The 56,194-nt window shown below is 65.2% G+C and carries 54 protein-coding genes, 1 tRNA gene and 1 pseudogene (1 of these 56 cut by a window edge); 34 read left to right on the top strand and 22 right to left on the bottom strand.

What is annotated here, in order from left to right; translation table 11 throughout:
• Positions 1–498, top strand: partial view of a polyhydroxyalkanoate synthesis repressor PhaR gene (gene phaR, locus V9L20_RS18125; protein ID WP_041946121.1) — the 3' portion only. Its footprint begins 63 nt before the window's first position; the window shows 498 of its 561 coding nt (coding positions 64–561); the start codon falls outside the window, past its left edge; the stop codon is at positions 496–498.
• Positions 499–539: 41 nt separating this feature from the next.
• Positions 540–1,946 (top strand): 30S ribosomal protein S12 methylthiotransferase RimO, encoded by a 1,407-nt coding sequence (gene rimO / locus V9L20_RS18120; protein WP_337297645.1) that lies wholly within the window; start codon positions 540–542, stop codon positions 1,944–1,946.
• 338 nt (positions 1,947–2,284) lie between these two features.
• On the opposite strand, the gene V9L20_RS18115 is transcribed toward rimO, so the two are convergent.
• Both V9L20_RS18115 and V9L20_RS18110 read right to left on the bottom strand, forming a co-directional pair.
• Positions 2,285–2,677, bottom strand: coding sequence for a YkvA family protein (locus tag V9L20_RS18115; RefSeq protein ID WP_258506696.1), 393 nt, complete (start codon positions 2,675–2,677; stop codon positions 2,285–2,287).
• 552 nt (positions 2,678–3,229) lie between these two features.
• Positions 3,230–3,314, bottom strand: a tRNA-Leu gene (locus tag V9L20_RS18110).
• An 80-nt stretch (positions 3,315–3,394) separates the two neighbouring features.
• On the opposite strand from V9L20_RS18110, the gene rnr reads away from it, so the two are divergent.
• Both rnr and V9L20_RS18100 read left to right on the top strand, forming a co-directional pair.
• Positions 3,395–5,662 carry a ribonuclease R gene (gene rnr / locus V9L20_RS18105; protein WP_337297703.1) on the top strand — a complete coding sequence of 756 codons (2,268 nt, stop codon included), beginning with the start codon at positions 3,395–3,397 and terminating at the stop codon, positions 5,660–5,662.
• A gap of 62 nt (positions 5,663–5,724) precedes the next feature.
• Positions 5,725–6,489, top strand: coding sequence for an SDR family oxidoreductase (locus tag V9L20_RS18100; RefSeq protein WP_337297644.1), 765 nt, complete (start codon positions 5,725–5,727; stop codon positions 6,487–6,489).
• A 7-nt stretch (positions 6,490–6,496) separates the two neighbouring features.
• Here the strand turns inward: V9L20_RS18100 and V9L20_RS18095 are convergent, their stop codons facing one another.
• The 3 genes from V9L20_RS18095 to V9L20_RS18085 are packed head-to-tail and all read right to left on the bottom strand — an operon-like array spanning position 6,497 to position 10,641.
• Complete coding sequence (locus tag V9L20_RS18095; RefSeq protein ID WP_337297643.1) at positions 6,497–7,960, bottom strand: NAD(P)H-hydrate dehydratase; 1,464 nt, start codon at positions 7,958–7,960, stop codon at positions 6,497–6,499.
• A gap of 48 nt (positions 7,961–8,008) precedes the next feature.
• Positions 8,009–9,265: a D-amino acid dehydrogenase gene (locus tag V9L20_RS18090; RefSeq protein WP_337297642.1), complete on the bottom strand. Its 1,257-nt coding sequence runs from the start codon at positions 9,263–9,265 to the stop codon at positions 8,009–8,011.
• 50 nt (positions 9,266–9,315) lie between these two features.
• Positions 9,316–10,641, bottom strand: a complete 1,326-nt coding sequence (locus tag V9L20_RS18085) for an amidase (RefSeq protein WP_337297641.1) — start codon at positions 10,639–10,641, stop codon at positions 9,316–9,318.
• Between the two features lie 221 nt (positions 10,642–10,862).
• Here V9L20_RS18085 and rpsB point away from each other — a divergent pair, with 221 nt between their 5' ends.
• The 22 genes from rpsB to V9L20_RS17975 all read left to right on the top strand — a co-directional run bounded on the left by rpsB (position 10,863) and on the right by V9L20_RS17975 (position 33,236).
• Positions 10,863–11,615: a 30S ribosomal protein S2 gene (gene rpsB, locus V9L20_RS18080; protein ID WP_126749808.1), complete on the top strand. Its 753-nt coding sequence runs from the start codon at positions 10,863–10,865 to the stop codon at positions 11,613–11,615.
• Positions 11,616–11,696: 81 nt separating this feature from the next.
• Entirely contained in the window at positions 11,697–12,620 is a 924-nt protein-coding gene (gene tsf, locus V9L20_RS18075; RefSeq protein ID WP_337297640.1) for a translation elongation factor Ts, read from the top strand.
• Positions 12,621–12,722: 102 nt separating this feature from the next.
• Positions 12,723–13,445 carry a UMP kinase gene (gene pyrH, locus V9L20_RS18070; RefSeq protein ID WP_012747709.1) on the top strand — a complete coding sequence of 241 codons (723 nt, stop codon included), beginning with the start codon at positions 12,723–12,725 and terminating at the stop codon, positions 13,443–13,445.
• A gap of 11 nt (positions 13,446–13,456) precedes the next feature.
• On the top strand, positions 13,457–14,026 hold the full coding sequence (frr, locus tag V9L20_RS18065) for a ribosome recycling factor (protein ID WP_126749810.1): 570 nt from the start codon (positions 13,457–13,459) through the stop codon (positions 14,024–14,026).
• Positions 14,027–14,034: 8 nt separating this feature from the next.
• Positions 14,035–14,778: a polyprenyl diphosphate synthase gene (uppS, locus tag V9L20_RS18060; RefSeq protein ID WP_337297639.1), complete on the top strand. Its 744-nt coding sequence runs from the start codon at positions 14,035–14,037 to the stop codon at positions 14,776–14,778.
• Between the two features lie 29 nt (positions 14,779–14,807).
• On the top strand, positions 14,808–15,653 hold the full coding sequence (locus V9L20_RS18055) for a phosphatidate cytidylyltransferase (protein WP_258506680.1): 846 nt from the start codon (positions 14,808–14,810) through the stop codon (positions 15,651–15,653).
• The gene (gene ispC, locus V9L20_RS18050; protein ID WP_337297638.1) at positions 15,650–16,837 is read left to right on the top strand and encodes a 1-deoxy-D-xylulose-5-phosphate reductoisomerase; all 1,188 of its coding nucleotides are present in this window, start codon (positions 15,650–15,652) and stop codon (positions 16,835–16,837) included. Before V9L20_RS18055 ends, ispC begins: the two co-directional genes overlap by 4 nt.
• Before the next feature lie 24 nt (positions 16,838–16,861).
• Positions 16,862–18,232, top strand: a complete 1,371-nt coding sequence (gene rseP, locus V9L20_RS18045; RefSeq protein ID WP_337297637.1) for an RIP metalloprotease RseP — start codon at positions 16,862–16,864, stop codon at positions 18,230–18,232.
• 38 nt (positions 18,233–18,270) lie between these two features.
• The gene (gene bamA / locus V9L20_RS18040) at positions 18,271–20,697 is read left to right on the top strand and encodes an outer membrane protein assembly factor BamA (protein ID WP_337297636.1); all 2,427 of its coding nucleotides are present in this window, start codon (positions 18,271–18,273) and stop codon (positions 20,695–20,697) included.
• Positions 20,698–21,246, top strand: coding sequence for an OmpH family outer membrane protein (locus V9L20_RS18035; RefSeq protein WP_126749816.1), 549 nt, complete (start codon positions 20,698–20,700; stop codon positions 21,244–21,246). It begins immediately after the preceding gene.
• A gap of 15 nt (positions 21,247–21,261) precedes the next feature.
• Positions 21,262–22,239, top strand: coding sequence for a UDP-3-O-(3-hydroxymyristoyl)glucosamine N-acyltransferase (gene lpxD / locus V9L20_RS18030; RefSeq protein ID WP_337297635.1), 978 nt, complete (start codon positions 21,262–21,264; stop codon positions 22,237–22,239).
• 23 nt (positions 22,240–22,262) lie between these two features.
• Entirely contained in the window at positions 22,263–22,712 is a 450-nt protein-coding gene (fabZ, locus tag V9L20_RS18025; RefSeq protein ID WP_157614172.1) for a 3-hydroxyacyl-ACP dehydratase FabZ, read from the top strand.
• A 23-nt stretch (positions 22,713–22,735) separates the two neighbouring features.
• Entirely contained in the window at positions 22,736–23,524 is a 789-nt protein-coding gene (gene lpxA / locus V9L20_RS18020) for an acyl-ACP--UDP-N-acetylglucosamine O-acyltransferase (RefSeq protein WP_337297634.1), read from the top strand.
• 12 nt (positions 23,525–23,536) lie between these two features.
• On the top strand, positions 23,537–24,685 hold the full coding sequence (gene lpxB, locus V9L20_RS18015; protein WP_337297633.1) for a lipid-A-disaccharide synthase: 1,149 nt from the start codon (positions 23,537–23,539) through the stop codon (positions 24,683–24,685).
• The gene (gene rnhB / locus V9L20_RS18010; RefSeq protein WP_337297632.1) at positions 24,657–25,376 is read left to right on the top strand and encodes a ribonuclease HII; all 720 of its coding nucleotides are present in this window, start codon (positions 24,657–24,659) and stop codon (positions 25,374–25,376) included. Before lpxB ends, rnhB begins: the two co-directional genes overlap by 29 nt.
• A 12-nt stretch (positions 25,377–25,388) precedes the next feature.
• The gene (locus V9L20_RS18005; protein WP_258506667.1) at positions 25,389–26,183 is read left to right on the top strand and encodes a TrmH family RNA methyltransferase; all 795 of its coding nucleotides are present in this window, start codon (positions 25,389–25,391) and stop codon (positions 26,181–26,183) included.
• A gap of 198 nt (positions 26,184–26,381) precedes the next feature.
• A complete protein-coding gene (carA, locus tag V9L20_RS18000; RefSeq protein ID WP_337297631.1) occupies positions 26,382–27,581 on the top strand; it encodes a glutamine-hydrolyzing carbamoyl-phosphate synthase small subunit in 1,200 nt (399 codons plus the stop codon).
• The gene (locus V9L20_RS17995) at positions 27,574–28,131 is read left to right on the top strand and encodes an ORF6N domain-containing protein (RefSeq protein WP_337297630.1); all 558 of its coding nucleotides are present in this window, start codon (positions 27,574–27,576) and stop codon (positions 28,129–28,131) included. The genes carA and V9L20_RS17995 overlap by 8 nt, the downstream gene beginning before the upstream one ends.
• 1 nt (position 28,132) lies before the next feature.
• The gene (carB, locus tag V9L20_RS17990) at positions 28,133–31,381 is read left to right on the top strand and encodes a carbamoyl-phosphate synthase large subunit (protein ID WP_258506662.1); all 3,249 of its coding nucleotides are present in this window, start codon (positions 28,133–28,135) and stop codon (positions 31,379–31,381) included.
• 8 nt (positions 31,382–31,389) lie between these two features.
• The gene (locus tag V9L20_RS17985) at positions 31,390–32,259 is read left to right on the top strand and encodes a Kdo hydroxylase family protein (protein ID WP_337297629.1); all 870 of its coding nucleotides are present in this window, start codon (positions 31,390–31,392) and stop codon (positions 32,257–32,259) included.
• A gap of 64 nt (positions 32,260–32,323) precedes the next feature.
• Complete coding sequence (gene greA / locus V9L20_RS17980; RefSeq protein WP_126749827.1) at positions 32,324–32,800, top strand: transcription elongation factor GreA; 477 nt, start codon at positions 32,324–32,326, stop codon at positions 32,798–32,800.
• 10 nt (positions 32,801–32,810) lie between these two features.
• Positions 32,811–33,236, top strand: coding sequence for a DUF4149 domain-containing protein (locus tag V9L20_RS17975; protein ID WP_337297628.1), 426 nt, complete (start codon positions 32,811–32,813; stop codon positions 33,234–33,236).
• Between the two features lie 45 nt (positions 33,237–33,281).
• On the opposite strand, the gene V9L20_RS17970 is transcribed toward V9L20_RS17975, so the two are convergent.
• The gene (locus V9L20_RS17970) at positions 33,282–34,001 is read right to left on the bottom strand and encodes a glycosyltransferase (protein ID WP_337297627.1); all 720 of its coding nucleotides are present in this window, start codon (positions 33,999–34,001) and stop codon (positions 33,282–33,284) included.
• 41 nt (positions 34,002–34,042) lie between these two features.
• Entirely contained in the window at positions 34,043–34,522 is a 480-nt protein-coding gene (locus V9L20_RS17965; protein ID WP_258506656.1) for a YhbY family RNA-binding protein, read from the bottom strand.
• Positions 34,523–34,612: 90 nt separating this feature from the next.
• Between V9L20_RS17965 and V9L20_RS17960 the strand changes: the two genes are divergently transcribed.
• The 5 genes from V9L20_RS17960 to V9L20_RS17940 all read left to right on the top strand — a co-directional run bounded on the left by V9L20_RS17960 (position 34,613) and on the right by V9L20_RS17940 (position 40,170).
• Positions 34,613–35,281 carry an RlmE family RNA methyltransferase gene (locus tag V9L20_RS17960; RefSeq protein WP_157614149.1) on the top strand — a complete coding sequence of 223 codons (669 nt, stop codon included), beginning with the start codon at positions 34,613–34,615 and terminating at the stop codon, positions 35,279–35,281.
• A gap of 190 nt (positions 35,282–35,471) precedes the next feature.
• Positions 35,472–37,388, top strand: a complete 1,917-nt coding sequence (gene ftsH, locus V9L20_RS17955; RefSeq protein ID WP_126749832.1) for an ATP-dependent zinc metalloprotease FtsH — start codon at positions 35,472–35,474, stop codon at positions 37,386–37,388.
• A gap of 63 nt (positions 37,389–37,451) precedes the next feature.
• On the top strand, positions 37,452–38,351 hold the full coding sequence (folP, locus tag V9L20_RS17950) for a dihydropteroate synthase (RefSeq protein ID WP_337297626.1): 900 nt from the start codon (positions 37,452–37,454) through the stop codon (positions 38,349–38,351).
• Positions 38,348–39,685: a phosphoglucosamine mutase gene (glmM, locus tag V9L20_RS17945; protein WP_337297625.1), complete on the top strand. Its 1,338-nt coding sequence runs from the start codon at positions 38,348–38,350 to the stop codon at positions 39,683–39,685. Before folP ends, glmM begins: the two co-directional genes overlap by 4 nt.
• A 5-nt stretch (positions 39,686–39,690) precedes the next feature.
• Positions 39,691–40,170: a GNAT family N-acetyltransferase gene (locus V9L20_RS17940; RefSeq protein ID WP_337297702.1), complete on the top strand. Its 480-nt coding sequence runs from the start codon at positions 39,691–39,693 to the stop codon at positions 40,168–40,170.
• 79 nt (positions 40,171–40,249) lie between these two features.
• On the opposite strand, the gene V9L20_RS17935 is transcribed toward V9L20_RS17940, so the two are convergent.
• The 9 genes from V9L20_RS17935 to lexA all read right to left on the bottom strand — a co-directional run bounded on the left by V9L20_RS17935 (position 40,250) and on the right by lexA (position 49,426).
• Positions 40,250–41,521 carry an acyl-CoA dehydrogenase family protein gene (locus tag V9L20_RS17935; RefSeq protein ID WP_258506648.1) on the bottom strand — a complete coding sequence of 424 codons (1,272 nt, stop codon included), beginning with the start codon at positions 41,519–41,521 and terminating at the stop codon, positions 40,250–40,252.
• A 29-nt stretch (positions 41,522–41,550) separates the two neighbouring features.
• Positions 41,551–42,657 (bottom strand): phosphotransferase, encoded by a 1,107-nt coding sequence (locus V9L20_RS17930; protein WP_337297624.1) that lies wholly within the window; start codon positions 42,655–42,657, stop codon positions 41,551–41,553.
• Positions 42,658–42,680: 23 nt separating this feature from the next.
• Positions 42,681–43,400, bottom strand: a complete 720-nt coding sequence (locus V9L20_RS17925) for a Crp/Fnr family transcriptional regulator (protein WP_126749836.1) — start codon at positions 43,398–43,400, stop codon at positions 42,681–42,683.
• Positions 43,401–43,459: 59 nt separating this feature from the next.
• Complete coding sequence (locus V9L20_RS17920) at positions 43,460–44,239, bottom strand: oxepin-CoA hydrolase, alternative type (RefSeq protein WP_337297623.1); 780 nt, start codon at positions 44,237–44,239, stop codon at positions 43,460–43,462.
• A 31-nt stretch (positions 44,240–44,270) separates the two neighbouring features.
• Positions 44,271–45,791 (bottom strand): 3-hydroxyacyl-CoA dehydrogenase, encoded by a 1,521-nt coding sequence (locus V9L20_RS17915; RefSeq protein ID WP_337297622.1) that lies wholly within the window; start codon positions 45,789–45,791, stop codon positions 44,271–44,273.
• 130 nt (positions 45,792–45,921) lie between these two features.
• Positions 45,922–47,079 carry an MFS transporter gene (locus tag V9L20_RS17910; protein ID WP_337297621.1) on the bottom strand — a complete coding sequence of 386 codons (1,158 nt, stop codon included), beginning with the start codon at positions 47,077–47,079 and terminating at the stop codon, positions 45,922–45,924.
• 60 nt (positions 47,080–47,139) lie between these two features.
• The gene (locus V9L20_RS17905) at positions 47,140–48,147 is read right to left on the bottom strand and encodes a D-2-hydroxyacid dehydrogenase family protein (protein ID WP_126749840.1); all 1,008 of its coding nucleotides are present in this window, start codon (positions 48,145–48,147) and stop codon (positions 47,140–47,142) included.
• A 92-nt stretch (positions 48,148–48,239) separates the two neighbouring features.
• Positions 48,240–48,614 carry a hypothetical protein gene (locus V9L20_RS17900; RefSeq protein ID WP_337297620.1) on the bottom strand — a complete coding sequence of 125 codons (375 nt, stop codon included), beginning with the start codon at positions 48,612–48,614 and terminating at the stop codon, positions 48,240–48,242.
• Between the two features lie 137 nt (positions 48,615–48,751).
• Complete coding sequence (gene lexA / locus V9L20_RS17895) at positions 48,752–49,426, bottom strand: transcriptional repressor LexA (protein WP_093023612.1); 675 nt, start codon at positions 49,424–49,426, stop codon at positions 48,752–48,754.
• Positions 49,427–49,499: 73 nt separating this feature from the next.
• Here lexA and V9L20_RS17890 point away from each other — a divergent pair, with 73 nt between their 5' ends.
• Positions 49,500–50,486, top strand: coding sequence for an asparaginase (locus tag V9L20_RS17890; RefSeq protein ID WP_337297619.1), 987 nt, complete (start codon positions 49,500–49,502; stop codon positions 50,484–50,486).
• Positions 50,487–50,549: 63 nt separating this feature from the next.
• On the opposite strand, the gene adk is transcribed toward V9L20_RS17890, so the two are convergent.
• The 6 genes from adk to V9L20_RS17860 form a co-directional block, all read right to left on the bottom strand.
• Entirely contained in the window at positions 50,550–51,206 is a 657-nt protein-coding gene (gene adk, locus V9L20_RS17885) for an adenylate kinase (protein ID WP_126749844.1), read from the bottom strand.
• 134 nt (positions 51,207–51,340) lie between these two features.
• Complete coding sequence (gene kdsB / locus V9L20_RS17880) at positions 51,341–52,111, bottom strand: 3-deoxy-manno-octulosonate cytidylyltransferase (protein ID WP_337297618.1); 771 nt, start codon at positions 52,109–52,111, stop codon at positions 51,341–51,343.
• Positions 52,108–52,290, bottom strand: coding sequence for a Trm112 family protein (locus V9L20_RS17875; RefSeq protein ID WP_013541700.1), 183 nt, complete (start codon positions 52,288–52,290; stop codon positions 52,108–52,110). The genes kdsB and V9L20_RS17875 overlap by 4 nt, the downstream gene beginning before the upstream one ends.
• Positions 52,271–53,296, bottom strand: coding sequence for a tetraacyldisaccharide 4'-kinase (lpxK, locus tag V9L20_RS17870; RefSeq protein ID WP_337297617.1), 1,026 nt, complete (start codon positions 53,294–53,296; stop codon positions 52,271–52,273). The genes V9L20_RS17875 and lpxK overlap by 20 nt, the downstream gene beginning before the upstream one ends.
• Positions 53,297–53,722 carry an ExbD/TolR family protein gene (locus V9L20_RS17865; RefSeq protein ID WP_258508452.1) on the bottom strand — a complete coding sequence of 142 codons (426 nt, stop codon included), beginning with the start codon at positions 53,720–53,722 and terminating at the stop codon, positions 53,297–53,299.
• Between the two features lie 52 nt (positions 53,723–53,774).
• Positions 53,775–54,407 carry a MotA/TolQ/ExbB proton channel family protein gene (locus tag V9L20_RS17860; RefSeq protein WP_126749848.1) on the bottom strand — a complete coding sequence of 211 codons (633 nt, stop codon included), beginning with the start codon at positions 54,405–54,407 and terminating at the stop codon, positions 53,775–53,777.
• 313 nt (positions 54,408–54,720) lie between these two features.
• On the opposite strand from V9L20_RS17860, the gene xseA reads away from it, so the two are divergent.
• Together xseA and V9L20_RS17850 are read left to right on the top strand one after the other, a co-directional pair.
• A complete protein-coding gene (xseA, locus tag V9L20_RS17855; protein WP_337297616.1) occupies positions 54,721–56,031 on the top strand; it encodes an exodeoxyribonuclease VII large subunit in 1,311 nt (436 codons plus the stop codon).
• Between the two features lie 50 nt (positions 56,032–56,081).
• Positions 56,082–56,194, top strand: a pseudogene (locus V9L20_RS17850) (superoxide dismutase [Fe]); the annotation flags it as partial.

Here is a 56,194-nt window from a genome sequence, read left to right as displayed (position 1 = left end):
CGTGTAATCAAGAAGTACCCCAACCGAAGGCTCTACGACACCGAGACATCCACCTACATCACGCTCACCGAGGTGAAGCAGCTGGTGATACAGAACGCCCAGTTCGTGGTGCGCGATGCCAAGACCGGGGACGACCTCACGCGCAGCATCCTGCTGCAGATCATTCTCGAAGAAGAGGCGGGCGGGGCCCCCATGTTCACCGAGCAGGTGCTGGCCAACATCATCCGTTTCTACGGGCAAGCCATGCAGGGCTACATGGGGCCGTACCTCGAGAAGAACATCCAGGCCATGACCGAAGTGCAGGCCCAACTCGCCGAAAAGGCCGAAGGCCTGACGCCCGAAATGTGGTCGCGCTTCATGACCATGCAGTCGCCGATGCTCCAGGGGCTGATGGGCAATTACGTCGAGCAGTCCAAGAACGTGTTCCTGCAAATGCAGGAACAGATGCAGAAGAACACCGAGCAGGTTCTGGGCGCATTCGGCATCAAACGCCCCTGAAATCCCGGTCCCGGCCGATAGCTGGGACAATAGAGGCATATATGAGCGAAGTTGCCTCCCCCGAACGTACCGCCACGCCGGCTGCCCCCAAGGTCGGTTTTGTGAGCTTGGGCTGCCCCAAGGCCCTTACCGATTCCGAATTGATCCTGACCCAGCTCAGCGCTGAGGGCTACCAGACGGCCAAGACCTTCGAAGGCGCCGACCTGGTGATCGTCAACACCTGCGGCTTCATCGACGATGCGGTGAAGGAGAGCCTGGACACCATCGGCGAGGCTCTGGCGGAAAACGGCCGTGTCATCGTCACAGGGTGTCTTGGCGCCAAGACGGGCGATCAGGGCGGCAATCTGGTACGGCAAATGCACCCGAGCGTGCTGGCCGTGACCGGCCCGCACGCCACGCAAGAAGTGATGGATGCGGTGCATGCCAACCTGCCGAAGCCGCATGACCCGTTCGTCGATCTGGTTCCCAACACCTTCGGCATTGCCGGCCTCAAGCTCACGCCGCGCCACTACGCGTACCTGAAGATCAGCGAAGGCTGCAACCACCGCTGCACCTTCTGCATCATTCCCTCGATGCGCGGCGACCTGGTGTCGCGGCCGGTCGGCGACGTGCTCGGCGAGGCCAAGGCCTTGTTCGAGGGCGGCGTGAAGGAGCTCTTGGTGATCAGCCAGGACACCTCGGCCTACGGCGTGGACGTGAAGTACCGAACCGGATTCTGGGACGGCAAGCCGGTCAAGACCCGCATGCTCGAACTGGTGCGTACGCTGGGAGAAATTGCCGAGCCGTACGGCGCATGGGTCCGGCTGCACTATGTGTACCCGTACCCAAGCGTGGACGAGATCATTCCGTTGATGGCGAGCGGGCAGGTGCTGCCTTACCTCGACGTGCCCCTGCAGCACAGCCACCCCGATGTGCTCAAGCGCATGAAGCGGCCCGCCAGCGGCGAGAAGAACCTGGAGCGCATCGCGCGCTGGCGCGAGGTTTGCCCTGAACTCGTGATCCGCAGCACCTTCATCGCCGGGTTTCCCGGCGAGACCGAGCAGGAGTTCGAGCACCTGCTCGACTTCATTCGCGAAGCGCAGATCGACCGGGCGGGCTGCTTTGCCTACAGTCCGGTGGAAGGCGCGACGGCCAATGACATTCCCGGCATGCTGCCGGCGGCCGAGCGCGAAGCACGCCGTGCCCGCTTCATGGAAGTGGCTGAAGCCGTGTCGATTGCCAAGCTGCAACAGCGCATCGGCGCAACGATGCAGGTGCTGGTGGATTCAGCGCCCGGCATGGGCCGCAAGGGCGGCGTTGGCCGCACCTACGCCGACGCGCCCGAGATCGACGGCACCGTGCGCCTGCTGCCACCCGAAAAGATCAGCAAGACGCTCAAGGTGGGTGAGTTCACCAAGGCCCGCATCATGGGTGCCGAAGGCCACGATCTGATCGCTTTGCCGATCTGAGCCGTTCTGTCCTGATTTGCATAGTCAAGACTCAAAAAGAAAAGCCCGCGGAAGCGGGCTTTTCGATTGGCTTGGGCGGGGCGGCCACGGCCCGGCGGTTGTCAGTCATCCGAGCGCGAAATGACCAGAAGGCTCATGAACAACGCGCCGAGGAACATGCCGATTAACAAGGTGAATGCTGCGATCACGATGGGTTTCCAGTAGGTTTGATGCCCATATTTTCAAACCAAACGTAACCTTTTGTGCGTTTTCAAGTTACCTTTAGAAGCATATTGATGGAAAAGTGTGACTTTCGCCACACTTTTTGAGGACTGAGAGTCGCCTGTACCGTAATACGGCTAGTTCAGCGTGTTTAACCAGGCCCATAAGGCAACGCCGACGGCGATCCAGATCGAAAGGACGAGAACCGCGCCGACGATGCTCCGGGGCTTAGCGCCTTGCTCTTTCATCCACGCGTCCGCGCGGGCACGGCATTCCTCGAGGACGCCCGTGGGAATGAGCCGGATGTTCAGCCAGATCAGGCCAGGCAACAGCAAGGCGTCGTCCAGATAGCCAAGTACCGGAATGAAATCTGGAATCAGATCGATCGGGCTCAGCGCATACGCGACCACAAAGGCCGCAAGGGCCTTTGCGAACCAGGGCGTGCCGGGATGCCGGTAGGCAAACCAAAGCGTGACGGCGTCGCGCTTGATCCGCGAAGCCCACTGTCGGATGTTTTGGAAAATGGACATGGACGAGGAGGGGCGGTCAGGCGGCTCGAGTATGGCGGACGGCAGGGGGGAACGATCGATTGGTGGATCGGGTCGCAACCTTGGCGTGGTAAGGTGCACGGCGGGCTCCAAGGCCTGTCGCAACTCCGCAGATCCATCTTGTGATCGCAGCGAGTTGAACGCCGCGCTCATCAGGTTGGGTTTGCGGTTCACCTTTACTGGCAACGCGGTGTATTGACTCGGTTGCCGCGCTTCATGAGACTGTGCGCGATCATTCGTCGATGTACTGCGTCAGAATGGCGAAAAGCCGCTCCTCGGTGAGCAGGTTGCTGCATCACTTCATGAGACGAAGCCCGTTCCACTTGTCCGAATCCGTGTCGTCGAAAACCGTTGCGCAAAAACTCCCGCTTCGGGACTGCGATGGCGTGCGCGAATGCGGCGGATTGCCGTCGGTCTGGCCTGCCTTGGCCGTGACCGGCTTTCGTGAGGGAGAACATCCCTCGATCATGTTCCCAGGGAAAAGAAAAAACCCCTGTAAATCACAGATTCACAGGGGTTTCAGCTTGGTAGGGGTGGTGCCCAGAAGAGGACTCGAACCTCCACGATGTTACTCGCTAGTACCTGAAACTAGTGCGTCTACCAATTCCGCCATCTGGGCCCACATAGCTGCCGAAGCAGTTATGTTTTGAATTTCAGGAAAGAGAGAATCATATCAAAAATAATGGCCACTCCAGCGGTCTGCTGGATGAATTTGAAGGAACTGTTCAGGGACATCGCGACGGACACGGTTTCGTGCAGCGCGATGACGGCGAAGCCGACATCTATCTGCCCCCGAACGAGATGCGTGCAGTGCTGCACAAAGACCGCGTCAAGGCGCGCGTGGTGCGGCAAGACCGGCGCGGTCGTCCCGAGGGGCGGGTGGTCGAAATTGTCGAGCGCCCCGAGCAGCCGATCATTGGCCGCCTGTTGCATGAAGGCGGCATCTGGCTCGTCGCGCCCGAAGACAAGCGCTACGGACAGGACGTACTGATCCCCAAGGGCGCAACCGGTCCCGCGAAGGTGGGGCAGGTTGTGGTGGTGCAGCTCACCGAGCCGCCGGCCCTGTTCGGCCAGCCCGTGGGCCGCGTGAAGGAAGTGCTTGGCGAGATCGACGACCCGGGCATGGAGATCGAGATTGCCGTGCGCAAGTACGGCGTGCCGCACGAGTTTTCCGCGGAATGCCTGGCCGAAGCCAAGGCATTGCCGGAGAAGGTTCGCCCCGCCGACAAGAAGGGCCGCATCGATCTGACCGACGTGCCGCTGGTCACCATCGACGGCGAAGACGCACGCGACTTCGACGATGCCGTGTACTGCGAGCCCGCGAAGGTTGGTCGCGGCAAGGGGTGGCGCCTGCTGGTTGCCATTGCCGACGTCAGCGCCTATGTGCAGACCGGATCGGCGATCGACATCGACGCCTACGACCGTGCCACCAGTGTCTACTTTCCGCGCCGCGTTATTCCGATGCTGCCGGAAAAGCTTTCGAACGGATTGTGTTCGCTGAACCCCGAGGTCGAGCGCCTGTGCATGGTGTGCGACATGCTCGTGGCCGCCGACGGCGAAATCTACGCCTACCAGTTCTATCCGGCGGTGATGTTCAGCCACGCACGCTTCACCTACACCGAGGTGGCGGCCATTCTCGGCAACACGCGCGGCCCCGAGGCGGCCAAGCGCAAGGACCGCGTGAAGGACCTGCTGAACCTGGCCGACGTCTACAAGGCCCTGCTCAAGCAGCGCGGCAAGCGGGGCGCGGTCGACTTCGAAACCACCGAGACGCAGATCATTTGCGACGACGCGGGCCGCATCGAGAAGATCGTGCCGCGCACGCGCAATGAGGCGCACCGCCTCATTGAAGAAGCCATGCTCGCGGCCAACGTGTGCAGCGCCGACTTCATCGCCGAAGGCAAGCACCCGGGCCTGTTCCGTGTGCACGAGGGCCCGACGCCCGAGAAGAAAGAAATTCTGCGCGGCTACCTGAAAGCCATGGGCGTGGGGTTGAGCATTACCGACGACCCGCGGCCCGGCGAGTTCCAGGCGATTGCCGAAGCCACCAAGGAGCGGCCCGACGCGCAGCAGATCCACACCATGCTGCTTCGCTCGATGCAGCAGGCCATCTACACGCCCATCAACAGCGGCCACTTCGGCCTGGCTTACGAGGCCTACACGCACTTCACGAGCCCGATCCGGCGCTACCCGGACCTGCTGGTGCACCGCGTGATCAAGGCGATTCTCGGCAAGACGCGCTATCAGCTGCCGATGCTGCCGACGCCGGGCGAGGCGCATGCCAAGCTCGCCAAGCGGCTGGCCTCGCGCGTCAAGGCGCCGACCACCAAGCCGCAGAAGGCCACGGTAGCGCCCACCAAGGAAGTGCTGGCCTGGGAAGCGGCCGGCCTGCATTGCAGCGCCAACGAGCGCCGCGCCGATGAAGCCAGCCGCGACGTCGAGGCATGGCTCAAGTGCAAGTACATGCGCGAGCATCTGGGCGAGGAATACGGCGGCGTGGTCACCGCGGCCACGACCTTCGGCATCTTCGTGACGCTGGACGCCATGTATGTCGAGGGACTGGTGCACATCACCGAACTCGGCGGCGAGTATTTCAAGTTCGACGAAATGCGCCAGGAACTGCGCGGCGAGCGCACCGGCATCCGCTATGCCATCGGCACCCGTGTGCGGGTGCAGGTGAGCCGTGTCGATCTGGACGGGCGCAAGATCGATTTCCGCCTGGTGCGCGAGGGCGAAGAGCTCACGGCGCGTGCCATGAAGGACAAGGGCGTGAACTCGGCCGGCGTGCCGGTCAAGGCGTCAGCCAAGCGCAGCTCGCGCCACAAGGCCGAGGCGGCCCCCGAGCAGCGCGCCGATCGCGCGGTGACTGCGGCTCCCGGGCCCCAATCGGCAATGCAGGCCTTCAAGTCGGCGGTGAAGAAGGCCGCAAACAAGATGAAGGGCCGCAAGCCACCGCGTCGCACATGACGCACAACGCATCGCACCCATACACAAGCAATACAGACAAGCTGAGAAGGAGACACTGAAACATGAGCGTGGAAAACAACAAGGGCCGCATCGCAATCGTCACCGGTGCCGGCTCGGGCATCGGACGCGCCGCGGCGCTGGAATTGCTGGCCGACGGTTGGAGCGTGGCGCTGGCGGGGCGCCGCCCCGAGCCGCTGGAGCAGGTGGCGGAAGAGTCCGGCGCCGGCGCACGCGCCTTTGCGGTACCCACCGATGTGGCCAATGCCGAATCGGTGCAGGCGCTGTTCGCGGCCGTGGTCGAACGCTTCGGCCGCGTCGATCTGCTGTTCAACAATGCCGGCGTGGGCAACCCGCCGGGTCCGTTCGAAGACTGGACGCCGGAGCAATGGCGCGGTGTGGTCGACATCAACCTGAACGGCATGTTCTTCTGCATCCAGCAGGCGTTCCGCACGATGAAGGCGCAAACCCCGCGCGGTGGCCGCATCATCAACAACGGTTCCATCTCGGCCACGGCCCCTCGGCCGAATTCGCCTGCCTATACGGCGACCAAGCATGCGGTCGAGGGCCTCACCAAGACCGCGTCGCTCGACGGGCGCAAGTACGACATTGCAGTGGGCCAGATCGATGTGGGCAATGCCATGACCGAACTGGCAGCGCGCATGGCCAAGGGCGTGCCGCAAGCCAACGGCGAACTGGCGATCGAGCCGCTGATGGACGTCAAGATCGTCGGGCAGTCGGTGCTCTACATGGCAAACCTGCCGCTGGAAGCCAACGTGCTGTTCCACACCGTGATGGCGACGAAGATGCCCTTCGTCGGGCGCGGCTAGAAGCTCGTCAGCCGGGTGCCTGGCGCGCCAGTGCCCCGGCCGTGAGCGGGGGGGCATCGGCCGGCCAGGTGTCGGCAATGTGGCCATGGCGCCAGACGGCGCTTTGCGCAGCCTCGAATGGCGACTGTTTTGACGCCATCGCGGCGCCGATCATCCCGGCCAGCACGTCGCCCGTGCCGGCGGTTGCGAGCGCGGCATTGCCGGTCGGGTTGATCACGGGCGGCGCGCCGCTGTTGTCGGCGATGACCGTTCCCGAGCCTTTGAGTACGGCAACTGCGCCATAGCGCGATGCCAGTTCGCCGGCTGCTGCCAGCCGATCGGCTTGAATGTCGGCGGCCGTGCAATCCAGCAGGCGCGCGGCTTCGAGCGGATGCGGTGTGATGACGGTCGGCTTTCCGCGTCGGCTGCGTGATGCCAGTTGCGCCTGCAATGCGCTGTCGCCCGCTATGGCGTTCAATGCATCGGCATCGAGCACCAGTGCAGCCGCTGTCGCCAGCACGCGTGGCAGCACCGCGCGCACATCGGTGCCTCCGCCGCACCCGCAGACCGCTGTCATGCCTGAAAGATCGAGCGCATCGGCGTCTCGCAGCATCAACTCGGGCTGTGCAAGGTCGACAGGAGCCGCACTCGGGTCGAGCAGCCCGACGAACACGCGACCGGCGCCCGCATGCAGCGCAGCAGATCCGGCCAGCAGCGCGGCGCCGGCCATGCCGGGTGCGCCGCCGATCACCGCAACATCGCCATAGCTGCCTTTGTGCGATGCGTGGCTGCGTGGCGGGGCCGTCGGCCGGCCCGCAAGGCGCGCGGCGGGCTGTTCAGCGATGCCGCCGCCGCAACCCAGGTCGTCGAACCAGACCGTGCCGGCGGCATCGCGGCCTTGCGCGGTGAAAAGGCCTGGCTTCAGGGTCAGAAAGGTGATGCAGAAGCGGGACGATGCGGCACCCGAATGAGGGGCGATGCTCGAAACGCCGGTGTCCGCGTTCAACCCGGACGGCACGTCGACACTCAGTACCGGTTGCGTCGTCGCATGCATCTGCCGCAGCCATTCGGCCATGGCATTCTCGACGGGGCGGGTGGCGCCAATGCCGAGCAGCGCATCGATGGCCAATCCATAGACGGCGGGCGGCTTCGGCGAGAAGATCACGCCAGCATCCCTGGCCCGCTGCAGCGATGCCTTCGCGTCTGGCGGCAGACGACTTTCATCACCGGCGAACGTGACGATCGGCAAAAAGCCCCGGTGCTGCAGCTGCGCGGCCGCTTCAAAACCGTCGCCGCCATTGTTTCCCGGCCCGCAGGCGATCCATACGGTGCGTGCATGCGGCGCGACCGCCATGGCCAGCCGCGCCACGGCAAGGCCGGCGCGCTGCATCAGCGTGTGGGCGGGCAGGGCGGCTGCGGCGGCCTGCTCGATGCGCCGCGTTGCCGCAATATCGAAAAGGTCGGCGACGGTGTCGGACGTGATGCGTTGCATCAGGCCATTTTGCCGCCCATGTGCCCAGGCAGGAGTGCTGTGGAAGCTTTAGGAAAGATGGAGCCGCTCGACGCCCAGGCCCTCGAGGTCGACTCCGGCATCGCGGCCCCCGATCAGGTCGGCCACCACCCGCGCACTGCCGCACGACAGCGCCCAGCCGCTCGAGCCGTGGCCCAGGTTGAGCCAGACGCCCGGCACGCCGCTGGCGCCGAGTACCGGGGGGCCGTCGGGCAGCATCGGCCGCGCGCCTTTCCATTGCTGCACGCCCGATTGCAGCGTGACCGCGCCGGGAAACCAGTCGTGCAGCACCTTGTAGAGCGTTTGCACCGCGGACGGGTTCATCGTGCTCAGCGAGCCGCCGATTTCGGCGCTCCCGGCCACGCGCACGCGCTGGCCCAGCCGCGAAATCGCGACCTTGTAGCGCTCGTCCATCACCGCGCTGCGCGGCGCGTTGAGCGATTCGCGAATCGGCGCGCTGATGGAGTGGCCGTAGATCGGTGCGAGCGGAATCCGAAGCCCGAGCGGCCGCACGAGCGCAGCCGAGGCCAGCCCGGCGCACACCACCACGGCATCGAACCGCAACGGTGGGGAACCGCTTGCGAGCGAAACGGAAGTGGGGTCGGCGCGGCTCAGCGGCGCGATGTCGCAGTTGAAATGGAACTGAGCGCCGAGTGCCTCGGCCTCCCACTTTAGCAGCAGCGCGAACTGGCGGCAGTTGGCCACTTCGTCCTCGGGCAAGTAGATGGCGCCTGCAAGCGCGGTATCGGTGCTGAGCGCGGGTTCGATGCGCCGGGCCTCGTCGGCGTCGACTTCGCGAAAGACGCTGCCCGCCGCTCGCAACACGTCGAGGCCGGGCTGCACCAGCTTTTTCTCGCGCTTGGAGCGCAGCAGCACAAGGTAGCCGTCGCTGCGCTCGTAGCTGAGTTCACGCGCCTCGGTCACCTCGTGCAGGCGGGTGCGGCTGTAGAACGCCAGCCGCTGCATGCGGGCGCGATTGGCCAGGTAGGTTTCGAGCTTGCAGGCCTTCTGCCAGCGCGACATCCAACCGATATCGCGTGAATTCAGCGGCCAGCGCAGCTTGATGGCGCCGTGGGAGGAAAGCAGCGAACGCAGCACCTTGGCGCGCATGCCCGGTGCGGCCCACGGCGTTACATAACCCGGTGCGACCACGCCCGCATTGGCAAAACTGGCTTCCTCGGCCGCTGCGCCGCGGCGCTCGAACACAGACACTTCATGGCCGTCCGAAGCCAGTTCCCAGGCGGTGGTGACGCCGATGATGCCGGCGCCCACGATCGCGATTTTCATTGAATGCTTGAGTAAGAAGAGATGGCTGACGCCCGTCGGTAGGCGTGCAGCTATTGTCTTCGCAGTGCGTGTTCCGTTTGTAAGGCAATCGCGAGAACGGCGTCGTCGTGCAGTGCGGCGTGCCACAGCATCAGACCGACGGGCAACTCGCCGGCGGCATGGCAGGGCAGCGAAATGGCGCAGCCGTCGAGCATGTTGACGATCGACGGATTGCGCAGCAGCAGTGCGTTGATGCGAAAGAACTCGTCGTCGTGCTCGGCGCCCGGCGCCACGCTCGCGATGGGAGGCGCGGTGATCGGCACGGTCGGCGACAGCACGGCGTCGTAGGGCGCGAGCGCCGCTTCGACGCGGGCAATCCACGCGTGCCGGGCATTCAGGAGGTCGATGTATTCGTGCGCCTTCATGCCGGCGCCTTTGAGAATGCGCTGCGCAACGCGCGGGTCGTAGCCGGCGCCGCTGCGTTCCAGCAACAGCCGGTGCCAGGCATAAGACTCGGCCGCCGAAAAGCCGCCGGTGGCGTTGATGGCTTGCAGCTGCGCCAATTCCGGCAGCTCGATTTCCTCGATCTGGGCGCCGGCGGCGCGCAGTGCCCGCAGCGCGCCTTCGAAGGCGCGGGCCACGGCGGGCTCGATGTTGTCGAAAAACACGTTCTTCACCACGGCCAGCCGGTATGCGCCCAGAGCGGCTGCGCCGGCAGTCACGCGGCGCGCCGCGAGGATTTCGTGCGCGGTGACGGCATCCCGCACCGAACGCGTCATGGCGCAAACGGTGTCCAGGGTGGTCGACAGCGGCAGGGCGCCGTCGGCCGGAACGAGTCGGGCGGTGCTCTTGAAGCCCACGATGCCGTTCAGCGCCGCGGGAATGCGGATCGAGCCGCCGGTGTCGGAACCCAGCCCGATGAACGCCGCGCCGGTGGCAACCGAAATGGCGGCGCCGGAAGAAGAGCCTCCCGGAATGCGCGGCGTGACCGAGTCGCTCACATTGGCCGGGGTGCCGTGATGCGGGTTGACGCCCACGCCCGAGAAAGCAAACTCGGTCATGTTGGTGCGGCCGGTCAGCACGCCGCCCGCAGCGCGCAGCCGCGCCACGGCCACGGCATCCGCCTTGGCGGCCGGGGCGTGCGAAAGCACCACGGAGCCCGCGGGAGTGGGCTGTCCTTCGATGTCGAACAGGTCCTTGACGGTGAATGCAAGCCCGGAGAGCCTGCTTCGCAGCGCCGGCCGGTCGGCTTGCCGGCGCGCTTCGTCGAACAGCGTGCGGGTGAAAACGTGGTTGCACGCCGGGGATTCGGAAATCTCGATGGCGCGCTCCATTTCGGTGCGTGCATCGCTGCCGCCTGCCAGAAGGTTCAAACGGGCGGCGTGAAGGTCGTTCATGGGTGGGCTGCGAGGGCGCGGACGGCTCGGTTCCGGGGGGTGGAAAGGGGAAAGGACAGGACGGGCCGTGCTATACTCGTTGGGTTTCGCTGATCATGCGACGGCTCTCGCCGCACCCAGCCAGACACATTCGCAAACCGGCCCAATCAAGGTGTTGTGACTCCATTCGAAGGAGGCGCAAAACGGGCTGGATTTTAGACCCAACCTTTGGAGTAATTTCAATGTCGACCACCATGCGCGAAATGCTGGAAGCCGGTGTCCACTTCGGTCACCAAACCCGCTTCTGGAACCCCAAGATGGCCCCGTTCATCTTCGGCCATCGCAACAAGATCCACATCATCAACCTGGAAAAGTCGCTCCCGATGTTCCAGGACGCGATGAAGTACGCCAAGCAGCTCACCGCCAACCGCGGCACCATCCTCATGGTCGGCACCAAGCGCCAGGCTCGTGAAATCGTGGCTGCCGAAGCCCGCCGCGCCGGCGTGCCTTTTGTCGACACCCGCTGGCTCGGCGGCATGCTGACCAACTTCAAGACGGTCAAGACCTCGATCAAGCGCCTGAAGGACATGAAGGCCCAGCAAGAAGCCGGCCTCGAAAGCCTGAGCAAGAAAGAGCAACTCACGTTCACCCGTGAAATCGAGAAGCTCGAAAAGGACATCGGCGGCATCCAGGACATGACCGCGCTGCCCGACGCCATCTTCGTGATCGACGTGGGCTTCCACAAGATCGCCGTGGCAGAAGCCAAGAAGCTCGGCATTCCGCTGATCGGCGTGGTGGACTCCAACCACTCGCCCGAAGGCATCGACTACGTCATTCCCGGCAACGACGACTCGTCGAAGGCCGTCACGCTGTACGCCCGCGGCATCGCCGATGCGATCATCGAAGGCCGCAACAGCGCCACCGGTGACGTGGTCAAGGCCATCGCCGAAGGCAGCGACGAATTCGTCGAAGTCGAAGAGGGCGCCTCGGCCTGATCGAGTGCTCTCACGCGCCTGAAGAAGGGGCTTTGGTGCCCCTTTTTTTTAATCTGATTTTTTGGACACGGAGATAGAACAATGGCTGCAATCACCGCAAGCATGGTCGGCGAACTGCGCGCAAAGACCGACGCGCCCATGATGGAATGCAAGAAGGCCCTGACCGAGGCCGACGGCAACATGGAAAAGGCCGAAGAGCTGCTGCGCATCAAGCTCGGCAACAAGGCTGGCAAGGCTTCGGGCCGCATCACCGCCGAAGGCGTGGTCACGGCGTTTGTCGAAGGCTTGGCCGGCGGCATGATCGAAATCAACTGCGAAACCGACTTCGTCACCAAGAACGACAGCTTCCTGGCCATGGCCAACGCTGCGGCGATGCTGGTCGCCAAGAACAACCCCGCCGACATCGCTGCGCTCGGCGCGCTGCCCTATGAGCAGGACGGCTTCGGTCCCACGCTCGAAGACGTGCGCAAGGGCCTGATCGGCAAGATCGGCGAGAACATGAGCTTCCGCCGCTTCAAGCACTTTGCCGGCAACGGCAAGCTGGCTTCGTACCTGCACGGCACGCGCATCGGCGTGATGGTCGAGTTCGAGGGCGACGAAACGTCGGCCAAGGACGTGGCAATGCACATTGCCGCCATGAAGCCGGTCGCTATTTCGGCCGCCGACGTGCCTGCCGACCTGATCGAGAAAGAGCGCGCTGTTGCCGCCGGCAAGGCCGAGGAAGACCGCAAGACGGCCGAAGCCGAAGGCAAGAAGGCGCAGCCTGCCGACATCGTTGCCAAGCGCATCGAAGGCGGCGTGCAGAAGTACCTGAAGGAAGTCTCGCTGCACAACCAGCCGTTCGTGAAGAACGACAAGCAGACCGTCGAGCAGATGCTCAAGGCCGCTAACACCACCATCAAGGGCTTCACCCTTTACGTGGTTGGCGAAGGCATCGAAAAGAAGGTCGACGACTTCGCAGCCGAAGTGGCGGCGCAAGTTGCTGCCGCCAAGGCCGCCGCGTAAAAACTGTTACGCCCCAAAGCGACGGCGCACGTGCGTGTGCCGCCGCTTTTTCACCGCCTCGTTCTACACTCGCCCCCGCCAACCCAAGTAAGGAAATTGCCCATGTCTGATCCCCGTCCAGCCCACAAGCGAATCTTGTTGAAGCTGTCGGGTGAGGCGTTAATGGGAGACGATGCCTTTGGTATTAACCGTGCGACCATCGTCCGCATGGTCGAAGAGGTGGCCGAAGTGGTGAACATGGGCGTGGAAGTCGCCGTTGTCATCGGCGGCGGCAACATCTTCCGCGGTGTCGCGGGAGGCTCGGTCGGAATGGACCGCGCCACGGCCGACTACATGGGCATGCTGGCCACCGTGATGAACTCGCTGGCGCTGGCCGATGCCATGAACAAACAAGGGCTTGTGGCGCGCGTGATGTCCGCCATTGCCATCGAGCAGGTGGTCGAGCCCTACGTGCGGCCCAAGGCGCTGCAGTATCTCGAAGAAGGCAAGGTCGTGGTGTTTGCCGCGGGTACCGGCAATCCGTTCTTCACCACCGACACGGCCGCCGCACTGCGCGGTGCGGAAATCGGCGCCGAGCTGGTGCTCAAGGCGACCAAGGTCGACGGTGTCTACTCCGCCGACCCCAAGACCCATCCGGATGCAACGCGCTATTCCACGCTCACCTTCGACGAGGCAATCGCGCAAAATCTCGGCATCATGGACGCGACGGCCTTTGCGCTGTGCCGCGACCAGAAGCTGCCGATCAAGGTGTTCTCGATCTTCAAGAACGGCGCACTCAAGCGCGTCGTCATGGGCGAGGACGAAGGCACGCTGGTGCATGCCTGAGGAGTATTGAGATGACGACCCCTACCATTGCAGAAATTCGCAGCACGACCGATGCGAAGATGAACCAGTCGCTGGCTGCGTTCCAGAACAACCTCACCAAGATCCGTACCGGCCGCGCCAACTCCGCGCTGCTCGACTCGATCCATGTGGAGTACTACGGCTCGCAGGTTCCCCTGAGCCAGGTGGCCAACGTGTCGGTGCTCGACTCGCGCACCATCAGCGTCCAGCCCTGGGAAAAGGGCATGGGCGCCAAGATCGAAAAGGCCATCCGCGAAAGCGACCTGGGCCTGAACCCGGCGTCGATGGGCGACCTGATCCGCGTGCCGCTTCCCGCGATGAGCGAAGAGCGCCGCAAGGAGATGACCAAGCTGGTCCGCAACGAAGGCGAAAGCGCCAAGATCGCCACGCGCAACCTACGCCGTGACGCTAACGAAGCGGTCAAGAAGCTGGTCAAGGAAAAGCTCGCCTCCGAGGACGACCAGAAGCGCGCCGAGGCCGAGATCCAGAAGGTCACCGACCGCCACATTGCGGAAATCGACCGGCTGGTCGCGGCCAAGGAAGCGGAGATCATGGCCGTTTGAGGCTGCGCATGGCCTCGTCTTTGCCGCAGATTCCCCACCACATTGCCATCGTCATGGATGGCAACGGACGCTGGGCCACGCGGCGATTCCTGCCTCGCGTGGCAGGCCACAAGCAGGGCGTCGAGTCGCTGCGCCGATGCGTCAGGGCCTGTGTCGACCGCGGCGTGGGCGTTCTCACGGTGTTCGCGTTCTCGTCCGAAAACTGGAACCGGCCGCCTGAAGAGGTTTCGGGGCTCATGGAAATCATGGTCGGCGCGCTCGCGCGCGAGGTGCCCAAGCTGAGCCGTGACGGCGTGCGGCTGCACTTCGTCGGCGAACGGGCAGGGCTCTCCAAGAAAATGGTGCAAGGCCTGGTCGATGCCGAAGAGGCAACCGCGCAGAACACCAAGCTCGTCCTCAACGTCTGCTTCAACTACGGTGGCCGGTGGGACATTGCACGCGCGGCCGCCAAGCTGGCGGAGCAGGGCGAGCCGCTTACCGAAGCCAACCTCGATCGCGCCATGGCCCTGGCCCATGTGCCCGACCCCGACCTGCTCATTCGCACCGGCGGCGAGCAGCGCCTGTCGAACTTCCTGCTGTGGCAAAGCGCCTATGCGGAGCTTTTCTTCAGCAACAAGCTGTGGCCGGAGTTCGACGAAGCCGAGCTGGACGCGGGAATTGCCGCATTCCAGGTTCGCGAGCGCCGTTTCGGCAAGACTTCCGCGCAGGTCACGGCCGGCAGCGATTCCACCTCAGATCGCCAGTTGGCCTGACGGCCTTCAACGGCCCGAAATACCGCCGCATGCTCAAACAACGCATCCTCACGGCCATCGTCCTGCTGGCGATCTTGCTGCCGGCGCTCTTCTATCCGTCGCACGTTCCTTTTGCCTGCGTCATGCTGGTGCTGATCGGTGCCGCAGCCTGGGAATGGGGCCGCCTCAACGGATACGGGCAGCAACTGTCGGTGTTCCTTGGCCTGGAAACGGTGGCGCTTTGCGCGTTGTCGTGGTGGCTCGGATTGCTCGAGCGGCCACTCATGCTCATGTGGCTGCTGGCCAGCGCGGCCTGGGTGCTCGGTGGTGCCGCGCTGCTGCGCGTCGCAGTGCCGGGCTGGCCCCGGATTCCGCGCGGCCTGCGGCTGGTTGGCGGGTTGCTGGCGCTCTGGGTGGCGTGGCTCGCGGCCGTGCAGGCGCGCATGGTCGGCATCAACTTTCTGCTTTCCATTCTTGTGCTGGTCTGGGTGGCCGACGTCTTCGCGTATTTCGCGGGACGCGCCTTCGGCCTCAAGTTCACCCGCGGCAAGCTCGCACCCGCCATCAGCCCCGGCAAGAGCTGGGAAGGCGTGTGGGGCGGCATGGCGGGCGTGGTGGTGCTGGCCTTTGCGTGGGTCTGGGCCGACAGGGCGGCCGGCGCAACCGTGGCAAGCCTCTACACCCGGCTGCATGAGCGCGGCTGGTGGCTGCTGCTCGTGGGCGTGGTGTTCCTGGCCGCGATGAGCGTGGTCGGCGACCTGGTCGAATCGCTGATCAAGCGCAGTGCCGGCGCCAAGGACAGCAGCCGCCTGCTGCCGGGCCACGGCGGCGTGCTCGACCGCGTGGATGCCCTCTTGCCGGCGCTTCCCATCGCAATGATGCTGGCTTCCTTGTGAACACACCCAAACAACGCATCACGGTGCTGGGCTCGACCGGCTCGGTCGGGGTCAGCACGCTCGACGTCATCTCTCGGCACCCCGAGCGCTTCGAGGTTTTTGCACTCTCCGCAGCGACCAAGGTCGACGAGTTGCTGGCGCAATGCGCGCGGTTTTCGCCCCGTTTCGCGGTCATGGCCAGTGCGTCGCATGCGGCGCTGCTGGCGGAAAAGCTCGAACGGAACAATCTCCCGACGAGAGTCCTGAGCGGTCCTGATGCTATAGAAAAAATAGCATCTCACGAAGAGGTCGATGCCGTCATGGCCGCCATCGTGGGCGCTGCGGGCCTTGGGCCGTGCTTGGCTGCCGCGCGCGCCGGCAAGCGGCTTCTTCTGGCCAATAAAGAGGCGCTGGTGGTCGGCGGCGAGCTTTTCATGCGCACCGTGCACGAGGGCGGCGCCACGCTGCTGCCGATCGACAGCGAGCACTCGGCCATCTTCCAGTCGCTGCCTGAAGATCCGTCCACCTGGTCGCGGCGCATCGACAAGATCATCCTGACCGCTTCGGGCGGCCCGTTCCGCACGCGCGCGCCCGGCACCCTGGGCACGGTAACGCCTGAGCAGGCCTGTGCGCATCCGAACTGGGTCATGGGGCGCAAGATTTCGGTCGATTCCGCGACCATGATGAACAAGGCGCTCGAGGTGATCGAGGCCCGCCACCTGTTCGGCGTGCTGCCTGAACAGATCGAGGTGGTCATCCATCCGCAGAGCGTGGTGCATTCGATGGTCCAGTTCACCGATGCCTCGGTCATTGCGCAACTCGGCACGCCCGACATGCGCGTGCCCATTGCCGTCGGCCTGGCCTGGCCAGAGCGCATCGAAAGCGGGGCGGGGCGCCTGGACTTCCGCCAGATGGCGGCGCTGAGCTTTGATGCGCCCGATGCAGCGCTCTTCCCGGGCTTGGGCTTGGCCTGGCACGCGCTTCGCGCGGCCCCCGGGACCACGGCGGTGCTCAATGCAGCCAACGAAGTCGCAGTCGAGGCCTTTCTTGACCGGCGGCTTCGCTTCGATCGCATTCATGCGGTCAACATGGAAACTTTGGAAGCCATTTCTCCCTCCAAGCCCGCATCGCTGGCGGACCTGCTGGCGCTCGATGCCAGTGCCCGTGCGGCCGCCAATGCCGCGGCGCTGCGCTTTGCGGCCTGATACGCCGGACAACCGAGGACTCGGATGCTCACTGTCATAGCCTTTGTGGTTGCCATCGGCGTGCTGATTGCCGTGCACGAATACGGCCACTATCGCGTCGCCGTCGCTTGCGGCGTCAAGGTGCTGCGGTTCTCGGTCGGCTTCGGCAAGACGCTGTACCGTTGGCAGCCCAAGCGCCAGCATCCCGGCCAGTCGACCGAATTCGTCATCGGTGCATTCCCCCTTGGCGGCTACGTCAAGATGCTCGATGAGCGCGAAGGGCCGGTAGCACCCGAAGAACGGCACCGCGCCTTCAACACCCAGCCGCTGCGTGCGCGCGCGGCCATCGTCGCCGCCGGGCCTATCGCCAACCTGCTGCTCGCGGTGGTGCTCTATACAGCCGTCAACTGGATCGGCGTGGATGAGCCCGTCGCCAAGCTGGCCCGCCCCGTTGCGGCCTCGCTCGCGGAAGCCGCAGGCTTGCGCGGCGGTGAGCACATCACGCGCGCCGGCTTCGACGGCGACCTGGAGCCGGTGCAGTCGTTCGAAGACCTTCGCTGGCGCATGACGCGCGGCGCCCTCGACGGCCAGGACTTGACGCTTGAAATCGCAGGCGAGGGCGGCCGGCCCGAACGCCAGATCGTGCTGCCGCTGAGCCGCATGCAGGCCAAGGACGCCGACCCGCAGATGTTCCGCAAGATCGGCGTGCTCGCTCCGCTCACGCGTCCCGAGATCGGTGAGGTCATGGCGGGCAGCGCCGCAGAACGCGCCGGCCTGCGCAATGGCGATCTGGTCCGGGCCATCGGCAACACGCCCATCGTCGACGGTCAGCAATTGCGCGAGTTGATCCGGACTTCGATCGATGGCGATCAGCCGCGCGTTCAAACCTGGCAGGTGCAGCGCGGCGGCCAGCTGGTCGAGCTCGAAGTCAGGCCGGAGCTGCGTGAAGAGGCGGGCGTGAAGGTCGGCCGGATCGGCGCCTACGTGGGCGCGCCGCCCGAAATGGTCACGGTCCGGCAGGGCCCCGTCGATGGTGTCTGGCGCGGCATTGTGCGCACCTGGGAGGTCTCGGCGCTCACCGTCCGCATGATGGGCAAGATGGTCATCGGCGAAGCTTCGCTCAAGAACTTGAGCGGGCCGCTCACGATCGCCGACTATGCGGGCAAGTCCGCAAGCCTCGGGCTGACCCAGTACCTGGTGTTCCTTGCGCTGATCAGCGTGAGCCTGGGTGTGCTCAATCTCATGCCGCTGCCGGTCCTCGATGGGGGACACCTGATGTATTATCTTTGGGAGGGCCTGACCGGCAAGAGCGTCTCTGACGCTTGGATGGAACGGCTTCAGCGCGGCGGTGTCGCTTTGCTGCTGGTCATGATGTCGGTCGCACTTTTCAACGACGTCACGCGGCTCTTTGGTTAACTTTCTGCCGGCCCTTTCCGCGCCGGCCCAATTCACAGATGAACACAAACTTCAGTCGCTTTCGCCTGCGTAGCGTTGCCGCGGTAGTGGCCAGCGCCCTGGCGGCCACCGCAGCCTGGGCCGTCGAGCCTTTCACGGTGCGCGACATTCGCGTCGAAGGCTTGCAACGCGTGGAGCCCGGCACGATCTTCGCGTCGCTGCCGCTGCGTGTGGGCGATACCTACAGCGACGAACGCGGATCGGCCGCCATCCGCGCGCTGTTCGACCTGGGTTTGTTCAAGGACGTGCGCATCGACGTCAACGGCAACGTGCTGGTGGTGATCGTCGAAGAGCGGCCCACCATCGCTGACGTCGATTTCGTCGGCACCAAGGAATTCGACAAGGCCGCGCTCCAGAAGGCGCTGCGCGAAGTCGGCCTGACCGACGGCCGGCCCTACGACAAGGCCCTGGCCGACCGTGCCGAGCAGGAGCTCAAGCGCCAGTACGTGAGCCGCAGCCTCTACAACGCGCAGGTCGTGACCACGGTCACGCCCATCGAGCGCAACCGCGTCAACCTCACGTTCACCGTGATCGAGGGCGATTCGGCCCGCATCCGCGAAGTGCGCGTGGTCGGCAACAAGGCCTTCAGCGAATCGACGCTGCTGAGCCTGTTCGACCAGGACAGCGGCGGCTTCATGAGCTGGTACACCAAGTCGAACCAGTACTCGCGCACCAAGCTGAACGCCGACCTGGAAACGCTCCGCTCGTACTACATCACCCGCGGCTACCTCGAGTTCCGCATCGATTCGACCCAGGTGGCCATTTCGCCCGACCGGCAGGACCTGACGGTGACGGTGAACATCACCGAAGGTGAAAAATTCGTGGTGGCCGGCGTCAAACTCGACGGCAACTACCTCGGCCGCGACGAAGAGTTCAAGTCGCTCGTGACCATCAAGCCCGGCGAGCCGTACAACGGCGAGCAGGTCACCGAAACCACCAAGGCCTTCACCGACTATTTCGGCACCTTCGGCTACGCGTTTGCGCGCGTCCAGGCCCGTCCTGAAATCGACCGCGTCAACAACCGCGTGACGCTGACGCTGCAAGCTGAACCGTCGCGCCGCGTTTATGTGCGCCGCGTGGCCGTGGGCGGCAACGCCAAGACGCGCGACGAAGTGATCCGGCGCGAGTTCCGCCAGTTCGAAGCTTCGTGGTACGACGGCGACAAGATCAAGATCTCGCGCGACCGCGTGGACCGCCTCGGCTTCTTCACCGAAGTGAACGTCGAAACCCAGGAAATCCCGGGTTCGCCCGACCAGGTCGACCTGGTCGTGAACGTGGCGGAAAAGCCCACGGGTAGCCTGCAGCTCGGCGCCGGCTACTCCAGCGCCGAGAAGGTGGCCCTCACCTTCGGTATCTCGCAGGAGAACGTGTTCGGTTCGGGCAACTTCCTCGGCTTGCAGGTCAACACCAGCAAGTACAACCGCACGCTTTCGCTGACCACCACCGACCCGTACTTCACGCAGGACGGCATCTCGCGCACGGTGAGCGTCTATCACACCACGACGCGGCCGTACAACTACTCGGTCGACGGCGACTACAAGCTGGTCAACCAGGGCGCTTCGATCCGCTTTGGCGTGCCGTTCAGCGAAGTCGACACGGTCTTCTTCGGGGTCGGCCTCGAGCGCTACGCCTTCGACGCGCAGAGCTCGTTCGCCTTCCTTACGCCCAAGTCGTACCGCGACTACTTCCAGTGCAAGACCGACGCCAGCGGGCTGTTCGTCTCGCGATGCGACCAGGACAGCGTGTGGGGCGTGCCGCTGACCATCGGCTGGGGCCGCGACAACCGCGACAGCGCACTCGTTCCGACGAGCGGCCGCCTGCAGCGCGCCAACGTCGAGCTGGGCGTCGGTGGGGACATGAAGTACCTCAAGACGAGCTACCAGTACCAGCAGTTCTTCCCCATCAGCAAGCAGTACACCTTCGCGATCAACGGCGAAGTCGGCTACGGCAAGGCGTTCGGCGGCAAGACCTTCCCGATCTTCAAGAACTTCTATGCCGGTGGCCTGGGTTCGATCCGCGGTTTCGAGCAGAACTCGCTGGGCCCGCGCGACGCGCCGCTGCTTGGCCAGACCGAAGGCGCCGCCCTGGGCGGCACCAAGAAGGCGATCTTCAATGCCGAGCTCAGCACGCCGTTCCCCGGCGCCGGCAACGACCGCACTCTGCGCCTGTACGGCTTCTTCGACGTCGGCAATGTGTTCGGCTCGCGGGCCGAAGGCCTGACCGACGCCCAGTACAAGGCCCAGAAGAAGCTGCGCGCCTCTGTCGGCCTCGGCGTCAGCTGGATTTCGCCGCTCGGCCCGCTGCGCCTGGCCTACGCCTTCCCCATCAGGTCCCAGAAGGAAGTGGTGGATCCGGCGACCGGCTTCGTCACGATCCCGAAGGATAGAATTCAGCGCTTGCAATTCCAGATCGGAACTTCTTTCTAAATGACGCATTTGATCCGCGCCGCAGCTGGCGCGTTGTTGATCCCCGTTTTTGCGCTGGTTGCCGCGCCTGCTGCCCAGGCGCAGGAGACTTTTCGCATCGGATTCGTGAATCCGGACCGCGTGCTGCGCGAAGCCCAGCCTGCCAAGGCTGCGCAAGCCAAGCTCGAGTCCGAGTTCCTCAAGCGCGAGAAAGACCTCACGACGCAAGGCGAGGCCTTGAAGTCGGCCTCCGAAAGGTTCGAGCGCGAGGCGCCTACCTTGTCGGAAAGCCAGCGTACGGCACGCCAGCGCGCGCTGGTCGACCAGGACCGTGATTTCCAGCGCCGCCGCCGCGAGTTCCAGGAAGACCTCAATGCGCGCAAGAACGAAGAGCTCCAGCAGGTCTACGAGCGTGCCAACCGCGTGGTGAAGCAGGTGGCCGAGGCTGAAAAGTACGACGCCATCCTGCAGGAGGCGATCTACATCAATCCGAAGCACGACATCACGGACAAGGTGATCAAGGCGCTGAACGCCTCGACCACTTCTTCCGCGCCTGCGGGCGGCAAATAACGCCGCAAAAACGGCGTGGCATTGCAGCTCGGAGCCATTGTTGACGCCCTCGGGGGCGAGCTCCACGGGGACGCTGCGCTCTCCATCGAGCGGCTCGCGCCGCTTCAGAATGCGCAGCCCGATGCGCTCAGTTTCCTGAGCCATCCCAAATACCAGCAGGAACTGGCGGCATCCAAGGCCGCCTGCGTGATCGTTTCGCCGGCCATGCGCGAGGCGGCAGCGGCGCGCGGAGCGTTCATCGTCGCGGCCGATCCGTACCTCTACTTTGCGCGGCTCACCCAACTCTGGAAGGCGCACCATGCGCGCCCCGAAGCCGACCGCATCCATCCCTCCGCGGTCATCCACCCCGAAGCCCATGTGGACCCGACTGCGCGCATCGGCGCCTTGTGCGTGGTGGAGCGGGGTGCACGCATCGGAGCCGGCACGGTGCTGAAGTCGCGCGTGGCCATCAGCGAAGACTGCGTGGTCGGCGAGCGCTGCCTGCTGCATCCCGGCGTGGTGATCGGCGCCGACGGCTTTGGCTTGGCGCCGCACAAGGGAGAGTGGGTCAAGATCGAGCAGCTGGGCGCAGTGCGCATCGGCAACGACGTCGAGATCGGGGCCAACACCTGCATCGACCGCGGCGCGCTGGACGACACCGTCATCGAAGACGGCGTCAAGCTCGACAACCTCATCCAGATCGGCCACAACGTGCGCGTGGGCAAGCACACGGCCATGGCGGGCTGCGTCGGCGTGGCGGGCAGTGCCACCATCGGCGCGCACTGCACTTTCGGCGGCGGTGCCATCGTGCTGGGTCACCTGACCGTTGCCGATGGCGTGCACGTTTCGGCGGCCACGGTGGTCACACGCTCGATCCACAAGGCCGGCCAGTACACCGGCATGTTCCCCATCGACGACAATGCGAGCTGGGAAAAAAATGCTGCAACGCTCAAGCAGTTGCACAGCCTGCGCGAACGACTGAAGGCGCTGGAGAAGGCACCCCAGAAAGAATGAAGACGATGCAGGAACAGAAAATCATGACGACGACGCTCGATATCCATCAAATCCTCAAGCTGCTGCCCCACCGTTACCCGTTCCTGCTGGTGGATCGCGTGCTGGACATGGAAAAGGGCAAGCGCATCACGGCGCTCAAGAACGTGACGATGAACGAGCCGTTCTTCAACGGCCACTTTCCTCACCGTCCGGTCATGCCGGGCGTGCTGATGCTCGAAGCCATGGCACAGGCGGCGGCGCTGCTGTCGTTCCATTCGCTGGACATAGTGCCCGACGACAACACGGTCTACTACTTTGCCGCCATCGACGGTGCGCGCTTCAAGCGCCCCGTGGAGCCGGGCGACCAGCTCACGCTCGAAGTCGAAATCGAGCGCATGAAAGCCGGCATCTCCAAGTTCAAGGGCCGTGCCCTGGTGGGTGCAGAGCTCGCCTGCGAGGCGACGCTGATGTGCGCCATGCGCCAGATCAACTGATCTTGCGGCGGTTACAACAAGGCATGACGCAGGTTCATCCGACAGCGCTCATCGATCCGAAGGCAGAACTCGACGCCTCGGTTTCGGTCGGGCCGTACACCATCATCGGCCCTCATGTGCGGGTTGGCGCCGGGACGACCATCGGCGCGCATTGCGTGATCGAGGGCCGCACCACCATCGGCCGCGACAACCGGATCTTCCAGTTTTCGTCGCTGGGCGCCGTGCCGCAGGACAAGAAATACGCCGGCGAGCCGACCGAGCTGGTCATTGGCGACCGCAATGTCATTCGCGAGTTCTGCACCTTCAATCTCGGCGTGCCGGGGGCGGGCGGCATCACGCGCGTGGGCAACGACAACTGGATCATGGCGTACACGCACATCGCGCACGACTGCCGTGTCGACAACCACACCACCCTGGCCAACAACACCACGTTGGCCGGCCACGTGCATCTGGCCGACTGGGTCACGATCGGCGGGCTGACGGGCATTCACCAGTTCGTTTCGATCGGCGCGCACGCCATGGTGGGCTTTGCCAGTGCCGTGTCGCAGGACGTGCCTCCCTTCATGCTGGTCGACGGCAACCCGCTGGCGGTGCGCGGCTTCAACGTCGTGGGTCTGCGCCGGCGCGATTTTTCGGCATCCCGCCTTGCGGCGGTGAAGCAGATGCATCGCCTGCTGTACCGTCAGGGCAAGACGCTCGAAGAAGCGCGCGCCAGCATCAACGCATTGGCGGCCGAAACCCCTGAAGCGGCCGAGGACGTGGCGCTGATGGAGCGTTTTCTCTCCAATTCGACGCGCGGCATCGCGCGCTGAAGTAGAAGTCGCATGGGCAAGGACGAACAGCGAAGGTTCGCGCTGGTCGCGGGAGAGGCGTCCGGCGACCTGCTGGCCGGCCTGCTCCTGGACGGCCTGCAGGCGCGTTGGCCATCGCTCCAGACCGCCGGCATCGGCGGACCCCGAATGCTCGCGCACGGTTTCCAGAGCTGGTGGCCGCAAGAAAAACTCGCGGTGCGCGGCTATATCGAGGTGCTGCGCCACTATGCCGAAATTGCCGGCATCCGTCGTCAGCTCAAGGCACGGCTGCTGCGCGAGTGGCCCGAACTCTTCATTGGCGTGGACGCACCCGATTTCAACCTCGATCTCGAGGCCGGATTGCGCAGCCGCGGCATGAAGACGGTGCACTTCGTCTGTCCCTCCATTTGGGCCTGGCGCGCAGAACGCATCGAAAAAATCCGCGCTGCAGCCGACCATGTGCTGTGCATCTTTCCGTTCGAGCCCGCGCTGCTGGCGGAAAGGGGGGTGCAGGGCAGCTATGTCGGCCATCCGCTGGCCAACGTGATTCCGATGACGCCCGACCGGGTCGCCGCTCGTGCAGCGCTGGGTTTGGCGCCGGATGCGGAGGTCGTCGCCGTGCTGCCCGGCAGCCGCCGTTCGGAGGTGCGTTATCTGGCCGCGCGATTCTTCGCCGCCGCGGCGCAAATGCTCAAGGCAAGGCCGGCACTTCAGTTTGTCGCCCCCATCCTTCCGGGGCTCCGCGTCGAGGTCGAGGCCTTGTTGCAGGCCAGTGGCGCGGCGGGCCGGGTGAAGCTGCTCGATGGCCAGTCGCACGCCGCGCTGGCTGCGTGCGACGTGACGCTGATTGCCAGCGGCACCGCCACGCTCGAGGCAGCGCTGTTCAAGCGGCCGATGGTCATTGCGTACAACATGAACGCGCTCTCGTGGCGCCTGATGCAGCGCAAACAGCTCCAGCCCTGGGTCGGTTTGCCCAACATCCTGGCGCGCGAGTTCGTGGTGCCCGAGCTGCTGCAGGAGGCAGCCACGCCGGAGGCGCTGGCCCACGCCACGCTGGAATGGCTCGATGCACCTGAAAAAACCCGGGCGCTGCAACAAAAATTTTCAGAGCTGCACGTGCAACTGCAGCGCGATACGCCGACACTTTGCGCCGATGCGATCCAGAAAGTTCTTGAAGGCTGAGCAGGCGGCCCTGGTGTGGGACGCGCCGGGCCTTGTTGCGGGCGTGGACGAAGCGGGCCGCGGACCGCTGGCCGGCCCGGTGGTGGCCGCGGCCGTCATCCTGGACGACCAACGGCCGATTCGCGGACTGGCCGACTCCAAGACGCTCACGGCGCTCCAGCGCGAGCGCCTGCACGACCAGATTCTTGCAAAAGCGCTGTGCTGCTCGGTGGCGCAGGCCACGGTCGAGGAAATCGACACCCACAACATCCTGCAGGCCACGATGCTCGCGATGCGCCGCGCGGTGGAGGGGCTGCGCCTCAAGCCTGCGAAAGTGCTGGTCGATGGCAACCGCCTGCCGACGCTCGATGTGCTGGCCGAGGCCATCGTGAAGGGCGACGCGCGGGTCAAGGCGATCTCGGCTGCCTCCATCCTCGCCAAGGTCCACCGCGACCGCCTGTGCGAGCAACTGCACGTCGAATTTCCCCACTACGGCTTTGCCGGCCACAAGGGCTACGGCACGCCGGAGCATCTGGAGGCGCTGCTGCGCCATGGCGCCTGCGTTCACCACCGCCGCTCGTTCAGCCCGGTGGCCGCGGCCCTGGCACGTGCAGCCGGCGAGGCTGCCGCGCCGGCCGAAGCCTCCATGCCGCTCGCGGTGGCCGCCTCAACGGTCGAGACCGTGCATCTCGACTTGCGCACGGCGCCCTGAGATTCCCGACGCATGACCACTCCATCGGGCGCGAGCCACATCAGCTCGCGCGACAACCCGCTGCTCAAGGACTTGCGCAAGCTGGCCCAGGACCCCGGAGCCTACCGCAAGCTCGGCCGCGTGTGGCTGGAGGGCGATCACCTCTGCCGCGCGGCGCTCGCCAGGGGCATCAAGCCCGCCATCGCCGTTTTTTCAGAATCGTTCTGGCCGCAGTGTCCTGCCGAATGGGCGAGTGTTGCTATAAAAACCGTAGTGGTCGACGACGATCTCTTGCGCGGGGCCAGCGGACTGGAGTCGCCCGCGCCCATGGGTTTCGTGCTCGATCTGCCTGAGCGGCCGGCGCTGCTGCCCGACGCGCCCAGCGTCGTGCTCGACCGCCTCCAGGACGCCGGTAATGCCGGTTCCATCCTGCGCAGCGCGGCGGCTTTCGGGTTCAGGCAGGTGATTGCGCTCAAGGGCACGGCCGCGTTGTGGGCGCCCAAGGTGCTGCGGGCAGGCATGGGCGCCCATTTCGGCCTGCGGTTGATCGAAGGCGTGGAAGCCGATGCGCTCGACGAGTTGAAGGTGCCGCTGGTGGCCACCAGCTCGCACCGGGGCGAATGGCTGCACGAGGCCAGGCTGCCGCATCCCTGCGCCTGGCTCATGGGGCACGAGGGGCAGGGCGTTTCCGCGGCGCTGGAAGCCCGGGCAACGCACCACATCCGCATTGCGCAGCCCGGCGGCGAGGAATCGCTGAACGTGGCTGCCGCGGCCGCCATCTGCCTGCACGCGAGCGGCGCGGCCGGCCTTGCGCGGGTGAATTCCTGATTCCCGGACGCCATAAAGGCGTCGGCCTCGTATGTTTTCCGGCCTTTCAAGTCAGGAGGGTGACGCCGCCGGGCTACAATCGGGGGCTTACTCGCAATAGCGTCGCCCGGCCGCCTACAACGCCATCTTCCCCTTAAGCAGCAGTCCGCAGGCAACGCGCCTGGGGCTCCGGGCGACCGTAACCATCCGGAGAACCCAGTGCTTTTGTCTCTCAAGGGAAGTTTCCCGCCCGCCATCCTGGCGCTCGCAGACGGCACGGTCTTTCAAGGCAATTCGATCGGAGCCGCCGGCTCCACGACCGGTGAAGTGGTGTTCAACACCTCCATGACCGGTTACCAGGAAATCCTCACCGACCCGAGTTATTGCCAGCAGATCGTGACGCTCACGTATCCGCATATCGGCAACTACGGCGTCAATGGGGAAGACATCGAAGCCGACAAGATCCATGCCGCTGGCCTGATCATCAAAGACCTGCCGCTCGTCGCATCCAATTTCCGCAAGACCGCGACGCTGAACGAATACCTCGTGGCCGGCAAGACGGTGGCCATCGCGAACATCGACACCCGCAAGCTGACCCGCCACCTGCGCACCCATGGCGCGCAGAACGGCTGCATCCTCGGCCTGGCCGCGGGCGAAGCCGTGACGCAGGCGCTGATCGACAAGGCCATTGCCGCCGCCAAGGGCGCGCCCAACATGGCCGGGCTCGACCTGGCCAAGGTCGTGTCGGTGAAGCAGACCTACGAGTGGACCGAAACTGAGTGGAAGCTCGTGAACTCGAACGGCAAGCCGGGCTACGGCGTGCAGATCACGCCCAAGTTCCACGTGGTGGCGTTCGATTACGGCGTCAAGAAGAACATCCTGCGCATGATCGCGCAGCGCGGCGCCCGCATCACCGTGGTGCCGGCGCAAACGCCCGCCGCCGATGTGCTCAAGCTCAAACCCGACGGCATCTTCCTGGCCAACGGCCCGGGCGACCCGGAGCCTTGCGATTACGCCATCAGCGCGGTCAAGGAACTCATCGAGACCGGCATTCCGACCTTCGGCATCTGCCTGGGGCACCAGATCATGGCCCTGGCCTCGGGTGCGAAGACCTTCAAGATGAAGTTCGGCCACCACGGCGCGAACCATCCGGTGAAAGACCTGGACAACGGCCGCGTGAGCATCACCAGCCAGAACCACGGTTTCGCGGTCGACGAGAAGTCGCTGCCGGCCAACCTGCGCGCCACTCACATCAGCCTGTTCGACAACACGCTGCAGGGCCTTGCGCGCACCGACAAGCCGGCGTTCTGCTTCCAGGGCCACCCGGAAGCCTCGCCCGGCCCGCACGACATCGGCTACCTGTTCGACCGCTTCACCGCGCTCATGGAGCAGACACGTGGAGAGCAGGCACGTGGCTGATGCACCCGCGGTGCTCGACGTCTCGGTCATCGCCGCATTGCGCGATGCCGAGGGCAAGATCTATGTGCTGCGCGGCCTCAAGGTCATGCTGGCGCAGGACCTTGCCGCGCTCTATGGCGTCGAGACCCGCGTGTTGTTGCAGGCCATGCGCCGCAACCTCGATCGTTTTCCCGCGGACTTTGCCTTCACCCTCGAAAACCACGACCTCGAGAATTTGAGATCACAACTTGTGATCTCAAAAACCGAGAAGCCGGGTTCCGGCGGCGCGCGCTACCGCAGCGTGGCGTTCACCGAACAGGGCGTGGCCATGTTGTCGAGCGTGCTGCGCAGCGAACGCGCCGTGGCCGTCAACATCGAGATCATGCGTACCTTCGTCAAGCTGCGCAGCATGCTGTCGGAGCACGCCGATCTCAAGCGCAAGCTGAACGCGCTGGAACAGCGATACGACCAGAACTTTCGCGATGTATTCAACGCGATCCATCAACTGATGGATGAGCCGAAGCCGGGCGCCTACAGCGGCCGCGGCATCGGTTTCACCAAGGACAAATAAGATGCCCAAGCGCTCAGACCTCAAATCCATTCTCATCATCGGCGCCGGCCCGATCATCATCGGCCAGGCCTGCGAGTTCGACTACTCCGGCGTGCAGGCTTGCAAGGCTCTGCGCGAGGAGGGCTACAAGGTCATCCTGATCAACAGCAACCCCGCGACGATCATGACCGACCCGGCCACGGCCGACGTCACCTACATCGAGCCGATCACGTGGCAGACGGTCGAGAAGATCATCGCCAAGGAGCGCCCCGACGCGATCCTGCCGACCATGGGCGGCCAGACCGCGCTCAACTGCGCGCTCGACCTCTGGCGCAACGGCGTGCTCGAAAAGTACACCGGCGCAGCCACCAACAAGCCGGTCGAACTCATCGGCGCCACGCCCGAAGCCATCGACAAGGCCGAAGACCGCCTGAAGTTCAAGGACGCGATGACCAAGATCGGCCTCGGCTCGGCACGCTCCGGCATTGCCCACTCGATGGACGAAGCCTGGGCCGTGCAGAAGTCGGTCGGCTTCCCGACCGTGATCCGCCCCAGCTTCACGCTCGGTGGCACCGGCGGCGGCATTGCCTACAACCCGGAAGAGTTCGAGACCATCTGCAAGCGCGGCATCGAAGCTTCGCCCACCAACGAACTGCTGATCGAAGAATCGCTGCTCGGCTGGAAAGAGTACGAGATGGAAGTCGTGCGCGACAAAGCCGACAACTGCATCATCGTCTGCTCGATCGAAAACCTCGACCCGATGGGCGTGCACACCGGCGACTCGATCACCGTGGCACCCGCGCAGACGCTCTCCGACAAGGAATACCAGATCCTTCGCAACGCCTCGCTGGCCGTGCTGCGCGAGATCGGCGTGGATACCGGCGGTTCGAACGTGCAGTTCTCCATCAACCCGAAGGACGGCCGCATGGTCGTCATCGAGATGAACCCGCGCGTCTCGCGTTCGTCGGCACTGGCCTCCAAGGCCACGGGCTTCCCGATTGCCAAGGTCGCGGCCAAGCTGGCCGTGGGCTACACGCTCGACGAGCTGCGCAACGAAATCACGGGCGGCGCCACGCCCGCGTCGTTTGAACCGTCGATCGACTACGTAGTCACCAAGATTCCGCGCTTCGCCTTCGAGAAATTCCCGCAGGCCGATTCGCGTCTCACGACGCAGATGAAGTCCGTGGGCGAGGTGATGGCCATGGGCCGCACCTTCCAGGAGTCGTTCCAGAAGGCGCTGCGCGGCCTTGAAGTGGGTGTCGACGGCCTGAACGAGAAGACGCAAGACCGCGAAGTGCTCGAAAAGGAACTGGGCGAGCCGGGTCCCGAGCGCATCTGGTACGTGGGCGACGCCTTCGCCATGGGCCTGAGCGTCGATGAGGTGTTTGCGCTGACCAAGATCGACCCGTGGTTCCTGGTGCAGATCGAAGAGATCGTGAAGATCGAACTCGAGCTCGAAACCAAGTCGCTGGACGACATCGACAAGGACACGCTGCTCGCGCTCAAGAAGAAGGGCTTTTCCGATCGCCGCCTGGCCAAGCAGCTCAAGACCACCGACACCGCCATTCGCGAGAAGCGCCGCGCGCTGGGCGTGCGCCCGGTCTACAAGCGCGTGGACACCTGCGCGGCCGAGTTCGCGACCAACACGGCCTACATGTACTCGACCTACGAGGACGAGTGCGAAGCCGACCCGACGGACAAGAAGAAGATCATGGTGCTCGGCGGCGGTCCCAACCGCATTGGCCAGGGCATCGAGTTCGACTACTGCTGCGTGCATGCCGCGCTCGCCATGCGCGAGGACGGCTACGAGACCATCATGGTCAACTGCAACCCGGAGACCGTGTCGACCGACTACGACACCTCCGACCGCCTGTACTTCGAGCCGCTCACGCTCGAAGACGTGCTCGAGATCGTCGACAAGGAAAAGCCGCTCGGCGTGATCGTGCAGTACGGCGGCCAGACGCCGCTCAAGCTCGCACTCGATCTCGAAGCCAACGGCGTGCCGATCATCGGCACCTCGCCCGACATGATCGACGCGGCCGAAGACCGCGAGCGTTTCCAGAAGCTGCTGCATGAGCTCAAGCTGCTGCAACCGCCGAACGCCACCGCGCGCACCGAATCCGAGGCGCTCGAAAAGGCCGCCGCACTGGGCTATCCGCTGGTGGTGCGCCCGAGCTATGTGCTCGGCGGCCGCGCGATGGAAATCGTGCACGAGCAGCGCGACCTCGAGCGCTACATGCGCGAAGCGGTCAAGGTGAGCAACGACTCGCCGGTGCTGCTCGACCGCTTCCTGAACGATGCCGTCGAGTGCGACGTCGACTGCTTGCGCGATGCCGAGGGCCAGACCCTGATCGGCGGCGTGATGGAGCACATCGAGCAAGCCGGCGTGCACTCGGGCGACTCCGCCTGCTCGCTGCCGCCCTACAGCCTGAGCGCCGAGACCATTGCAGAGCTGAAGCGCCAGAGCGCCGCCATGGCCGCCGCGCTCAACGTGGTCGGCCTGATGAACGTGCAGTTCGCCATCCAGCAGAAGGACGGCAAGGACGTCATCTACGTGCTCGAAGTGAACCCGCGTGCGTCGCGCACCGTGCCTTACGTGAGCAAGGCCACGGGCATCCAGCTCGCCAAGGTGGCGGCACGCTGCATGGCCGGCCAGTCGCTCAAGTCGCAGGGTGTGACCAAGGAAGTGACGCCGCCTTACTTCAGCGTGAAGGAGGCCGTGTTCCCGTTCGTCAAGTTCCCGGGCGTCGACACCATCCTCGGCCCCGAGATGAAGTCGACCGGCGAAGTGATGGGGGTGGGCAAGACCTTCGGCGAAGCCTTCGTGAAGTCGCAGCTGGGCGCGGGCACGCACCTGCCGAAGTCGGGCAAGGTCTTCATCTCGGTGAAGAACAACGACAAGGCGCGCGCGGTGGAAGTGGCGCGCGGCCTGGTCAAGCTGGGCTTCGAGATCATCGCCACCAAGGGCACGGCCGCCGCCATCGGTGCTGCGGGCATCGAATGCGCAACGGTGAACAAGGTGACCGAAGGCCGCCCGCACATCGTGGACATGATCAAGAACAACGAGATCGCCTTGGTCATCAACACGGTGGAAGAGCGCCGCAACGCGATCAACGACTCGCGGCAGATCCGCACCTCGGCGCTGCTCGCGCGCGTGACCACCTTCACCACCATCTTTGGTGCCGAAGCCGCGGTCGAAGGCATGGGCTTCATGGACGAGCTCGGCGTGATCTCGGTGCAGGAGATGCACGCGCAGCTGGCAGCCGCCTGAGCGTGGCCATGGAAACGCAGCTCGTCGAACTCGACCTCGCGGACTGGAACGCGGCCACGCCCAACGAGGCATGGATCGCCGAACTGGAAGCGGGCAAGGTGCTGTACTTTCCGCGCCTGGGCTTCGAGCTGCTGCCCGAAGAGCGCAGCCTGCTCACGCCGAGCCTGCTGTCGCCCGACGTGCGCAACATCAGCCTCGACGCCAACGGCAAGCTCAAGGGCGCTGTCGGGGACGAGGAAGTGCAGCGCAAGGCCACGGCAATGGTGGGGCGGTTTCGCGCGCAGGCGCAGCAACTCATCCATGGCCTGCTGCCGCACTACACGCCAGCCTTGCGGCTCGCGCCGACCAGCTACCGGCCGGCACAGGTCGAGACGCGCGTGCAATCGTGGCGCGCCGACGACCGGCGATTGCACGTCGATGCGTTTCCTTCGCGGCCCAACTATGGCGAGCGCATCCTTCGGGTGTTCACCAACGTGAACCCTGAAGGCGCGCCGCGCGTGTGGCGCGTGGGCGAACCTTTCGAGGACATCGCCAAGCGCTTTCTGCCGCGCGCCAAACCCTATGTGCGCTGGCAGGCGAAGCTGCTGCAGGCGCTGCATGTGACCAAGTCGTTCCGCAGCGAATACGACCACCTGATGCTGCAGCTGCACGACGGCATGAAATCGGACATGGCCTACCAGGAAAATTCGCCGCAGGAGAAGGCCGAATTTCCGCCGGGTTCGGTGTGGGTTTGCTTTTCCGACCAGACCTCGCACGCCGTCATGGCGGGCCAGTACATGCTCGAGCAGACCCTTCATCTGGCTGCGTCGAAGCAATACAATCCGGATTCGAGCCCGCTCGCCATCCTGAGCCGGCTGACCGGACGCACACTCGTCTGATCCTTTCCCCCAATCGACCGCCGAACGGCAGCGTTCGGCGGTTTCGCTTTATGGAGAACCAAACATGGCCACCATTCCAATTACCAAGCGCGGTGCCGAAAAGCTGCGCGCCGAGCTGCATCAGCTCAAGACCGTGGACCGCCCCTGGGTCATCAACGCGATTTCCGAAGCCCGCGCGCAGGGCGACCTGAGCGAAAACGCCGAGTACGAGGTCGCCAAGGACCGCCAGGGCTTCATCGAAGGCCGCATCCAGGAAGTCGAAGGCAAGCTGTCGGCCGCGCAGATCATCGATCCGGCCGAACTCGACGCCGGCGGCAAGGTGGTGTTCGGCTCCACGGTGGAACTCGAGGAAGAAGAAACCGGCGAAGCGGTCAAGTACCAGATCGTCGGCGAGGACGAAGCCGACCTGAAGCTCGGACTCATCAATATCTCCAGCCCGATCGCGCGTGCGCTCATCGGCAAGGAAGAGGGCGACGTCGCCGAGGTGCAGGCCCCGGGCGGCCTCAAGCGCTACGAGATCGTGGCGGTTCGCTACATCTGATTCACGCCCGATGAAAGACCGCCTCGCGCTGTTGCTCGCCGCCTTCTGGTGGGGCAGCCTCACGACGATCGGCTTTCTGGTCGTGCCGATGCTTTTCGCACGGCTCGGCAACCCCGCCGTGGCGGGCAATTTCGCAGGGCAATTGTTCGAGGCGCAGAGCTGGATCGCCATCGGCTGCGGCCTGCTGCTGCTGGTTCATTTCAGGACCAAGATGGACGACCGCATCGACAACGCGTCGATGACCGCCATCTTCCTGATACTGGGTGCCTTGCTGCTGGCACTGCTCCAGCAATACGCCGTGGCACCCCGGATTCTTGCGCGCGACAACCTGAAGCTCTGGCACGCCGTGGGAAGCGGCATGTACCTGGTTCAGTGGCTGTGCGCGGGTACGCTGCTGTGGCGCATGGGCGCTGCCAAGGCTTCCGCCGCAAGCTGAGGACCGGCGGCGGCGCTGCCGCTCGGCCGCCCCTGTCCGTTCAGCTCATTCCTTCCAGAACTTCGCGATCCAGTTTGCCCGCCGGATGTAGCGGAAAGTCCGGTTGCGGCGACCCGCCAGCGCATCCGGCGGATTGCATTCGCCGTGGAACACCATGATGCGCGCGCCTTCGGGCACGAAGGGCTCTTCCCAGTAGTTGGTCGGCCAGGTGGGTATGCCGTGGTACTTGAAGCTCGGGCACCAGGCCGCGGGCCAATAGCCCAGCTTGCCCTGCTTGTGCATCATGGCGGACAGGTAGGTCTGCTCGTTGCGGTACTCGGCCTGCACCTTGTCCATGTTGTCGCGAAAGTACGCCAGCACGTCGGCATGGGCACCGAGTTCAAAGCGGTAGACCGACGAATTGCCGGTGATCCGCTGTCGCCGCCAGGGGCGCGCGTAGTCGTGAATGATCAGGAACTCGCCGGGATGCTCGAAGAATGCATCGAGGCTGCCGACGATCACCACGTCCACGTCTAGGAAGAGGGCGGTGCCGCGCAGGCCGTGCAGGTCTTTTTCGAAGGTGGTGAGCTTCTTCCATGCGCCGTCGCGCTGGCCCGGCGCCAGCTGCAGGTTGAGTGGAGGAATCGGCAGGCACGTCACTTCGGGGCGAATGCCGGTGCCGTCGTCCGTCAGGCACACGAACTTGAAGTCGCCGCTCAGGTTGCGGCGCACCATGGCGTAGAGGCGGTTGACGTATTCGGGGCCGTATTTCGTGCCCCACTTCATGCAGAGGATATGGCGCTGGGCGCCTTGCGCTGGCACCAAGTTCAGTCTGCCTGGTTACGCTTCTTGGCCGAAAGCGGCCGCTTCGCCTTGGCGCGCTTGATGGTGCCGCCGGGGGTGAGCCGCTGGTTGCCGAGCACGCGCAGGGTCTTGATTTCGGGGCGCTGGCCGCCGCGCTTGCTGTACTTCAGCACCTTGATGTCGCGCGGGCCGGGCATGCGGTCTTCGTCGACCACGCGCTCCTTCTCGGGCTTGGGGCGCCACAACACCAGCAGCTTGCCGATGTGCTGGATGGGCGCCGCGTCGAGTTCATCGGCGAGTTCCTGCAGCATGGCGTCGCGCGCCAGGCGGTCGTCGGAAAAGACGCGGATCTTGATCAGGCCGTGGGCCTTGAGCGCCGCATCGGCCTCTTTTTTAACGGCAGGGGTCAGCCCGTCTCCACCGACCATGACGATCGGATCCAGGTGGTGAGCTTCGGCGCGGTGCACCTTGCGCTCGGCAGGGGTAAGTTGAATGGCGGGCATCCCCGTATTATCGAGGGTAGAAAGCAACCTCTCGAAACGCCGGGCCGCTTCCAAGGCGAATACCGCAGCGCGAAGCACGAGAGGCCACCCATGAGCACCAAGGCAAAAAGCAAAAAAGTCAACAAGGCGTGGCTGCACGACCACATCAACGATCCGTACGTGAAGCTGGCCACGCGGGAGGGGTACCGCGCACGCGCCGCCTACAAGCTCAAGGAAATCGACGAGTCGCTGGGGTTGGTCAAACCGGGCCAACTGGTGGTCGACCTGGGTTCCACGCCCGGCGCCTGGAGCCAGTACCTGCGGCGGCGCATGTCGCCGGACGGCGCCGCAGCCGGGGAATTGAACGGCACGATCATTGCACTGGACATCCTGCCGATGGAGCCCATCGAGGGCGTGACCTTCCTGCAAGGCGATTTCCGCGAGGCGGAGCTGCTGGAGCAGGTGCTGGGTGTGCTGGCGGGCCGCAAGGCCGACCTGGTGGTTTCGGACATGGCGCCCAACCTCTCGGGCATTCACTCGGCCGACGCCGCCCGGGTTGCGCACCTGATCGAGCTTGCAATCGACTTCGCCCAGCACCACCTGAAGCCCGAAGGGGCGCTGGTGGCCAAGCTCTTCCATGGCAGCGGCTACGACGAGCTGGTAAAGCTGTTCAAGGCGAATTTTCGCACCGTGAAGCCCTTCAAACCCAAGGCCTCGCGCGACAAATCGTCCGAAACCTTTTTGGTCGGCATGGGTCTGAAGGCTCAGGAAACGCTTTGATACCTTGACGCTGCAACCCCTTGAACGGGCCGCCAAGGGTGTCAATGGGGGGCAAACCCTTCGGAGGCTATGGCTGCATTAGGGAAATGCCGGCTTTTCGTAGCTTGAAAAGCCTAAAATGGGGCGCAATTGCGTACCCACAGCGCGTTCTTTTCACAATCTTGTCACGCGCTTTCGACTGGAGCTTCGTTTGAACAATCAGTGGTTTTCCAAAGTTGCCGTATGGCTCGTCATTGCCATGGTGTTGTTCACTGTATTCAAGCAGTTCGACACCCGCGGCGGCGTCGGCTCGGGGACGGTGAGTTATTCGGAATTCCTGGATCAGGTCCGAAACAACCAGATCAAGAGCGCCGTCATTCCTGAAGGCGCGGGCGGCGGAGAAATCATCGCCGTCACCAACGACGATCGCAAGATCCGCACGACGGCCACGGTGCTCGACCGCGGCCTGGTGGGCGACCTGATCGACCACAACGTCAAGTTCGACGTCAAGCCGCGCGAAGAGGGCTCGCTCCTCATGACGCTCCTGGTGAGTTGGGGCCCGATGCTGCTCCTGATCGGCGTCTGGATCTATTTCATGCGCCAGATGCAGGGTGGCGGCAAGGGCGGGGCGTTCAGCTTCGGCAAGAGCAAGGCCCGCATGATGGACGAGAACAACAACACGGTCACTTTTGCCGACGTCGCAGGCTGCGACGAGGCCAAGGAAGAAGTCCGTGAAGTGGTCGACTTCCTGAAAGACCCGCAGCGCTTCCAGAAGCTCGGCGGCCGCATTCCGCGCGGCCTGCTGCTGGTCGGCCCTCCGGGTACCGGCAAGACCTTGCTCGCCAAGTCGATCGCCGGCGAAGCCAAGGTGCCGTTCTTCTCGATCTCGGGCTCCGACTTCGTTGAAATGTTCGTCGGCGTGGGCGCGGCCCGTGTGCGCGACATGTTCGAGAACGCCAAGAAGAACGCTCCTTGCATCATCTTCATCGACGAAATCGATGCGGTGGGCCGCCAGCGCGGCGCCGGCCTGGGTGGCGGTAACGACGAGCGCGAACAAACCCTGAACCAGATGCTGGTCGAGATGGACGGTTTCGAAACCAATCTCGGCGTGATCGTGGTGGCTGCAACCAACCGCCCCGACATTCTTGACGCCGCGCTGCTGCGCCCCGGCCGTTTCGACCGTCAGGTGTACGTGACGCTGCCCGACATCCGCGGCCGCGAGCAGATCCTAGGCGTGCACATGCGCAAGGTGCCGCTCGGCCAGGACGTGAACCCGAGCGTGATCGCGCGCGGTACGCCCGGCATGTCCGGCGCCGACCTGGCCAACCTGTGCAACGAAGCTGCCCTGATGGCTGCGCGCCGCAATGCGCGCGTCGTCGAAATGCAAGACTTCGAGAAGGCCAAGGACAAGATCTTCATGGGCCCCGAGCGCAAGAGCATGGTCATGCCCGAGGAAGAGCGCCGCAACACGGCGTACCACGAGTCCGGCCACGCCCTCATCGGCAAGCTGCTGCCCAAGTGCGACCCTGTCCACAAGGTCACCATCATTCCGCGTGGCCGCGCCCTTGGCGTGACCATGAGCCTGCCGGCGCAAGACCGCTACAGCTATGACCGCGAATACATGCTGAACCAGATCAGCATGCTGTTCGGCGGCCGAATCGCCGAAGAAGTGTTCATGCACCAGATGACCACCGGCGCCAGCAACGACTTCGAGCGCGCGACCTCCATTGCCCGCGACATGGTCACGCGCTACGGCATGACCGATGCGCTCGGCCCGATGGTCTATGCCGAGAACGAAGGCGAAGTGTTCCTGGGCCGCTCGGTCACCAAGACCACGAACATGAGCGAGCAGACCATGGAAAAGGTCGATGCCGAAGTCCGCCGCATCATCGACGAGCAGTACGCTCTGGCGCGCCGCCTCATCGAGGAAAACAGCGACAAGATGCACGCCATGGCCAAGGCCCTGCTCGAGTGGGAAACCATCGACAGCGAACAGCTTGACGACATCATGGCCGGCCGAGCACCGCGTCCGCCCAAGGACTGGACGCCGCGCATTCCGCCCTCGGGCAGCGGCGGCAGCGGCGGTACGCCGGCTGTCAATCCGGATCCGGCACCGACAGCTGCCTGAAGTGCATCCGGCTTCACACAACAACGGGGCCCTTGGCCCCGTTTTTCATAGCGAAGGTGCCCCATGACGGCAGCTTCGTCGACCTGGCAGACCGCACGATTCGCCATCGATCTCGCGCAGCCGCGCGTGATGGGCATCGTCAACGTCACCCCCGATTCGTTTTCCGACGGCGGGGCGCATGCCTCCACCTCTGCCGCGCTGCAGCATTGCGAACAGTTGCTGAAAGAGGGCGCCGACATCCTCGACATTGGTGGCGAGTCGACCCGGCCCGGCAGCCCGGCCGTGCCGCTCGATGCCGAACTGGCGCGCGTGCTGCCGGTGGTGCGCGAGGCGGTCAAGCTGCGCGTGCCTCTTTCCATCGACACCTATAAGCCTGAGGTCATGCGCGCGGTGCTCGATCTCGGCGCCGATATCGTCAACGACGTCTGGGCGCTGCGGCAGCCCGGTGCACGCGAAGCCGTGGCGGCGCATCCTTCGTGCGGCGTTTGCCTGATGCACATGCACCGGGATCCGCAAACCATGCAGACCGCGCCCATGCAGGGCGACGTGCTCTCCCAGGTGCTGGCGTTCTGGGCCGAGCAAGTGGCGCAACTTCGTTTGCTGAACGTCGATCCGTCGCGAATCACCTTGGACCCCGGTATTGGTTTCGGCAAGACGGTGGCGCAAAATTTTGCCCTGCTGGCACGCCAGCGTGAATTGCTCGAGGCCGGTTATCCGCTGCTGCTGGGCTGGTCGCGCAAATCTTCGATCGGCACCGTCAGCGGCATTCCGGCCGCGGCCGAGCGCCTGGTGCCCAGCGTGACGGCGGCAATGCTCGCGGTGGACCGCGGCGCGGCCATCGTGCGGGTGCATGACGTGCGCGACACCGTGGCCGCACTCGCCGTGTGGCGGGCCATGAAGGCCGAAGAGCCGCAGGCGGGTGCACCAGCTTCAAACAATCGACAACAAGAACAAACCTCATGACCCGTAAATACTTTGGCACCGACGGCATCCGCGGCACGGTCGGCCAGTCGCCTATCACTCCTGATTTCGTCTTGCGCCTTGCGCATGCAGTGGGCCGCGTGCTCAAGAAGAGCCAGTCGCGCCCGACAGTGCTGATTGGCAAGGACACGCGCATTTCGGGCTACATGCTTGAATCGGCGCTGGAATCGGGCTTCAACTCTGCCGGTGTCGACGTGGTGTTGCTGGGCCCGCTGCCCACGCCGGGCGTGGCCTACCTCACGCGCGCGCAGCGCGCGAGCCTGGGCGTGGTGATCAGCGCGAGCCACAACGCCTACCCCGACAACGGCATCAAGTTTTTCAACGCCCACGGCAGCAAGCTCGACGACGAATGGGAGCTCGCGGTGGAGGCCGCGCTCGAAGAGGCACCCGTGTGGGCAACCTCGGCAGAACTCGGCAAGGCGCGCCGCCTCAACGACGCGCCCGGCCGCTACATCGAGTTCTGCAAGAGTACCTTCGCCAACGACCTGACGCTGCGCGACATGAAGCTCGTGATCGATGCGGCGCATGGCGCGGCCTACCAGGTGGCGCCGAATGTGTTCCATGAGCTGGGGGCCGAGGTCACCAGCATCGGCTGCGCGCCGGACGGGCTCAACATCAACAAGGGCTTTGGCGCGACCCACCCGGCCGCCTTGGTGGAGGCCGTGACGTCACAAAAGGCCGACTACGGCATTGCGCTCGACGGCGACGCCGACCGGCTGCAACTTGTCGACGCGAGCGGACGCCTTTTCAACGGCGACGAACTGCTCTACCTCATGGTGGCCGAGCGCATTGCGCGCGGAGAAAAGCCCGTCGGCGTGGTCGGCACCCTCATGACCAACAAGGCCGTCGAGGTCGCGCTGCGCAACCAGGGCATCGAATTCGTGCGCGCCAAGGTGGGCGACCGGTACGTGCTCGAAGAGCTCGACAAGCGCGGCTGGCTGCTCGGCGGCGAAGGCTCCGGCCACTTGCTGGCGCTCGACCGCCACACCACCGGCGACGGCATTGTGAGCGCGCTTCAGGTGCTGCAAGCCTGCGTGCGCAGCGGCAAGACGGTGGCGCAACTGCTGGCGGACATCACGCTGTTTCCGCAGACCCTCATCAATGTTCGGCTCACGCCCGGACAGGATTGGAAGAGCAACAAGGCGCTGGCCAGCGAAACGCAGCGTATCGAGGCCGAACTTGGCGACGGCGGCCGCGTGCTGATCCGTGCGAGCGGCACCGAGCCGCTGGTGCGCGTGATGGTCGAGGCACGCGACGCGAAGCAGGCGGAGTCTTGCGCCAAACGCCTTGCCGCGACGCTCGAGCCCGCACAGTGACGGCGATGATCGAAGTCGTGCTGGTGGACTACGGCAATCCCGCGCATTCGGCCGCGCTGGTCGATTTGCTCGATGCTTATGCGCAGGACCCAGCCGGCGGCGGCACGCCGCTCGAGGCCGAGGTGCGCGCCGGCTTGCCCGCTGCGTTGGCAGCGCGGCCGCAGGCCTTCAGCGTGCTGGCTTACGACGCTACGCAGCCCGTGGGGCTCATCAACTGCATCGAAGGTTTTTCGACCTTTGCGTGCAAGCCGCTGGTCAATGTGCACGACGTCGTCGTGCTGCCCAGCCATCGCGGCCGGCGGGTTGCGCAACGCATGTTCGAACGGGTGGAGCAGGAGGCCCGTGCGCGCGGTGCCTGCAAGCTCACGCTGGAAGTGCTGTCTGGCAATGCATCGGCGCTGCGGAGCTACGAGCGTGAAGGATTCAGCGGCTATCAGCTCGATCCGGCGTTCGGGCACGCGGTGTTTTTGCAGAAGAAGCTCTGAAAAAGAAAAGGCCGAGGCGAACTGGTCGCCGTCGGCCCTCACCCCAACCCTCTCCCGGAGGGAGAGGGGTAAATGCAGATCAGAAGCGCGTGACGGGTGCCTCGGCTTCGGTCTTGCCGGGCGCGTACTTGCCCAGCTCCCACTTTGCAATTGCATTGCGGTGCACTTCGTCCGGGCCGTCCGCAAAGCGCAGCGTGCGCGCGCCGGCGTAGGCGTAGGCCAGCGGAAAGTCGTCGCACATGCCGCCGCCGCCATGCACCTGCATGGCCCAGTCGATCACCTGGCAGGCCATGCTCGGCGCCACCACCTTGATCATCGCGATCTCGTTCTTCGCAACCTTGTTGCCGGCCACGTCCATCAGCCAGGCGGCCTTGAGCGTGAGCAGGCGCGCCATGTCGATCTTGCAGCGTGCCTCGGCAATGCGCTCTTGTGTCACGGTCTGCGAAGCGACCGTCTTGCCGAACGCCACGCGCGAAGAAGCGCGCTTGCACATCAGCTCGAGCGCACGCTCTGCCAGGCCGATCAGGCGCATGCAGTGATGAATGCGTCCGGGGCCAAGGCGGCCTTGGGCAATTTCAAAGCCGCGGCCTTCGCCCAGCAGGATGTTGTCGACCGGCACGCGCACGTTCTCGAAGTACATCTCGACGTGGCCGTGCGGCGCATCGTCGTAGCCCATGACGTTGAGGGGGCGCACGATGCGAATGCCCTTGGCATCGGCCGGCACGATCACCATGCTCTGCTGTGAATGCCGTGGCGCATCGGGGTCGCTCTTGCCCATGGTGATGAAGACGGCGCAGCGTGGGTCGGCGGCGCCTGAAATCCACCACTTGTGGCCGTTGATCACGTACTCGTCGCCCTGGCGCTCGATGCGGGTCGAGATGTTGGTGGCATCGCTGGAGGCCACGTCAGGTTCGGTCATGGCGAAGGCCGAGCGGATCTCGCCTTCGAGCAGCGGCTTGAGCCAGCGTGCCTTGATGGCCTCCGAGCCGTAGCGGGCAATGGTTTCCATGTTGCCGGTGTCCGGCGCCGAGCAGTTGAAAGCCTCGGACGCCCATTGCACGCGGCCCATGATCTCGGCCAGGGGTGCGTATTCCTGGTTGGTGAGGCCCGCGCCTTCATAGCCCGAGGCGGAGGCGCTGTCGACCGGCAGGAACAGGTTCCACAGTCCCTGGGCCTTGGCCTTGGCCTTGATCTTCTCGACGGTCTTGAGCGCGGTCCAGCGCTTGCCCGCGGCCGTGTTGGCGGCCAGCTCGGCGGCGTACTCGGCTTCGGCCGGGTAGATGTGCTCGTCCATGAACGCGGTGACGCGTTTCTGCAATTCCTTGGTCTTGGCCGAATATTCGAAATCCATGCTGTCTCCTGGTGGGGTTTTGGGGCTGGTTACGCCTTTTGGGCAAACTGCCAGGCCATCTCGGCCATCGGTCGCGCGCCGCGGGCGGAGGCCACGGCTTGCTCGCTCGACGCGGTACCGGCCTCGACCCGCTTGGCAATGCCTTGCAGGATCGCGGCCATGCGGAACAGGTTGTAGGCCTGGTAGAAGTTCCAGTCGGGCGCCAGCGCCTCAGGCGTGCTGATGCGCGTGCGCTCGCAGTAGCGGCGGATGTATTCGCTTTCGGTGGGAATGCCCAGCGCCTTGACATCCACGCCGCCGATGCCGCGGCCGGTGGTGGGAGGCATGTGCCAGGACATGCAGTGGTAGCTGAAGTCCGCCAGCGGGTGGCCCAGCGTGGAGAGCTCCCAGTCGAGCACCGCGATGATTCGCGGCTCCGTGGCGTGGAACATCACGTTGTCGAGACGGTAGTCGCCATGCACGATCGAGACCTTGCTCTCGTCGCGTGCGCTGGCCGGCATGTGGGCGGGTAGCCAGTCGATCAGGCGTTCCATGGCGTCGATCGGCTGCGACAGTTCGCCGGCGCCATCGGTCGAGGCCTTGTATTGCTTGCTCCAGCGGCCGATCTGGCGCTCGAAATAGTTGCCCGGTTTGCCGTAGTCGGCGAGGCCGCGCTCGGCAAACTTCACGGTGTGCAGCGCCGCGATGACGCGGTTCATCTCGTCGTAGTAGGCCGCGCGCTCGGTGTTGGTGAAGCCGGGCAGCGACTGGTCCCAGAGCACGCGGCCTTGCATGAACTCCATCACGTAGAAGGCACGGCCGATGATGGATTCGTCCTCGCACAGGCAGTGCATGCGCGGCACGGGCACATCGGTGCCGGCAAGACCACTCATGACCTTGAACTCGCGCTCGACCGCATGGGCCGAGGGCAACAGCTTGGCAACGGGGCCGGGCTTGGCGCGCATCACGTAGCTCTGCGTGGGCGTCACCAGCTTGTAGGTGGGGTTCGATTGCCCGCCCTTGAACATTTCGACGGTGAGCGGGCCCTTGAAGCCGTCGAGGTTCTTCGTGAGCCAGGCTGCAAGCGCTTCGATGTCGAATGCATGCTGCTGCGAAACGGCGCGGGTGCCGATGAAGTTCGAGAAGTCCTGGCTCATGTCTCAGTCTCTTTTTGGTTTTCTCAGGTCTCAGCTTCGGAGACACGCATCAGGGCCGCGCGATCCAGCACGACCAGCCCGCCCGGCTCGATCCGGATGGTGCCCTCGCGCTCCATGGTCTTGAGTTCCTGGTTGACGCGCTGGCGCGAGGCGCCGAGCAGCTGCGCGAGTTCTTCCTGCGCCAGCTGCAGGCCGATGCGCGTCTGGCTGCCGTCTTCCAGGTTGGGCACGCCGTAGCTGCGCACCAGGTGAATAAGCTGCTTGGCCAGCCGTGCGCGCAAGGGCAGGGTGTTGAGGTCTTCCACCAGCCCGAACAGCGTGCGGATACGGCGCGCCTGCAGCCGCATCAGCGCTTCGTACAGCTCCACGTGCGTCGCCAGGATTTTCTGAAAGTCGGCCCGCGCTACGCAGAGCACCGTGGTGTCGCCGTGCGCGTAGGCATCGTGCGTGCGCCGGTCCCCGTCGAACATCGCCACGTCCCCGAACCAGATGCCTGGCTCCACATAGGTCAGCGTCACCTGCTTGCCCGACACGGCCGTCGAGCTCACGCGCACCGCGCCCTTGGCGCAGGCAATCCAGTGATCGGGCGGATCGCCGCGGGCGGCGATCAGGTCGCCGTCCTTGTAGCGTTTGACAAAAGCACATCGAAGAATGTCGTGCCGTAGCGATGGAGAGAGAGAAGAAAACCAGCGACCACTGTTGATCGCTTCACGTTCTTCGATGGTAAGAATGGGGTCGTCCATTGGTCTGTCCTGTCGGCGACTGAAAGGCTGAAGGGTGTCACGGGAGTGACGTCGTGCCGCTATTCGTACTGCGGCGGCTTCTTATCGAGAAAAGCGGCAATGCCGATGCCGGCATTCGGATGGTGAAGGTTGCGAACGAAGTGATCGCGCTCCTGCGAGAGCTGCGACGCAAAGGTGGCGCCGCGCGCCTCGCTGAGCAGCTCCTTGATGCTGGCCAGCGAGTTCGGTGCGCGGGCATTGAGCTTGGCCGCAAGCGCCAGCGCGCTTGCGAGCGCCTGGCCGTTTTCGCTCAGCTCGTTGACCAGCCCCAGCGCATGCAGCCGCGGTGCGCCGATGCGCTCGCCGGCCATCAGCCATTCGCTGGCCAGCTGGCGCGGCAACGCCTGGCCCAAGTGCCAGCTCAGGCCGCCGTCGGGCGAGAGCGCCACATTGCTGTACGACGCCGCAAAAATCGCATCGCGTGCAGCCACCACGAAGTCGCAGGCCAGCGCCAGCGAAAAGCCCGCGCCGGCCGCCGCACCTTCGACCGCCGCAATGATCGGCTTTGGAAAGGTGCGGATGGAGTCGATCCAGTTGTGCAGGCCCTCGATGCTTTCGGCCTGCACCGAAGGGTCGCGCTGGCGATTGTCGGACAGCCGCTGCAGCGAGCCGCCGGCGCAGAACCACGCGCCTTCGCCCACGATGACGACGCTGCGGATCTCGTCGCTGCTTTCGGCGCCGTTGAGCGCCTCGATGCCTGCAGCGTAGATCTCGGGGCCCAGTGCGTTGCGCTGGGTCGGGTTGGCGATCGTCAGCACCATGGTGCGTCCTTCGCTGGTGCTCTTGAGTTCGGCGGTCATCGCTGTCGTGCTTTCTGGGTGTTTCGTTTATTTATTCTTCTTCGTGCAGCAGGCTCAGGCCGATTGCACCGCGGCGGCGCAGCCACGGGCTCGGGCGATAGCGCGGATCGCCGTAGACGGTCTGCAGGTTGAACAGCACCTCGAGCATGTTGGTCGGCCCGTACAGGTTGCCCATGGCCAGCGGGCCACGCGGATAGCCAAGGCCCAGCTGTACGGCCGTTTCAAGATCGGCCGGCGAGCACACGCGCTGCTGGCACATGTCGGAGGCGATGTTCACGATGGTGCCGATCACGCGCTGCGTGACGAAGCCGCCGCTGTCGCGGATCACGCTCACGGCCTTGCCGTCGCGCGCAAAAAGGGCGTGCGCCGCATCGCGGATGTCGCGCCGCGTGGCCGGGTTGGTGGCGAGCACGCGGCGCTTGGTGGCGGCATCGTCGATCAGCATGTCGATGCCGACGGTGCGCGTCGCGTCCAGGCGCTCGACCGCGGCCACTGTGGTCACGTCGAAGCCCAGCGGCGCCACCAGGATGAGCGAAGTGGGCGCGGCGGTGGCACCGCTGTCGATCTGGGCGCCCAGCGTATTCACCAGCCGCAGCAGCTCGGCGCGGCGCGCGGCACGCGGCGAAACCCACACCGGAGGCAGCGCTGCCACGGTGGGAGGCGCGGCTTCGGCAGGCTGCTGCATCACGCCGTCGTTGTAGTTGTAGAAACCTTCATTGGTCTTGCGGCCGAGCACGCCTGCGGCCAGCCGCTGCGCGGTGATCACGCTGGGGCGGAAGCGGGGCTCTTCGTAGTACTGGCGATAGATCGATTCCATCACTGGATGCGACACGTCGAGCGCCGTCAGGTCCATCAGCTCGAACGGGCCAAGGCGAAAACCGGCCTGGTCCTTCAGGATGCGGTCGATGGTGGCGAAGTCGGCCACGCCTTCGCCCACGATGCGCAGTGCCTCGGTGCCGTAGCCGCGGCCGGCGTGATTGACGATGAAACCGGGGGTGTCTTGCGCCTGCACGGCGCTGTGGCCCATCTGCACCGCATAGCCGGCCAGCTGCTTGCAGACCTCGGCGGACGTCTTGAAGCCCGCCACCACCTCGACCACCTTCATCAGCGGCACCGGGTTGAAGAAGTGAAAGCCCGCCACGCGCTCCGGGTGCTTGAGCCCGGCCGCAATGGCCGTGACCGAAAGCGACGAGGTGTTGGTCACGAGCGTGGCCGTAGGTGCAACAACCGATTCGAGCTCACGGAACAACGAGCGCTTGACCTCGATGTCTTCGACCACCGCTTCGATCACGAGATCGCATGCGGCCAGGGCTGCCACGGAATCGACCGCCTTGACGCGGGCGATTTGCGCATCGCGCGCCGTGGCATCGATCTTGCCCTTTTCGTGCAGCTTGTTCCATTGCGCCGCGAGGGCTTCGCGCCCGCGCTCCGCGGCACCTTCAAAACTGTCGAGCAGCAGCACTTCGCTGCCCGCTTGCGCGGCGATCTGGGCGATGCCTCGGCCCATGGCGCCAGCGCCGACGACGCCGATCCGGGTGTAGTTCACTGTCATTGGAAGAAGATTTTCGCTGGTTGAGGTGTATCCGGGCCTGATTGCAGGCGGGGGCGCGGAGCTTGCACAGCCTTCGATTTTGCAGCCACCGGGCGCGGCGGCTTCCCGGGTTTTACGCGGGGCTGCGCTGTCAGGCTGTGCGGCGGCTGCGATCGATGGCCACGCTCAGGCCGATGGCCAGCAGCAGCAGCGCGAGGCCGACCCAGTTCATCCATGCCACCGCATCATTGGCGAGCAGCCATCCGCCCAGCCCGGCGCCCACGGCCTGGCCGATGTAGATGCCCGAGCTGTTGAGGGCCACCGAGCCCGGGGCAAGAGCAGGCGCCAGGCCCACCAGCCGCGCCTGCTGCGCCGAATTGGTGGCAAAGCACCCCAGGCCCCACGGCACGAGAACGGCCGCAAGCCAGGGGAGCGTGCCTGCCCACGGCCAGAGGAAGAGACTGAGCGCGATCAGCGAACTCGTCAGGAGCACCATGCGGCCCGCGCCCACGCGGTCGATGAAGCGGCTCACCAGCATGTTGCCCAGCAGCCCGAAAACGCCGAACAGGGCCCACATCAGGCTCAGCGTGGTGGGGTCCGCGCCGAAGTCCTGCTTGAGGATGGGGCCGAAATAGCTGAACAGGACGAACTGCCCGGCGCCCTGCAGCGCCGTGACCGAGACAATGCCCATCAGCACCGGGCTGCGGAGCACGCGTGACCACGCGGCTGCCGTGAGCGCCGCGGGGCGGATGCCGCGCGGAAGCGTCAGCCAGATCGACACCGCGCTCACGATGCTGAGCACTGCGACCGCCGTGAAAGCCATGCGCCAGCCCAGGTGGCCGCCAATCAGCGCGCCGAGCGGCAGGCCCAGCACCGAGGCCATCGACCAGCCGAGGAAGACGAAGGTCACGGCCCGCCCGCGCTGTTCCGGCGGCACCAGCATGCCCGCGCAGGCCGCGGCCTGCGGCGTGAAGATGGCCGGAGCCACCACGGTGAGCATGCGCACCGGCAGCAGGGCGCCAAAGCTCGGCATCAACGCCGCAACGATGTGCCCGGCGGCATACCAGACAAGGGTGAGGGCCAGCAGCTGGCGCCGGTCCCAGCCCGCGACCACGGCCGCCAGCAATGGTGCGCCGAGGCACATCACAACCGCGGCAACAGTGATCAGCTGGCCCGCGGTAGCCACGGTAACCGCCAGCGACGTGCTGATTTCATTGAGCGTGCCGGGCACCACCATCACGCCCGTGCCGATCACGAAATTGCCGGCCAGCAGCGCCCAGAGCGCGCCCCGGGGCGAAGGCCGGTTCACTGAAGGACCTTCGCCTTCGGCTGCGGTACTCGCCTTGGGGCGGCCCGGCGGCTCATGAAATCACCGGCGAACCTGCAGCGCGCCCGGATTCACGATGTTGGTGGGGTTGCCCTTGATGAAGCTCACCACGTTGTCGAAGGCCTGCCCGAAATAGCTCTCGTAGCTGTCTTGCTCCACGTAGCCGATATGCGGTGTGCAGATGCAGTTTTCGAGGCGCAGGAGCGCGTGCCCCTGCAGCGGCGGCTCGCTCTCGAACACGTCGACCGCCGCCAGGCCCGGACGGCCGCGGTTGAGCGCTGCCAGCAGGGCATCGGGTTCGACCAGTTCCGCGCGCGATGTGTTGACGAAGAGCGCCGTCGGCTTCATGCGCGAAAGGTCTTCGAGCGTGACCAGGCCCATGGTTTCTTCGTTCAGCCGCAGGTGCACCGACAGCACATCGGCCGCGGCAAAGAACTCGTGCCGGTTCTGCGCCACCTGGAAGCCGTCGGACCGGGCCTTGGCGCAGCTTGCCTCGCGGCCCCAGATGACGACCTGCATGCCGAAGGCTTGGCCGTAGCGCGCCACCAGCTGGCCGATGCGGCCGTAGCCCCAGATGCAGAGGGTTTTGCCCTTGAGCACCGAGCCCAGACCGAAGTTGGGCGGCATCGAAGCCGACTTGAGCCCCGATTGCTGCCACGCGCCGTGCTTGAGGTTGCTGATGTACTGCGGCAAGCGCCGCATGGCCGCCATGATCAGCGCCCAGGTGAGTTCGGCGGGCGCTTGGGGAGAGCCGGTGCCCTCGGCCACAGCCACACCCCGTTCGGTACACGCTGTGACGTCGATATGGTTGCCCACGCGCCCCGTCTGCGAAATGAGCTTGAGCTTGGGCAGCTTTTCGATCAGCTGGCGCGAGATATGGGTGCGCTCGCGGATCAGCACGATCACGTCGGCGTCCTTCAGGCGGATTGACAGTTGACCAATGCCCTTGACCGTGTTGGTGTAGACCTTGGCCGCGTACGCGTCCAGCTTGGTGGCGCAGCGCAGCTTGCGCACGGCGTCCTGGTAATCGTCGAGGATCACAATGTTCATGGCGTGCCATTGTGCCTCGCAGCATTGGCATGACGCGCGTGTGAACGTTTGGATACCCGCCCCGGGCAATGGTCACCGGGGGGTGCATGGCCTCAATGCAGGCGTGTGGAAGCGGGCGCGGTGCTCACGGCTTCCATGGCCTCGAGTGCCGCCAGGCGGTCGAGTTCGGCGCAAACGTCGGCCATGCGGCCGGAAATCACCATGCGGTTGGTGCTGCGCTTTTCGCCCTGGAGGCCGTCCACCACGCGAATGACGCGCAGAGGCCGTGCGGGTGCGGGAGCCGCATCAGCCGAGGCGGCTGGACCATGGGTCCGGGCCGTGCATGACGGCCGGACCGCGACGTAGCGCAAGCCTGCGGAAGCACTGCTGCTGTCGTGGCGGCGCGGGCGACGGGCCGGCAGCAGCCGGCTTGCGAGCGATTGCAGCGGCATCCACAAATCAACGATGGCGAGGAGGGCGATTCCCATGTGAACTCCAAAAAAGTCTGAGGTTGAACACAGGCAGGATTTCTTTGATCGGGCGCAACAGGGTGATGGCGACTTAGCGCCATACGCCCGCCACCTGTTGCGACCGGATGGGTGCTGCTTTCGGCAGGCCGCAGGGCCTACATCAGCATGGTGTTGCGAATGAGGCCGACCGCCAGGCCTTCGATTTCGAACGGCTCGCCGGGCTGGACCACGATGGTCGGGTAGTCGGGGTTTTCGGCGTGCAGCTCGATGACCTGCTTGTTGCGCTTGAGGCGCTTGACCGTGACTTCGTCGCCGAGGCGGGCCACCACGATCTGGCCGTTGCGGGCTTCCTTGGTGGCTTGCACCGCCAGCAGGTCGCCGTCCATGATGCCGGCGTCGCGCATGGACATGCCGCGCACCTTCAGCAGGTAGTCGGGCTGGCGCTGGAACAGCGTGTTCTCGACGTAATAGGTCTGGTCGACATGTTCTTGCGCGAGGATGGGCGAACCCGCCGCCACACGGCCGATGAGAGGCAGTGCCAATTGCGCCATGCCGGGCAGCGAAAGCGAGAACTGGTTGTTGCGCGACTCGTTGAGCGAACGCAGCGCATCGCCCTTGAGCCGGATGCCGCGCGAGGTGCCGCTGACGAGTTCGATGACGCCCTTGCGGGCCAGCGCCTGCAGGTGCTCTTCGGCCGCGTTGGCCGACTTGAAGCCCAGCTCATTGGCGATTTCTGCCCGCGTGGGCGGAGCGCCGGTGCGTGCGATGGCGCTCTGGATCAAGTCCAGGATTTGCTGCTGGCGGGCGGTAAGCTTCACGGCGAACTGCATATGTTGTTCCTTGCGGCACTGGCTAGATATCCAGTACCTGTATTTTTAACCAGTTTTTAAAAGTTGGCAAGCCATGGTTAATTCGCTCTCGCCGAGCCTGCGGCGCATTGTGGTTCTGGGAACGGGCGGCACCATTGCGGGCCGTGCCGCCAGCGGTGGCGACAACATCGGCTACACCGCCGGGCAAGTGGGCGTGGCAGACCTGCTCGGCGGCATCGAGGCGCCCGAAGGCCTGGCGCTTGCGGCCGAGCAGGTGGCGCAGCTCGACAGCAAGGACATGGAACCCGACGTCTGGCTGCAGCTCGCCCGGCGTTGCGCTTTCTGGCTGGCCGAGGCCGATGTGGCCGGCGTGGTGATCACGCACGGTACCGACACGCTCGAGGAAACCGCCTTCTTTCTTCAGGCCGTGCTTGCGCCCGGCAAGCCCGTGGTGCTGACCTGCGCCATGCGCCCGGCCAGTTCGCTTTCGCCCGATGGCCCGCAGAACGTGCGCGACGCCATCGCGGTGGCAGCCACGCCGGCCGCCCGAGGTGTGACGGTGGTCTGCGCAGGCGCAATCCACAGTGCCTTCGATGTGCAGAAGGTGCACACCTATCGGCAGGATGCGTTTGCTTCGGGCGATGCCGGTCCGGTGGGCTATGTGGAGGAGGGGGCGGTACGGCGGGTGCGGGACTGGCCTGAGTCGCCGGCGCGCTCGAAGCTTCTCGAAGCCGGCGAAGGCGCGGCGATGCAATGGCCGAGGGTCGAAATCCTCACCAGCCACGCCGGTGCGACCGGCGCCATCGTCGACTTGCTGCTTCAGGAGCGGGCGATGGGCGTCGTCGCCGAGCCGATGCGCGGGCTGGTGCTGGCCGCAACTGGCAACGGCACGGTGCACCATGCGCTGGAGGCTGCCGCGCTTCGCGCGCAGGATGCGGGCGTCGCCGTGCTGCGCGCCACACGTTGCGCGAGCGGGCGCATTCTTCCGAGGCCTGATGACAAGCTGCGCGATGCCGGTGCTTTGACGCCGGTCAAGGCACGGATCGCGTTGATGCTGGAACTGATCGGAACAGCCGCCTGAGGGCCGCGGGCACAAGCGGGCAGGCGCGCAAGCTGCCATGGCAACCCGCCTGCCTGCTGAACTTCAGTTGCTCAGTGCAGCCAGTGCGCGCTGGGTGATCTCTTCGACCGTGCCGACGCCCTTGATGGCGCGGTATTTAGGCGCCGAGGCCGGATCGGCCTTGGCCCAGGCCGAGTAGTAGTCGACCAGCGGACGCGTCTGCTGGCTGTACACCTCGAGCCGCTTGCGCACGGTTTCTTCCTCGTCGTCCTTGCGCTGGATCAGTTCTTCGCCCGTGATGTCGTCCTTGCCCTCGACCTTCGGCGGATTGAACTTCACGTGATAGATGCGGCCCGATGCGGGGTGCGAGCGGCGGCCGCTCATGCGTTCGATGATGTCGCTGAAGGGCACGTCGATTTCGAGCACGTAGTCGAGCTTGACGCCCGCTGCCTTCATCGCGTCCGCCTGCGGAATGGTGCGCGGGAAGCCGTCGAACAGGAAGCCGTCGGCGCAATCGGGTTGCGCGATGCGTTCCTTCACGAGGTTGATGATGAGGTCGTCGCTCACCAGGCCACCCGATTCCATGACCGCCTTGGCTTGCTGGCCGAGCGGTGTGCCGGCCTTGACGGCTGCGCGCAGCATGTCGCCGGTCGAAATTTGAGGAATGCCGTACTTCTGGCAAATGAAGGCCGCTTGCGTGCCTTTGCCCGCCCCGGGCGCGCCCAGCAAAATTAGTCTCATGGTGTCCTCGGACGGTTCTTAGATCTTGTGTCGCGCCAAGCGCCGGCCCGGGAGCCGTGCAAGGCGGAATTGCGTCGAGGATAGCATGCGTGAGCGTGAAGAATTTCCGTTACAGCCACCCTGTGGCGCACGCTTCAGGGTGTCGGCTTGGCTGCGAACAGTGCGCGCACGCGGGCCAGGTCTTCTGGAGTGTCGATGCCCGGTCCGGGAGCCGCGTGGGTGACATGCACAGCGATGCGATGCCCGTGCCAGAGCGCTCGCAGTTGCTCCAGCGCCTCGGTCGCCTCGACCGGAGCCGGCGGCAAGGAAGGGAATTGGCGCACGAAACCCGCGCGATACCCGTAGATGCCGATGTGGCGCAGCGGAGCCGGACTGGGCAGCGCCGTCGGCACGCGGTTGACGGCGCCGTCACGCCACCACGGAACGGGGGCGCGGCTGAAGTACAGCGCGTTGCCTTGCGCATCGAGCACCGCCTTCACCACGTTCGGGTTCAGGAAGTCGTCGAGCGAATCGATCTCATGGGCCGCGGTACTCATGGCGGCTTCCGGACGAAGGGCGAGCGCCGACGCAACAGCGTCGATCAACGCAGGGTCGATCAGCGGCTCGTCGCCTTGCACATTGACGACGATGTCGTCGCCGTCGAGTGCGAGTTGTTCGCAGGCCTCGGCAAGGCGGTCGGTGCCGCTCGGATGGTCCTGGCGCGTGAGGATGGCCTCCACGCCGTGCTGCTTGCAGGCTGTGACGATGGAAAGGTCGTCCGCGGCAACCACCACCCGCAGCGCGGTCGATTGGCTCGCGCGCTGTGCCACGCGCACCACCATGGGCAGGCCGGCGATGTCCGCCAGCGGTTTGTTGGGTAGCCTGGTCGAAGCCAGGCGCGCCGGCACCAGAACGGTAAAGCTCACAGCCCCAGCTCTTCGTCGGACAGCGTGCGCGCCTCGTTCTCGAGCAGCACCGGAATCCCGTCGCGCACCGGATAGGCGAGGCGGGCGCTGCGCGAGCAGAGCTCCTGCTTTTCGGCGTTCCAGGTCAGCGGGCCCTTGGTGACGGGGCAGACGAGCAGTTCAAGCAGCTTGGTATCCATCGAGCGATGATAGCTTTGCGTCGAGCGCGGCGAAGAATTCCGGCGCGGGTGCAAACTGCAGCGGCACGGCAAGCGCGCCGGGAGCTTTGCGCCACAGCTTGACCGCGTCTTTTTCGGTGCAGAGCAGCAGGTGTCCGGCGCCGGAAGGGGCTTGCCAGCCATCGAAATCGAAGTGGTCGGGCAGCGCGATCGTCTCGGCCAGCGTCAGGCCGCGCGCCCGCAGCATTTCGAAAAACGCCTCGGGCCGTGCAATGGCCGCGAGCGCGATCACCGCCTTGCCGGTGAGGGTGCTCAGCGGCACGCGTTTGCCGTCGCTCGCCACGGCGTCCTGCGCCAGTGCGCGAGTGGCGGTGTAGCCGCCGCCGAATGCCGGCCGCTCGCCGCTGTGAAGCACCAGGTCGCACCGGCGCGGCCAAGGCTCGCGCAAGGGGCCGGCGGGCAGCCGCCAGCCATTGCCGATTCCGCGGTCGTCGAACACGCAAATCTCGATGTCGCGCCCAAGCGCCAGGTGCTGCAGCCCGTCGTCGCTCACGATGACTTGCGTCGTCGGGTGCCGGGCCAGCAGGGCCTGCGCGGCTTCGGCGCGGCGCCGCGCCACGAAAACGGGCGCGCCGGTGGCATGGCGGATCAGCGCCGGCTCGTCGCCGACGTCTTGCGGATCGCTTTCGTCCAGCACCTCACGGCAGTCGCCGGTGCGGCGGCCGTAGCCGCGCGAGATCACACCAACCTGCAAACCGCGAGCCTGCAGATGCCGAACCACGGCCATCACGACCGGCGTCTTGCCGGCGCCGCCCGCGATGACGTTGCCGACCACGATCACGGGCACCGGTACGCGCTCGGTTTTCAGCCAGCCGAGCCGGTAGAACCAGCGCCGCACCGCAAAAAGCGCCGCATAAAGAAGCGACAGAGGCCACAGCAGGCAGGCCAGCACACCGCGCTGCAGCCAGGCGCGCTGCAGCTGGGAGGCCGGTGCGCCGGTACTGCTGCTGCGGCCGTGGGGCGGCACTCAGCGTCCTGCTTGCGCCGTCGACTGGGCTGCGAAGGTGATCTGCACCAGCCCCGCGCGGCGCGCCGCTTCCATGACCGTGATCACGGCCTGGTGCGGGCTGCTGGCGTCGGCGCTGATGATGACCACGCTGTCCTTGCCGCCCGTGGCTGCCGCACCGAGGGCTGCGGCCACAGTTGCCACGTTGCGGTCGGCCACGGGCGTCTTGTTGATCGAGTAGCGGCCGTCCGCGGACACCGCCACGATCACTTCCTTGGGGTAGTCGCGCTGCGAATCGACATCCGCCGTCGGCAGGCGCAGTTGCATCTCCGTGAACTTGCTGTAGGTGGTCGACAGCATCAGGAAGATGAGCACCACCAGCAGCACGTCGATGAACGGGATCAGGTTGATCTCGGGCTCGTCGCGCGCCCCATGGCGGAAATGCATGCGGCCTCGGCTCATGCCAGGTCTCCGATGGCAGTGACAGGCAGGGGAGCCATCATTTCCGCAGCGCGTTCAGGTGGCGCGCAAAGCGCTCGCCGGAGAGTTCCAGGTTCAACAGGTATTCGTCGACCCGGCTACGGAAATAGCGCCAGAAGATCAGCGTCGGAATGGCCACGATCAGGCCGAAGGCCGTGTTGTAGAGCGCAATCGAAATACCGTGCGCCAGCTGCGCCGGGTTGCCCGAACCCACCGCGCCGCTTCCGGGCGACTGCGAGCCGAAGATCTCGATCATGCCGATCACCGTGCCCAGGAGCCCGAGCAGCGGCGCCGCCGACGCGATGGTTGCCAGGGCGGGCAGGTAGCGCTCCAGCTTGTGCGCCACGGTACGGCCCGAGGCTTCCATGGCTGCGCGCAGGTCGTCTTCGGTGCAGCGCGGGTTGGCGTTGAGTGCCCGTAGCCCGGCGGCCAGCACTTGGCCGAGCATCGAATTGCGTTCGAGCTTGGTCACCACGTCCGGGCCCGGAACCGCGCCGTGGGAGACGGTCATGGCCTCGTCGAGCAGTTTGGGCGGAAGCACCTTCACGGTCTTCAGGCTTGTGAAACGTTCTATAACCAGCGCGAGCGCGATGACCGAACAAGCGAGCAATGGCCAAATCGGCCAGCCCGCGGCAACTATGATGGAAAACAAGAAAATCCTCCGGCCCGTAGACTGCAAATGCGCGGCGATTATCCACCGAGCCCACCATCGCCACGCGGCTTGTTTGCATGTAAGCAAAGACGCACAGATTCTGTGGATAACTTTGTGACTAACCCGATGCGCAACAGCTCCGGACCCGCATGGGACGGGCCTCCCATTAGATCGATTGAATTTTGAGCAGCACTTTTTTTAATGAAATCAACGGCTTGCACGACAAACCGTGCGCCTGTTTCGCATCGGGGGCTCACGGCCGGTGGGTGGCCGCTCACTGTGGAAGAGTGGCTGCCGGCCACTTGTGCGATTTGTGAACTTGCGTGAACCGAATACCACACCGGCCTCCCGGATCTGGGCTGTCGGCGCGTTGTGCCGCGCGGTTGCCGATGCGCTCGACGCGCGGTTCAACCCGGTCGCGGTGCGCGGCGAAATCTCGGGTTTTTCGCGCGCTTCAAGTGGACATTGTTACTTTGCGCTCAAGGACGCGTCCGGCCAGCTGCGCTGCGCGATGTTCCGGCGCGCGGCCAGCCTGCTCGATTTTTCGCCGCGGGACGGTGACCAGGTCGAGGTGCGTGGGCGCTTGGCGGTGTACGAACCGCGTGGCGATCTGCAACTGGTGGTCGAAAGCCTGCAGCGCGCGGGGCAGGGGGCCTTGTTCGAGCAGTTCCTGCAGCGCAAGGCGCGGCTCGAAGCCGAAGGGCTTTTCGATGCCGCGCGCAAGCGGGCGCTGCCCACCATGCCGCGCTCGGTGGGCCTGGTCACCTCTCTCGGCGCGGCGGCCTTGCACGACGTTGTCACGGCGCTGCGGCGCCGCGTTCCGCATATTCCGGTGGTTTTGGCGCCGGCGGCGGTGCAGGGCGCCGGTGCGCCGGCCGAGCTCGTTCGTGCGCTGCAATCGCTCTACGTCTTGGAGCCGGCCGTCGACGTGATCCTGCTGGTGCGGGGCGGCGGCTCCATCGAGGATCTCTGGGCTTTCAATGACGAAACCCTGGCCCGCACCATCGTCCAGAGCCCCGTGCCCCTGGTCTGCGGCGTGGGGCATGAAACCGACTTCACCATTGCCGACTTTTGCGCCGATCTGCGCGCGCCCACGCCCACCGCGGCGGCGGAACTCGTCAGTGCTCCGCAGGCGATGTGGCTCGGTGCAATCGACCTGCTGGAAGAGCGGCTCGGCGATGCGGTGGGTGCGCGACTCGACGCGCTGGGCCAGCGGCTCGACCAGGCGGCGGCGCGACTCGGCCGTCCCTCGGCGCTCGTGGCGCGCCAGCAGCTTCGGTTGGCGCACCATTCGCAGCGGCTGCACTACGCATTGCGATCGAGAGCCGAGCGTCTTGCCCAGGTGCCACGCTCGATTTCGGCTGATTTCCCGTTGAAGCTCGAGCGCGCGCTGGCGCACCGGCGCGAGCGCCTCGAGCGCGTGGCCTTGCGCCTCCGTCTGCTCGACCCGGCCCTGGTGCTGCAGCGCGGCTATGCCTGGCTCACCAGCCCCGACGGCCGCGCCATCGTCAGCGCAAAGAAACTGAAGGCGGGCGACGCCGTGGTTGCGCGGCTTGCCGATGGGTCGGTCGACCTGACCGTCACGCCCGGCGAGACGGGACCACGTCCGACGCCGGGTGCGTAATTCCTTTCTAGAATCCTTTATTCCCCGCAACCAACCCACGAGAAAAAACCATGGAACATGTGCTCCCACCCCTGCCATATGCGCTTGACGCGCTGGCACCCGAGTACTCGAAGGAAACCCTCGAGTACCACTACGGCAAGCACCACAACGCCTACGTGGTGAA

Origin of the sequence: Variovorax sp. CCNWLW225 (assembly GCF_037204045.1) — a bacterium.
Classification (GTDB): Bacteria; Pseudomonadota; Gammaproteobacteria; order Burkholderiales; family Burkholderiaceae_C; genus Variovorax.
This window is presented reverse-complemented; position numbering and strand designations above follow the sequence as displayed.

Bases quoted from the DNA above. Each gene is read 5' to 3' on its own strand.
- V9L20_RS18090 (WP_337297642.1), bottom strand. From the start codon at position 9,265: ATGAAAATCGCGATCGTGGGCGCCGGCATCATCGGCGTCACCACCGCC.
- rnhB (WP_337297632.1), top strand. From the start codon at position 24,657: ATGCGATCCAGAAAGTTCTTGAAGGCTGAGCAGGCGGCCCTGGTGTGG.
- V9L20_RS17900 (WP_337297620.1), bottom strand. From the start codon at position 48,614: ATGGGAATCGCCCTCCTCGCCATCGTTGATTTGTGGATGCCGCTGCAA.
- V9L20_RS17975 (WP_337297628.1), top strand. From the start codon at position 32,811: ATGAAAGACCGCCTCGCGCTGTTGCTCGCCGCCTTCTGGTGGGGCAGC.
- V9L20_RS17875 (WP_013541700.1), bottom strand. From the start codon at position 52,290: ATGGATACCAAGCTGCTTGAACTGCTCGTCTGCCCCGTCACCAAGGGC.
- glmM (WP_337297625.1), top strand. From the start codon at position 38,348: ATGACCCGTAAATACTTTGGCACCGACGGCATCCGCGGCACGGTCGGC.
- V9L20_RS17865 (WP_258508452.1), bottom strand. From the start codon at position 53,722: ATGCATTTCCGCCATGGGGCGCGCGACGAGCCCGAGATCAACCTGATC.
- tsf (WP_337297640.1), top strand. From the start codon at position 11,697: ATGGCTGCAATCACCGCAAGCATGGTCGGCGAACTGCGCGCAAAGACC.
- adk (WP_126749844.1), bottom strand. From the start codon at position 51,206: ATGAGACTAATTTTGCTGGGCGCGCCCGGGGCGGGCAAAGGCACGCAA.
- V9L20_RS18035 (WP_126749816.1), top strand. From the start codon at position 20,698: ATGACGCATTTGATCCGCGCCGCAGCTGGCGCGTTGTTGATCCCCGTT.
- V9L20_RS17960 (WP_157614149.1), top strand. From the start codon at position 34,613: ATGAGCACCAAGGCAAAAAGCAAAAAAGTCAACAAGGCGTGGCTGCAC.
- V9L20_RS18115 (WP_258506696.1), bottom strand. From the start codon at position 2,677: ATGTCCATTTTCCAAAACATCCGACAGTGGGCTTCGCGGATCAAGCGC.
- folP (WP_337297626.1), top strand. From the start codon at position 37,452: ATGACGGCAGCTTCGTCGACCTGGCAGACCGCACGATTCGCCATCGAT.
- V9L20_RS17915 (WP_337297622.1), bottom strand. From the start codon at position 45,791: ATGACAGTGAACTACACCCGGATCGGCGTCGTCGGCGCTGGCGCCATG.
- frr (WP_126749810.1), top strand. From the start codon at position 13,457: ATGACGACCCCTACCATTGCAGAAATTCGCAGCACGACCGATGCGAAG.
- V9L20_RS17905 (WP_126749840.1), bottom strand. From the start codon at position 48,147: ATGAACATTGTGATCCTCGACGATTACCAGGACGCCGTGCGCAAGCTG.
- uppS (WP_337297639.1), top strand. From the start codon at position 14,035: ATGGCCTCGTCTTTGCCGCAGATTCCCCACCACATTGCCATCGTCATG.
- V9L20_RS18005 (WP_258506667.1), top strand. From the start codon at position 25,389: ATGACCACTCCATCGGGCGCGAGCCACATCAGCTCGCGCGACAACCCG.
- V9L20_RS17930 (WP_337297624.1), bottom strand. From the start codon at position 42,657: ATGAGCCAGGACTTCTCGAACTTCATCGGCACCCGCGCCGTTTCGCAG.
- lpxA (WP_337297634.1), top strand. From the start codon at position 22,736: ATGACGCAGGTTCATCCGACAGCGCTCATCGATCCGAAGGCAGAACTC.
- V9L20_RS17925 (WP_126749836.1), bottom strand. From the start codon at position 43,400: ATGGACGACCCCATTCTTACCATCGAAGAACGTGAAGCGATCAACAGT.
- lexA (WP_093023612.1), bottom strand. From the start codon at position 49,426: ATGCAGTTCGCCGTGAAGCTTACCGCCCGCCAGCAGCAAATCCTGGAC.
- rimO (WP_337297645.1), top strand. From the start codon at position 540: ATGAGCGAAGTTGCCTCCCCCGAACGTACCGCCACGCCGGCTGCCCCC.
- V9L20_RS18055 (WP_258506680.1), top strand. From the start codon at position 14,808: ATGCTCAAACAACGCATCCTCACGGCCATCGTCCTGCTGGCGATCTTG.
- V9L20_RS18085 (WP_337297641.1), bottom strand. From the start codon at position 10,641: ATGAACGACCTTCACGCCGCCCGTTTGAACCTTCTGGCAGGCGGCAGC.
- fabZ (WP_157614172.1), top strand. From the start codon at position 22,263: ATGACGACGACGCTCGATATCCATCAAATCCTCAAGCTGCTGCCCCAC.
- lpxB (WP_337297633.1), top strand. From the start codon at position 23,537: ATGGGCAAGGACGAACAGCGAAGGTTCGCGCTGGTCGCGGGAGAGGCG.
- rseP (WP_337297637.1), top strand. From the start codon at position 16,862: ATGCTCACTGTCATAGCCTTTGTGGTTGCCATCGGCGTGCTGATTGCC.
- V9L20_RS17940 (WP_337297702.1), top strand. From the start codon at position 39,691: ATGATCGAAGTCGTGCTGGTGGACTACGGCAATCCCGCGCATTCGGCC.
- pyrH (WP_012747709.1), top strand. From the start codon at position 12,723: ATGTCTGATCCCCGTCCAGCCCACAAGCGAATCTTGTTGAAGCTGTCG.
- V9L20_RS17965 (WP_258506656.1), bottom strand. From the start codon at position 34,522: ATGCCCGCCATTCAACTTACCCCTGCCGAGCGCAAGGTGCACCGCGCC.
- rpsB (WP_126749808.1), top strand. From the start codon at position 10,863: ATGTCGACCACCATGCGCGAAATGCTGGAAGCCGGTGTCCACTTCGGT.
- V9L20_RS17890 (WP_337297619.1), top strand. From the start codon at position 49,500: ATGGTTAATTCGCTCTCGCCGAGCCTGCGGCGCATTGTGGTTCTGGGA.
- V9L20_RS17970 (WP_337297627.1), bottom strand. From the start codon at position 34,001: ATGAAGTGGGGCACGAAATACGGCCCCGAATACGTCAACCGCCTCTAC.
- greA (WP_126749827.1), top strand. From the start codon at position 32,324: ATGGCCACCATTCCAATTACCAAGCGCGGTGCCGAAAAGCTGCGCGCC.
- V9L20_RS18100 (WP_337297644.1), top strand. From the start codon at position 5,725: ATGAGCGTGGAAAACAACAAGGGCCGCATCGCAATCGTCACCGGTGCC.
- V9L20_RS17935 (WP_258506648.1), bottom strand. From the start codon at position 41,521: ATGGATTTCGAATATTCGGCCAAGACCAAGGAATTGCAGAAACGCGTC.
- V9L20_RS17920 (WP_337297623.1), bottom strand. From the start codon at position 44,239: ATGACCGCCGAACTCAAGAGCACCAGCGAAGGACGCACCATGGTGCTG.
- V9L20_RS17985 (WP_337297629.1), top strand. From the start codon at position 31,390: ATGGAAACGCAGCTCGTCGAACTCGACCTCGCGGACTGGAACGCGGCC.
- bamA (WP_337297636.1), top strand. From the start codon at position 18,271: ATGAACACAAACTTCAGTCGCTTTCGCCTGCGTAGCGTTGCCGCGGTA.
- carB (WP_258506662.1), top strand. From the start codon at position 28,133: ATGCCCAAGCGCTCAGACCTCAAATCCATTCTCATCATCGGCGCCGGC.
- V9L20_RS18095 (WP_337297643.1), bottom strand. From the start codon at position 7,960: ATGCAACGCATCACGTCCGACACCGTCGCCGACCTTTTCGATATTGCG.